Raw genomic sequence first — 56530 nt, 5'->3', positions numbered from 1 at the left:
TTGAGAAGCTCAGATAGTAAAGGAGCTAATAGGACTATTCTTATTGTTATTGCTATTCTAGTTTTTATATTTTTATACATCATAGATTTCGATCTATCTATATTTCTAGAAAACTAATGTCAGACATCATTCAGCTTTTACCAGACCATGTTGCCAATCAGATCGCTGCAGGTGAAGTAGTTCAGCGCCCTGCTTCTGTAGTAAAAGAGTTGTTAGAAAATTCTATTGATGCTGGTGCATCTTCAATAAAGCTCATCTTAAAAGACGCAGGTAAAACCTTAATTCAAGTAATTGATAATGGTAAAGGGATGAGTATTACCGATGCTCGTTTGTCATTTGAACGTCATGCCACTTCCAAAATTCGTTCTGCTGAAGATTTATTTCAATTACACACTAAAGGTTTTCGAGGTGAAGCCTTGGCATCTATTGCTGCCATTGCACATGTTGAAATGAAAACCAAGCTTGAAAATGAAGAATTAGGAACTCATATTAAAATTGAAGGTAGCAAAGTAACCTATCAAGAAGCTATTGCTACTCCAACTGGTACAAGCCTTTCTGTAAAAAACTTATTTTACAACATTCCTGCAAGAAGAAATTTCTTAAAGTCAGATACTGTAGAAACAAGACATATTATTGATGAATTTCAACGTGTTTCTTTAGCACATCCAGAAATAGCTTTTAGCTTACATCACAATAATAATGAAGTATATAGACTCAATGAGAATAATTTGAGAAAACGTGTCGTTGAAATTTTTGGTTCGAAAATGAACGAAAAATTGGTTCCTATTGAAGAAGCAACAGAAATGATGTCTATTACAGGGTTTGTTGCAAAACCAACATATGCTAAGAAAAAACGTGGCGAACAATTTTTCTTTGTTAATGATCGCTTTGTAAAAAGTCCATATTTAAACCACGCAGTTGTTTCGGCTTTTGATGGTTTATTAGAACAAGGATCTCATCCGTCATATTTTTTATACCTCAAGGTCCCTACGAAAAGTATTGATATTAATATTCATCCAACAAAAACGGAAGTTAAATTTGATGATGAAAAGGCACTGTATGCAATTTTGAGAGCTACAATAAAACATAGCTTAGGACAGTATAGCATTGCTCCTGTTCTTGATTTCAATAGAGATTCTACATTAGATACTCCTTATGATTTCAGTAAAAAACCTAGTACAGCTTCAGTTCCAAAAATTACAGTAGACCCAACATTCAATCCTTTTAAAAAAGAAAGTCAAAAATCTTCTGGTTATATCTCTAAACAAGATGTTGGTAGTTGGGAAAGTTTGTATGTAACTACTGAAGAAAAACAAGAACATGAAACCCTTTTTGAAGGAGAAAAAGAAGCACAAGCCAATAAAACATTACAAATTCAGCGGAAATATTTATTGAGTTCTATTAAATCTGGTGTTGTTTTAATACATCAATCTCTGGCGCATCAGAGAGTTTTGTATGAAGATTTTTTAGAAACGATTACTGTAAAAGAAGTAAACAGTCAGCAGCTTTTATTTCCTATTACTATTTCTTTCTCATCTGCAGAAATAGAAACGATTTATAGTCTTAAATCTGATTTAGAAAGTGTTGGATTTCTATTTGATGAGTTTACCAAAGATGCTGTAACAATTAAAGGAACTCCGCCGTCTATATCAGAAAGTAAGATTACTATCGTTTTAGAAGAGTTACTTGAAAATGTGAACTTAGATGTACCCGACACTGATTTTAACCCATTTGATCAAATGGCTAAATCATTTGCAAAGACGTTGTCTATTAAGACAGGTACTTCTTTAACGCAAAAAGAGCAAGAAAACTTAGTAAATAACTTGTTCTCTTGTAAAGAGCCCAGTATCTCTCCTAACGGAAGAGCAATATTTAAAACATTAACACTAAAAGAAGTAGACCATTTATTTGGGAGTTAAGATATGCCTAGATTAACTGAAGCCATAAAACATTTAATCATTATCAATGTTATTTTATTTGTTGCTCCGCAACTTCTAAAAATGGATTTGACTAATGTTCTTGCGCTACATTTTCCACAAAATGAACATTTTGGAGTTTGGCAATATATAACACACATGTTTATGCATGGAAGCTTCCCTCATATTCTTTTTAACATGTATGCTTTATGGGCGTTCGGCACACCTTTAGAACAAATATGGGGAAGAAATAAATTCTTATTCTTTTATTTTTCAGCTGGTCTTGGAGCTGGTTTAATTTATACTTTCGTCAATTACTATCAATTCAATGGATTTTATGAAATTTTAACTCAGAATGGTTTATCAGTTACAGATATCAATTCTATTTTAGATACAGGTATTTATACTAATTATGCAGATATTATAACTTTAAGTAAACAAGAGTTAACAGAGTTTTACAATCTTTATCACACTCCTGCTGTTGGAGCTTCCGGTGCGGTTTACGGAATTTTAGTAGCTTTTGGCATGTATTATAAAGATGCTAAATTGGCATTGATTTTTTTCCCAATTCCAATAGCAGCAAAATATTTTATTCCATTAATATTATTAGGTGATTTGTTCTTTGGAGTTACAAAATATTCGATTGGAAATATTGCTCATTTTGCACATATTGGAGGAGCAATTATCGGTTTTATCATTGCATTATATTGGCGTAAAAATCAATTCAAACGCTGGAAATAAATGAGTATTCTAAAAGACTTACAAATCCGATTTAAAAAAGGAAGCATCCTTGAGCAACTGATTTATATCAATATTGCTGTATTCATTCTAACGCTTATTATTGGTTCTTTCTCTGGTTTATTTAATAGCAAACCAGATTTCATTGTCAATTGGTTTGCCTTGTCTTCTTCTTTAGACACATGGATTACAAGACCATGGACCATTATTACTTATGGGTTTTTCCATGATGGTTTTTTACATATCCTTTTTAATTGTCTTTGGTTGTATATTTTTGGACGATTGTTCTCAGACTATTTTACTCCTAAACAACTGCTAACTTTTTATTTATTAGGAACTGTATTTGGTGGTATTGCTTATATGCTAAGCTATAATTTCTTTCCTGTTTTTGAAGGTAAATTAGGTGCTATGGTTGGTGCATCTGCAGGAGTTTCTGCTATTGTAATAGGAATAGCCACTTATATTCCCAACTATCAACTCCGATTTCGCTTTATAGGGTATATTAAAGTGTGGCATTTAGCTGGCTTTTTCATTTTAATGGATTTGATACAGCTTGCTGGAAGTAATGGCGGTGGACATTTTTCTCATTTAGGAGGTGCTTTGTTTGGTTTTTTCTATGTATCGCAAGCAAGCAACAAGAAATTAAACATTTTTGGATCTCTTTCTAATCTTTTTAAAAGAAAGCAAAAACCTCTAAGAACAGTTCACAAATCTAAAAGAAGACCAGCTCCACAACCCAAGCATGTGAAACCAGATAAACAACAAAAAATAGATGATATTCTTGATAAGATTAGTAAGTCTGGATATGACACATTGTCAAAAGAAGAGAAAGAATTTTTATTTAAACAGGGAAAGTAAATGAATGCTTAATGAAAAAGAAATCAAAATCCCTTTTAGATCGAATCTTATTTTTACTCAATTCTATCATAGCAATTGTCTTATTGCTATCGTATATACTACCATACATTTCCCCAGAGAAAGCACCAAGTCTAACTATCTTAAGTTTATTTGTACCCTTATTATTTTTTCTCAATCTCTTATTTGCTATTTATTGGATTATCCGGCTAAAAAAACAGTTAATCCTATCAGTAATAGTCATTGTTTTAGGTTTTGGTTATATCAGTAGTTTTTATAAATTTTCTGAAAAAGGAGTTCTTTTAAACGATGATATAAAAGTAATGAGCTACAATGTGAAAATGTTTAATCATTACGGTTGGAGCACTAATGATTCTGTAGCTCAAAAAACGTCAAATTTCATCAAAGAAAAAGATCCAGACATCCTATTACTACAAGAATTCTTTCATCATGAAAACTTATCAATCTCTTATCCGTATAGTTTTGTAAAAATGAAAAGCAAAACCAATAAGTTTGGTTTGGTTATCTATTCTAAATATCAGATTATTAATTCTGGCTCCTTAGATTTTAAGAACAGTGCTAATAATATAATCTTTACTGATGTTCTAAAAGGAAATGATACAATACGTGTTTACAATGTTCATCTAGAGTCTTTACGATTGAATCCTGAAAAGGAAAATTTTGGTGAAAAAAATTCAGATAAACTTATGCGCCGCATGAAAGTAGCTTTCAAAAAACAAGCCATACAAACTGAACAGTTTATAGACCATCAAAAACTATGGAATGGAAAAGTAATTGTAGCTGGCGACTTTAATAATACTGCGTTTTCATGGGTATACAAACAGATTGCAAAAGGAAAACAAGATGCTTTTACTATTGCAGGTAAAGGTTTAGGAAGGACATTTGATTATGGATATCCTGTTCGTATCGATTTTATTTTGCCAGACACAAATTTTAATATCAATACTTTCAAGACTTTTTCTGTAAAGTACTCAGACCACTTCCCTATCCTAGCTAGAATTAACCTAAAAAAATAGAAATCTATTTCGACTTCTTAACTCGTTTTAAAAACAAGTGATTGGTTGGATTGATTCCCAAACCACTAATATTCTTGTGCGTAAAACGAACTACCTCGTCATAATACAAAGGTATTACCGGTGCAGATGACATCAGTAAGCTGTCCATTTTTTGATACAAAGCATGTCGCTCATTGGTGTTGGTTGTATGAATAGATTTTTCGAATAAGGCATCAAATTCGTCATTCTTATAATGTGTATAATTGGGACCGTTTGGTGAAAAGTTTTTGCTATGAAAAATAAATAAGTAATTTTCCGCATCAGGGTAATCAGCAACCCAACTTCCTCTAAAAATTGACAGTTTCCCATTAACTTTTTGCTCTCTCAAAGTAGAAGGAGGCATTACATCAACTCTAACTTCCAAGCCAATCTTTTGCATTTCCCTTTGAATAAACTCGCACATATCTTGATACTGGCTATTGGTAGAAATTGTAATGGATGGATTTTTATTACCCGTTTCTGAGATGTATTCTTGAATAAGTTTTTTTGCTTTTTCAGGTTGGTATGTATATCCTTCCATAAAATTAAAAGACGGTAACCCTTTAGGTATAAATCCGTTTAAAGCAGGAGTTCCTATTCCGTTTCGCAAATATTGAATCATTTTAACTCTATCAAATCCATAGTTCATGGCTTTGCGGATTTTTTCAGAATTGGTTTCCTTTTCTTTCGCATCTGTATACACGCCTAAATATTCTGTATTTAAATAAGGGCCAGTAACCATATTTATCTTATCTGAATATTTCTCTTGTAATTTCCCTTTAGAAGTTAAAATATTGTCTTTATAAGAATTATCGATACTGTTTAGGAAGTCAGAATTACCTTGAATAAATTGAAGAAACTCACTTTGCTTATCCGGTAAAAAAGTAGTAGAAACTGCCTCTAAATACGGCAATTGATTTCCTTCTTCGTCTTTTTCAAAATACAATGGATTTTTTCTAAAAATTAATTTTATGTTTTCTACCCACAATTTAAACTGAAAAGGTCCAGTTCCAATAGGATTGGCTCTAAAATCACTTCCGAAAAAATCTACAGCTTCCTTAGGAACAACCGAACAATATTGCATACTTAACAAGCTTATAAAAGGCGGAAAGGGACTTTTTAATTGGATAACAAACGTAGAGTCGTTTTTTGCATGAAATTCGTCAACATAATCCAAAACCCATTTCCCTGGTGAAGCCACTTTAGGGTCTATCAATCGATGAAAAGAATATTCAAAATCTTTAGCAATTACATTTCTGGTAGAGTCTTTGCCAAACAAAGAATGTTTATGAAATTTCACATCTTTTCTTAGTGTGAATTCATAGCTTTTTCCATCTTCAGAAATCGACCATTTTTTAGCAATGGCTGGTTGTACATGTAAACTATCGTCTAATTGAACCAATCCGTTAAATAGTTGAGTTGTTGCCCAAATAGTTCTAAGATCTTTAGCAAAAGCTGGATCTAATGTTGTTAGATTTGCATGTTGATTGTATCTAAAAACCTGAGAGTCATCAAATTTAGAATCTCTTTTAGAACAAGAGATTAGTAAAGATATAATCAAAAAAACAAGAACGTTATTTTTGAAACCCATATTCTCTCTCAACCTTACAAATTCGTAATTGATATTGTTTGTACCATTGTTCTCTACCTCTATTTCTAGCCTCAGTATGTTCTACATTGTTTTTCCATTGTGCAACTGCATCTAAATCTTTCCAATAAGAAATAGTAATTCCTAATTCATTTCTCGTGTATTCTATTCCTAAATACCCTTCTTGCTCTTTTGCTAAAGCTTCCATTCGCTCTGCTGTACTTTCATAATCGGTAAGGTTATCAGTAAGCAAAGAGGTGAAAATTACCGCATAATAAGGAGGTTTTAAATCACTAACAATCATAATATTAATTCATATTTAGTTTCTGGTAATTGTAAACTAGGTTCAATCCCTTTTTCAACAATTTTAAAGTTACACTTTTCTAAGATTTTAACAGATGCATAATTTTCGTCATATACATATCCTATGAGTTTTGGTATTCCAATCGATTTACAATAATCAATAAGACCTTGACAAATTTCGAATCCATAGCCTAACCCCCAATATCTTTCTAAAAAACGATATCCTATCTCATCGTCTGAGTTTGAATCCTTAATCAGGGCACAAGTTCCAACAAATTTCGAATCCAATTTCTGATCGATGGCATAAATCCAAAAGCTATTATTCTCTTGGTTGTATTTCTCGATAAGGTCTATTAACTCTTCTTTATGGGCATCTTTAGTTTTTACTTCACCATCTGCATATTGCATAACTCTTTCATTACTTTGCATTTCATGAAAAGGGTTTAAATCGTTCATTTGCAATTTTCTAACCTGCAATCGTTGTGTTTCAAAAATGATCTGACTACTCACTTGAATTATAAGAATTATCGTAACTTTGTGCGCCTTTAAATGTACAAGAATGAATGCAGATAAAAAAGTAGCATTTTACACTTTAGGATGTAAGTTAAACTTCTCAGAAACATCTACCATAGCTCGTGGTTTTGTTAATGAGGGTTTTGAACGTGTAGACTTTGATGAAAAGGCCGATGTATACGTAATTAATACTTGTTCTGTTACTGATAATGCAGATAAACGATTTAAAACCATTGTAAAATCTGCTTTGAAGAAAAATGACGAAGCTTTTTTAATTGCTGTAGGTTGCTATGCTCAATTAAAACCGGAAGAATTGGCTGCTGTGGACGGAGTTGATTTGGTTTTGGGGGCCACAGAAAAATTTAATGTGACAAGCTACATCAACGATCTTACAAAAAATCAAGTGGGAGAAGTACATTCCTGTGAAATTGCTGATGCCGATTTTTATGTTGGGTCTTATTCTATTGGTGATCGTACTCGTGCTTTCTTAAAAGTTCAAGATGGTTGCGATTATAAATGTACCTACTGTACTATTCCTCTAGCTCGTGGTATTTCTCGTAGTGATACTTTAGAAAACGTTTTAAAGAATGCTAAAGAAATTTCTGAAAAAGGAATCAAAGAGATTGTACTAACTGGAGTAAATATTGGTGATTACGGAAAAGGGGAATTTGGTAACAAAAAGCATGAGCATACATTCTTAGAATTGGTGCAAGAGTTAGACAAAGTAAAAGGAATTCATCGTTTACGAATTTCATCTATAGAACCTAATCTTTTAAAAGATGAGACCATAGATTTTGTTTCTAAATCAGAAACTTTTGTTCCTCATTTTCACATTCCACTACAAAGTGGAAGTGATGATCTTTTAAAGAAAATGAAACGTCGTTATTTACGTAAAATATATACCAATCGAGTTTCAAAGATCAAAGAGGTTATGCCCAATGCTTGTATTGGTGTTGATGTAATTGTTGGATTCCCTGGAGAGACTGAAGAACATTTTCTAGAAACCTATAACTACTTGAATGATCTAGATATATCCTATTTGCATGTTTTCACTTACTCTGAACGTCCAAATACCGAAGCAATATTAATGGATGGGGTGGTTCCAAAAAATGTTCGTTCTAAACGCAGTAAAATGTTACGTGGTCTTTCAGCAAAAAAGAGAAGAGCTTTTTATGAAAGTCAATTAGGAAATACACTCACTGTTTTGTTTGAAAGCGAAAACAAAGAGGGATATATTCATGGCTTTACAGAGAATTATGTAAAAGTAAAAACACCGTGGAATCCAGAACTCGTCAACACATTACATGAAGTAACCTTAACTTCTATTGATGAAGATGGTTTGGTACGTTTTAATTTTGTAAAGGAGTCTGTAGAATTGTAAAATGTTATGCTATGAAAAAATTAATTCTCCTCTCATTTTTATTACTTGCTTTTGCCTGTGATACATCTACTAAAAAGAAAGAGAAAGAAATCATTGTTATTCCTGAACCCAAAGAGGTAGTGGTTGAAAAAAAGGTTGAAAAAATCGACAACACTTTAATCACACTCAAAAAAGAACCTTGTTCTGGAGATTGTCCAGTTTTTAAAGTAACCATTAATAAGGACAGCACTCTTACTTATAACGGTATTGAATACACAAAAATACTTGGTGAGCATACAATAAAATTAAACCCAAAAGAATATTCTACAATTGCAAAAGCTATAGGAAATGCTGATTTTCATAGCTTCAACAAAGAATATTCTGATGCCAGCTCTAATGATTTTTCAAAAACAACAATTACATTTGATAGTAAAGAAGTATCTGTAAGGCTGTGGAAAGATGCTCCTAAAGAACTTACCAAAGTATATGTTGCTATTGAAGACATTTTGTACCATCATAAGTTGTTAGAATAATGTCTAAAAAACACATCTATTGCTTTCCTGGATTAGGTGCTAGCACAAAAATATTTGAGTATATCAATCTGCCAAAAGAGTCTTTTGAGCTTCATTTATTGGAATGGAAAATGCCACTTTCTCTTAATGAGTCTATCCAAGAATACGCTGCTAGGATTTCTAAAGACATCATTCACGAAAATCCTGTTTTAGTAGGAGTTTCCTTTGGAGGGATGATTGTACAAGAAATTAGTAAAGTTATTTCTACAGAAAAAGTAATTATCATTTCTAGTATCAAAACACATGACGAACTTCCAAAAAGGTTGAAAGTAATTAGAGATACTAGGGCTTATAAGTTATTCCCGGCTAAAATTGCCGAAAATATAGAAGAATATACCAAGTATTTTTTTGGTGATTTTTTAAAGAAAAGAGCCGAGTTGTATAAAATGTATTTGTCTGTAAGAAATCCAGAATATATGAAATGGGCTATTTATAATGTATTACATTGGAAACAGAAAACACCACTAAAAAACATTATTCATATTCAAGGAACAGACGATCATGTCTTTCCTCACAAACATATCAAAGATTTTATTGCTGTTGAAAAAGGAACTCATGTGATGATTTTAATGAAGGCAAAAACAATTTCAGAAATAATTGTGAATCATTTAACTTGAATCATCCTTCACAATTTCTTAATTTTAGATTTTATTCTAAAAAAGGGGATTTACATGCAAAAAACACTACGTAATTTAGGGGTATTTTCAACTGCTTTACTTTCTATTTTCTTTATCAATGCTGTGTATGTTTCAGACGTAAGCGTACAAAAAAACACACATGAAACCTATAATATCAAAGCCTTAAAAATTCCTAATGGGATTACTTTTGCTGGAGAAAAAGTACCAGTAGAACGTTTTGATATTAGAGAACGAATGGATCGTGAGTTATTGGTTAATACTTATTGGCAATCAAATGGCCTATTACTAATTAAAAGAGCTAATAAATATTTTCCAATTATAGAACCTTTGCTAAAAAAATACGGAATTCCCGATGATTTTAAATACTTAGCTGTGGCAGAAAGTGGTTTACAAAACAACTCCTCTCCTGCCGGTGCTTCAGGTTTTTGGCATTTTTTAAGATCTTCAGCGAAAGAATATGGGTTAGAAGTGAATAGAAACGTAGATGAGCGTTACAACTTAGAGTTAGCAACGAAAGTAGCTGCTGAATATTTAAAGAAGTCTAAAGAACGTTTTGGAAGTTGGACACTGGCTGCTGCTGCCTATAATGCTGGAAACGCTCGTATATCTAAGCGATTAAAAACTCAGCAAGTTGATGATTATTACGATCTCTTATTGAACTCTGAAACCTCTCGTTATGTGTTTAGAATTGTTGCTTTGAAAGAGATTTTATCCAATCCTAAAAACTATGGGTTTGAATTTGAAAAGGAAGATTTATATACCCTACCAAAAACTAGGACTGTTAAAGTAGATACAGCAATTGCTAATATTGCTTCATTTGCTAAGAAGTTTGATACGAATTATAAAGAATTAAAACTTCACAATCCTTGGTTAAGAGAAAACAAATTGAATAACAAGAGTAGAAAACTGTATTATATTAAGATTCCTATTAAATAACAACTAATGAAAACAATACTTCCTTACATATATTTTATAGCAGCTGTAGCTTGGCTTACAGATGGTTTTATTACTTTTTTTAGAGATGTAGAAGTCTATCATATCTTTCTGAATTACAATACAGAAAACAAATACTCGTATTTAGGATTTAAACTTCTTTTAGGGATTTTATTAATTTGGGCAGGTGTACGCAGGTTACAGATGCAAGAAAAATCATAAAATTCTTTTCACTCTTCCTACAACGCCTGATGCTAATTGCACCTTGATTCCATGAGGATGACTTGAAGATTTGGTAAGAATTCTCTTAACAATACCTTCGGTAAGTTCTCCTGTTCTTTGATGATGTTTTTGAACAACAGACACTTCACTTCCTATTTGTATGTCTTTTCTTTTTCGACCGTCCATTTAAAGTGAATTTTTCACTTTTTCATACTCTTGAATAATTTCTTCGAGAACTTTCTTTGCAGGTTTGATTTCATTGATGATTCCTGCTACTTGACCAATTTCTAATTCGCCGTTGTCAAGATCACCTTCAAACATGCCTTTTTTAGCTCTTGCTCTTCCTAATAACTCTTTAATTTCCTCTATACTAGGATTTTGCTGATACAATTCTTGTACTTGATTGTAAAAATGATTCTTTACCAAACGTACTGGAGCCAACTCTTTTAAAGTTAGATGTGTGTCTCCATCTTTTACATTCACAATCACTTCTTTAAACTTATCATGTGCGGAAGATTCTACAGTAGCTGCAAAACGACTTCCAATTTGAACTCCGTCTGCTCCTAAAACCATAGCAGCCAGCATTCCACGACCATTACCAATTCCACCTGCAGCAATAACAGGGATTTGAACTCCTTGTTTTACCATTGGAATAAGTGTAAAAGTTGTTGTTTCTTCTCGCCCGTTATGACCACCTGCTTCAAAACCTTCACAAACAACTGCATCTACACCGGCAGCTTCCGCTTTTTGGGCAAACTTTACAGAACTCACTACATGCACAACTGTAATTCCTTTCTCCTTTAAGAAGGAAGTCCATGTCTTCGGATTTCCAGCTGATGTAAAGACAATTTTCACACCTTCATCAACAATAATATCCATGATTTCCTCTATTTGAGGATATAACATAGGTACATTAACTCCAAAAGGTTTATTAGTAGCTTTTTTACATTTTTGGATGTGTTCTCTTAACACTTCAGGATACATAGATCCAGAGCCAATTAAGCCCAATCCTCCGGCATTAGAAACGGCTGAAGCTAGTTTCCAACCACTTACCCATATCATTCCTCCTTGAACAACTGGATATTCTATATTAAAAAGTTCTGTGATTTTGTTCATTATCTAGATGTAAATCTAACAAAGAAATCTAAAGGAAAGGTATAAGTATAAGGAATTTTTCTATTCATATGAATAGCTGGAGACCACCCTTTGATGTTTTTAAAATATATCTTTAATCTTCGTTTTAATTCTACAGGAATCTTATCACTTGTAGTCATATTAATTTCCCCATTAGTATCTATTTCAAGATCAATATAAATCAAACCATTTACCTGAAAAGAAATCCTACTGTGTATTTCTTTAATTCGCTCGTAAAATTTCTTTAAGCCTTCTCCTTCAAATTTGGGTTCTTGAAATTCTATCAAATCTGCTTTTATTTTAGTGCCTTCTTCATCATAAAAAACAGTTTTCATAAGCTTTCCTTCATTAAAATACTGTTTGCAAGCTATCTTTCCGTTAAAGTGATAATACTTCCAAATTCCTATTTTGTTTCCTTTACTATACTTTCCTTCAAAACTGGTATTTCTTGTTTGGAACCACTTCTTATAAGCTCCTTCTAATTCACTGTTTTCATTGAAACTAAAATAATTAGACATTTTACCATCATTGTAGAATTTATAAAATGTTCCTACAGGATCACTTTTATCTTTAAATTTATATTGCCCTTTTTCTTTAATCTTTCCACTCCTATGATATTTTGTATGTTCCCATAGATTCTCTTTTTTCACTAAAGTCTCTACAGAATATGCCTTAACTTTCTTTGTGATATTCCCTTTTAAATCTAGGTAATTAACAATAGAATCTTGTGCATGAAACTGAAATGCAATAAACATGCATATAAGAGTGCTAAATTTTTTCATATCAATTTTTGTAATAATATATTGTTAGGAAATAACCCCAGAACCTATTAATTCTTCTCCATGGTGCCAAGCAACAAATTGCCCTTCTTGAATAGCTGATTGTGGGTTGTCAAACTCTACAAACAATCCGTTTTCTACTTTATACAGAGTAGCTTTTTCTAAAGGTTGTCTATATCGAATTCTAGCTTGAACCTCCATAGATTGATGGGGTTTTAATTGTAAATCTTCACGAATCCAATGCTCTTCATTATTTGCAACAAACAAAACACTCCTATACAATCCTTTATGATTCTTACCTTCTCCAGTATAGATTACATTTTCATTCACATCGGTTTCTATAACAAATAAAGGTTCTTTTGTTCCCCCTACAGCCAATCCTTTTCGTTGACCTTTAGTAAAATAATGTGCTCCTTGATGTTTACCAACTACTTTTCCATCTTCTATATCATACTCATATTTAGTTGCATAAAAACCTAATTCTTCTTCTTTAGAATCAAAGTTTGGTACTGCTCTTTCGTACAAATTAGAGTTATTATCAACTTGAACAATAACTCCTTCTTTGGGTTGAAGTTTTTGTTGCAAAAATTCTGGTAAACGTACTTTTCCAATAAAACACAAACCTTGTGAATCTTTCTTTTCGGCTGTAATTAAATCAGCCTTTTTAGCAATTTCACGAACTTCAGGCTTTGTTAATTCGCCAATAGGGAACAATGCTTTCGATAATTGTTCTTGTGACAATTGGCATAGAAAATACGATTGGTCTTTATTATTGTCTTTTCCTGCGAGTAATTTATAAATGTTTTTTCCATCAACAACCTCTTCATCTTTTCTACAATAATGACCTGTTGCTACATAATCGGCTCCTAAGTTCATGGCAATATCCATAAAGACATCAAATTTGATTTCTCTATTACATAACACATCTGGATTAGGAGTTCTTCCTTTTTCATATTCGTTAAACATATAATCTACAATACGTTCTTTGTATTGCTCGCTTAAGTCTACTACTTGAAAAGGAATTCCTAATTTCTCTGCAACAATTAAAGCATCATTGCTATCTTCTAACCAAGGGCATTCATTAGAAATAGTCACCGAATCATCATGCCAATTCTTCATAAAAAGGCCAATAACATCATATCCTTGTTCTTTTAGCAAATAAGCAGTAACACTACTATCTACACCTCCAGAAAGTCCAACAATTACTCGTTTCATGATTCGAAATTACGTGGCAAATTTACAAAAATGTATAGGATAATACTATGGAAAGAATTGATGTTTCTATTGAATAAATTGATGGATTCTCTCAAACTCCATTTCAGATTTTTGATCTCTGGAGATTAGCTTTAGTTTTTGATCATCAATGGAAAAGTTCCAAAAACTAAATCGGGAAGATTCTCCATAGTTAACCAATTGAATTTCGGGTTTATGGTCATGAATCTTATAAATTCCATACTGTCTGCCTTTTGGCATGTTGTGCTGTACATATACATTTCCCCATCTTAGATGCAACATAGATTTTCCATCAGGATTAGCTACCACAGTAATATCATTACCATCTTCTAGTACTTTGGTTAGTTTCCATAAACCAATGAGTTTATTCCCTTCTGAGGCTGGAATTTCATCAATTCTTTTTAAGAAAACACTTACTTCTTGACCTTCTTCTTCTCTTGTCCATATCATTTTATCTTTCTCAATCTCAATAGAAAAAGGTTCATATTCATCATTAATGCCATTCGTGTTTTTTACAGTAAGAAGTTTATCTTTTAAAAACCAGCTCCCAACAGAGTGCTGTAACCATCCATTACCAGATGTTTGAGTACCATCTTTGTTAAATCTTGTCCATCTAGCTACAGGTGTCATTGTATTTTCTCCAACCTCAACCTTTTCTACTAACCATAACCCGTTGATATTTTTTAGATCCTCTTTTTCACAACTCAACAAGAAAACAGTTATGAGAATAAGAATAAAAGGCTTAATTGTTCTCATTTTTTTCTTCTTGCTTCTTAATATCTTTTTTATTGAACTTATTTTCTTTTCTTTTTTCCTTTCGGGTTACTTTCTTTCCTCCAATATAAAACTCCCATTTACCATGCCTTTTCCCATTTCTATAGATTCCTTCTTCTTTTAAATCACCATTCAACTCGTAGTATTTACCAGGGCCATTCAAAACATCATTTACATAGTTTACTTCTTCTATCAAAATTCCTTTGTCAGAGTATTTCTTGGAAAATCCATTTTTAAGTCCATTTTGATATTGTGTATGCTCTAAAACCTTTCCGTTAGGATAATAATCTTTAACTTCTCCTTCTAACTTTCCATCAACATAAAACTCTTCTGAAAAAATCTTTCCGTTAGAAAAATAATAATCCCACTTACCTACTCTTTTCTTTCCAATCATATACCCTTTAGATCGAAGTTTTCCTTTTAAGGTATAAAACTTAACGTATGCTGAATCTGAAGCAGCTGAAAATTCTTTGATAATTGTTGGATGCTTCGATGTAGATATATCATAGTATTTAAAAGTTCCAACTTCTTTTCCGTTAACAAATCGACCAACATAACGAACTCTTTTATTCGGATAATACTTTTTCCAAATACCAGTCCTTTTTTTATTTTTATTGAACTGATTGATTTTTTGAGCTTCTATTTTTTGAAGTCCAAAAAAAACACTGAATAACAGCAAAAGAGAAAACAGTCTTTTTATCTTTAACATCGATTTATTCTTTTGGGTAAATATACATTTTTGAATTCAATCCAATGGGCAGAGATTATTTATTAGAACAGCTTAATAACCTAACCACCGCTAAAAGAGATAACCGTCAAAGAGTAGCAAATATTGTGTTGGAAAATACTGATTTGGTAAGTCCTTTGGTTGATATCACATTTCAAGTAGATGATAAAGTTTCTATAAAAGCTGCATGGATCTTAGAATGGATTTGTACTCATAACGATTTAAATCTGATTCTACCACACTTAGATACCTTTACTCAAAAAATCTCCTTCTTAACTTTTGATAGCTCAATAAGGCCTTGTGCAAAAATCTGTGAACATTTAGCTGTAGCTTATACCCGCAAGGATAATAATTTGACGAAAGAATTTCTTAAAGGAAAGCATATTGAATTGATTATAGAAACGGGGTTTGATTGGCTTATCACTCCTCAAAAAATTGCTGTTAGAGCTTATACTATGAACGCCTTATTCTTATTTGGAAAACTAAAAGGAAAAGATTGGGTGCATCCAGAATTAGAACACTTGATAAGAACAAAAATTATTCACGAAAGCAAAGGTTGCAAAGCTAGAGGTAGACATATTCTTGACGCTATTGCAAAGGAAAAACCCTGAGCAAAAAGGTGTTTTTTGGGTTTTCGCCTAGGCTTTCTCTTCTATATGATTACACTTTTAACCTATTGTATTAAGGTAAAAAACCTATCTAAAAATTAGCCTATTACCTTTCAATAGAGCTTTACTCCACATTAATTTTACAACGTATTAATATTCAATTAATTAGCTAATCAAACCTTTAGCAATTAGGTATCTATTATTGCTACAGCGAAGCCGAAAACTGTGCATAGAGTAGGCAAAAATTAAAAAATATAAACCATGAAAAATGTAAAAGCATTTCAATACGTGAATTTGTCAGTAAACTTCTCTGATTTCACTTTACAAGCAGATTGTGGAGAGCAAGTTACTGAATGTAAAGATGGAGGCTCGTACATCTGTAGAACCCCAACAGAAGGTTGTCCTCCAGCGAGCTGTGTTGGAACATCTGTAAAACAACCAGACAAGGTTGATGCCTTGAATGCTAGAATCTTAGTAAGCGTAAATGAGTTAGATCAACTTAAAGAAAAGTTGCAACAGACCATTATAAAGTTTGCAAAATAACAAATTAGTATATCAAAACAGCGAAGCCGAAAACTGTATTTAGAGTAGGCATTAAATCTTAAAATTAAATATTATGGGAAATAATATCAAAGCATTTCAGCATGTAAATCTTGCTGTTAATTTTTCGGACTTTGCACTACAAAATAATTGTGGTGACCAAGTTACTGAATGTAAAGATGGTGGTTCTTATATCTGCTATACTCCAACTGAAGGATGCCCTCCTTTAAGCTGTGTAGGAACTTCTGTTCAAGCTCCAAAAGTAGACGCTTTAGATGCTAAGATCTTGGTAAGTGTAAACGAACTAGACCAACTTAGAGAAGCGCTTCTTAATACCATTAAAAAGTATGCGAAGTAGTTAATAATCAAGCAGCCTAAGTACTTCCTTAGGTTGCTTTTATTCCTTTTATCATGATTACAAAAAATACAGTGTTTAGAACCAACCCAAACTATAAAATTATGACCAGCTCAGAACTGGTAACATTATTTCCAAAGTTTGAGCCTTATTATAGATACAACAACAATTCTTTCCTTTTACTACACAAAAAACACATCCATCCGAACCATGCAATACAACTTGACCTTGCTACAGTAAATTATTTGTTTTCATGTGAAGAACCCACTAAAATACTTTCAAAATCAACTACCAATATATCTCTCATCAAATCACTGGTCTTAGATCAGGTATTGCAAATCAAAGACAAAAATGAAGAATACGTTAGTGGTTCAACTTGTTTTGAATCATTAAGCCGAAAATATAATCACTCAAGTTCTATAAATGCCATAAAGCATGCTTGGTTCTTTAAAGAATCTCCGCTAGAAGAGATTGTAGAAAAATTATACTCTTATGGGATGATGCCTATGCATTATTCATTACAAGAAAAACTAGAACATCCTACAAATGTTATTGAATGGGTTGATTCAAAAAAAATTGATTCTTTTTTACAGAACTATGACTTCACTCCTATTTCTGATGAAAATAAATACTGGTTTTATTGGCAAAGAAAAAATATTGACAGAAAAGAAGATCTCCCCTTCAAACTCTATGTAAGTCCAGAGCCCAAAGATTTACCCTTTGTGTTTCGTAAAGTTGCAGAAACTAGTATCAAACTATCCGCACCTATTTTTAAGCTGGGATCTACAAGCTCTGGCATTCATAGACCTGATAAAATGGTGATGTATTTTAAAAACTGGGAAGAGTTAAACTCTTTTGCCCAAAGTTTACTTCCTTCTATTGAAAATTGTAAAAGTCAAAGGGTTCCCTTTACATATTCTTTAAGTCCAAACGGATTATTGTCTTACGGAATAGAACCTGAAGACGATGATAGTGTGAGCTTTAGAATTTACATTTCTAAATTAATTGCTAAAACATTAAAGCTATACTCTTTCGAAAACTCAACCCTAAACATCAATGATATTTTATTGAAATTAAATCTAAACGGAATTCAAACTAAAAAATGGACTGATTATGTTAATTGATAAACCTATAGTACTGAATAAAAGTGTAAACTTTCAAGAGATTGGCGGTTTAAATGGAAAGCTTAATGATAAGTTAGGTGGAAATAATGATGACTACATTATATCATTAAAAGGCTCTAGAATACATTCAAAAAGGATTAATAAAGATTCAAAAACTTTTTTAGACCAATTTAAACAACCAGAGTTGTTTATCAATGCTATTTACAAATTTGCCAATGAAAATAAACTCAACACAGAAGATTTACTAAACAACACCTATCCTTTTGTAAAATCTTTTGTTCAAAGTGGTTTTTTAGAATACCACACAGAAAAAGAGCAACAAAATGATTATAAACAAAAACTGTTTCATGAAAAAGAACACTATTATCAATATGAAATCATAACATGTATTCAGTTTTTAGAAGATACAGAAGCTTATAAAGCAAAGGATGCTCAAGGAAATTTATTTCTGTTGAAGTGTATTCGAACTCATAATCAGTCTTTGAAAGATAGTTTAGAAACTGAGTTATCTATTCTCAAAAAATTAAATACTCAACCCAATTCATACATTCCCAACTATATTGAAAGTTTTGAGGAAGAAGCATATACTATTTTGGTGATGGAATGGATTGACGGGAAAAGTTTAGGAGATACCATTGCCGATAAAAATTCTAATAGTATTCAAAGAAGTAACATTGCTTTAGAAATACTTGAAGCTTACAATTACTTACAAAAACATCAAGTTTTACATGCCGACATTCATCCCAACAATATCAAGGTAACCTCAACTGGTGAGATAAAAGTTTTTGATTTTGGTTCATCTATTGACGCTGCAAAAAGTGTTAAAGAAACTTTTTTTAGAGCAGGAATACTTCGTTATTATGAGCCTGAATTAGCAAATGCTCTTTTAGAAGAAAACAAACGTGTTTTGGCTACTGAAGCTAGTGAACAATATCAGGTTGCAGAGCTAATTTACCTATGCATTGCTAGAAACCATTATTTAGATCTCCCTTTTGAAACCAAAGCTATGTTAACTCATATTGCTACCAAACCTCCAAGGAACTTCTCAGATTTTAATATTAAAGCAAAATCTCTTGAAAGAGTGCTTAAAAAAGCATTAAAAAAGAATCCTAAGGATAGATATGTTTCATGGCAATCCTTTTACAAAGCTGCTAAAAAAGCTCTTCAAGAACCTATTCTTGAAATTGAAGAAACTGTAAAACCTGCCTATGAAGGTATTGAATTTGATTTCTCTAAATACATTGATCTTTTTATTGAAGATTACGGTTACGATAGCAAAAAGTTAAATGATTTTGACATTAGTAAACCTAGCTGTTCATTTTTTCACGGCGCAACTGGAATAGCATATAGTTTCTACAGACTCTCAAACTTAAGAAAAAACCCCAATTTGCTATCATTAGCAGATATTTGGATTACTCTAGCTGAAAGAAATATGGAGAGAGAAAATGCTTTTACCAATCCTGAAGTGGGTATGCCTGAAGAAAAAGCTGGAAGAAACTCATTTTTTCATAGGAAAACAGGATTGCATGCAGTTAAAGCCTTGGTGAAAAATAGTTTAAGCTACTCAGAAAAGAGTAAGCATTCAGTAGAAAAATTTATTTCAGAAGTATATAAATATTTAAACTTTTCGAGCGATCATTATGCCCTTGATCCTTCTCAAGGTTCAGCAAGTTATCTCTTTGGCATTAACTTATTAAATGGTTTAAATAAATTCAACAAGGCACTCCCTCAAAAAGAATTGGACGAGTTGTCAAAATCTATTTTAGGTACTTTGATTCCTTTAATCAAGTCTTCTTTAAAAGAATCAAAATCAGAACAACAATATTTAGGGTTTGCTCATGGTTATGCTGGTCTATTGTATGCTATACTACAAATGAATCCAGAATTCTTAGCACCTTATAAGAAAAGCTTAGAAGAATTTCTATTATTTATGAAGCAACAAGGTACTATTGATTCAAAATTTGCACATTGGAACGTAAATTCTGATAAAGACACCTCTGCTGTATGGTCGGGTTGGTGTCATGGAACCGCAGGTCATATATTACTTTGGGTTAAGGCTTATGAAGTTCTTAAAAATGAAGATTACTTAACATTAGCAAAAAAAGCAGGGAACTACTTATGGAAAACTTATGGAAAATCTAACGATTCTATTTGTTGTGGTTTAGCTGGGCAAAGTTTAGCTTTTTACAAGTTAGGTCAACTTACAAACAATCCTGAATGGTTTCAAAAAGGCAGAAAAGTTGCTATAGAAGCCATAGACACTGTTAGAAGCTATACTTTAGATGATAGCCTATTTCAAGGTAAAGTAGGAATCTATTTATTGGCTGGAGAATCTATAGATCCAACTCAAGCAATTTTCCCTTTGTGTGAAAGTCCAATTAAACACTAATAATCCTTTATGATTCAGGTCATAAAATAAATGAGGGTTTCAAAATAAATTTGTTGTATAAATGTAAAACATCATGCATACAACAATTTCACATCCAATAGTAAAAAATGAACCCTTAAGATTGAACCCCTTCAAAAGAATCAATCTTTTAATAGAGAAAGAGAAAACAAATTCTATCGGAATTTCCATTGCTCTAATTATGTTTGGAACTGGAATCGCCTCTATTACAGCAGCTTTAGCTGTAGATAAAAGTTTCTTTATTGTTTTGATGCTAGCTACAATCTTAGCAATGGGATCCAATGTTATGGCAATCAGTCAACGATCATTTAAAACAGTAGTTTGGTCGTTTATTATCAATATACTTGTAAATGTTGCATTGATTATTTACTTGTTAGTTTTCTAGATTCGAAGATCCTTAGAAAGAGCAATGAAGCTATATTTCTTGCTCTTTCTTTGGCTTCATGAGCCTTGTCTCCAATAAATAAAGAATCTATTGTTGAAAACCATAATTCTAACCATTTTCCAAAGTGTTTTTGAGTAATCGTATGATTAAAATGAGTATCTACGTCTTTATGAGCCTTCATAGGATTTCCTTTGTAAGTTCTCTTAAAAAATAATGTTGTCTCCCAAAAATCTGTCAACTTATCTAAATGCGAATCCCATTCATCATCAGGAATTATTTCCAAGAAAATTGGACCAATAAAATCGTCTTTTTTAATTTTATTATAGAATGTTGAAACTAACAAAAAAACATCCTCTCTATTTTCTATTTGTCTAGTTATGCTCATTAAAAATAATTTTACACCTCAAAAGTATATATTTACCACTGCAAGTGTTTATGACCTGAATCATAATGATTAATAAAGAACTCCTTATTCAATTTGGTGCTATCCAGAAATCGTATTGTAAAAATGAACGAATCTTTTCTGAACAGGAATCTGCACGCTATTATTATCAAATTCTTCAAGGAATTGTAAAGATGAATAACTATAGCGAAGAAGGCAAGGAATTTATTCAAGGAATTTTTTACAAAGATCAAAGTTTTGGAGAGCCACCCCTCTTTGGTGCTATTAACTATCCTGCTAACGCTGAAACTCTTACAGATACTACAATTTTAGCTTTACCCAAAAGAGCATTGTTTGATCTCTTAAGGAACAATCCAGAAATTCATTTAAATGTTACCAAGGCTTTAGCAAACCGACTCTATTATAAGGCAATTATAGCCACAGAGATTTCAAGTCACGAACCTGAACACAGAGTTCTACGCTATATAGATTACTTAAAATACGAGGTTCACCAAGTAGAAAAAAAGTTTGACTTTCAGGTAGAGCATACCCGTCAACAAATTGCTGATCTATTGGGTTTAAGGGTTGAAACCGTAATTAGAGTCATCAAAAATCTAGAAAAGAAAAATGAAGTGAAGATTTTAAATCGGAAAGTCTACAGATAATTCACTTTTATGATGGTTTTCATTTCAGTAATTTTTACTTTTGTGCTTTTCAACACAACACCTAAATATGAATTTAACTCAGTTAAATGCGATCTCTCCAATTGATGGTAGATACCGCGGAAAAGTAGCTCAATTAGCCAATTATTTTTCGGAAGAAGCTTTAATTAAGTATCGAGTTTTAGTAGAGATTGAATATTTTATCGCTCTTTGCGAAATTCCTTTACCTCAACTTTCGGATTTTGATACTTCTTTATTTTCTGAATTACGAAAAATCTATGAAGATTTTAGTGCTGATGATGCTCAAAAAATTAAAGACATCGAAAAGGTAACCAATCATGATGTAAAAGCTGTTGAATATTTTATTAAAGAAAAATTTGACGCTTTACAGCTTGAGAAATACAAAGAGTTTATTCATTTTGGGTTGACATCACAAGACATTAATAACACAGCTATTCCTTTGTCTATCAAAGATGCTATTTCTGAAACTTATATTCCAGAATTTGAAAGTGTTTTAGTAAAGCTAAAAGAATTGGTTGTTGAGTGGGAAGATGTATCCATGTTGGCTAGAACTCATGGTCAGCCAGCTTCTCCTACTCGACTAGGAAAAGAAATTCAAGTTTTTGTTACGCGTTTAGAAGAGCAAATAAAATTCTTAAAAGATATTCCTAACGCTGCTAAATTTGGTGGTGCTACAGGAAATTACAATGCTCACAAAGTAGCTTATTCATCTATAGATTGGAAAGCTTTCGGTTCTGATTTTGTAAACACAAAGTTAGGATTGTACCATTCTTTCCCAACAACGCAGATTGAGCATTATGATCATATGGCTTCTCTGTTTGATGCATTGAAAAGAGTTAACACAATTTTAATTGATTTGGATAGAGATATATGGACTTATGTTGCTATGGATTATTTCAAACAAAAAATTAAAAAAGGAGAAGTTGGTTCTTCTGCTATGCCTCATAAAGTAAATCCTATAGATTTTGAAAACTCTGAAGGTAACTTAGGAATTGCTAATGCAATTTTTGAACACTTGTCAGCAAAACTTCCTATTTCTAGAATGCAAAGAGATTTGACAGATAGTACTGTTTTAAGAAACGTGGGAGTTCCTTTTGGTCATACAATTATTGGGTTTACTTCTACTCTAAAAGGATTGAACAAATTATTACTGAATGCTGAAAAATTTGAGCAAGATTTAGAAAATAACTGGGCTGTAGTTGCAGAAGCAATTCAGACCATTCTAAGACGTGAGGGTTATCCTAACCCATATGAAGCATTAAAAGGGTTGACAAGAACTAATGAAAAAATCAATCAGCAATCCATTGCTAATTTTATTGATTCTTTAGATGTGTCAAATGAAATAAAGGCAGAATTAAAAGTAATTACGCCTACAAATTATACAGGTATATAATGAAGAAACTATTTTTTATCCTAATTCTATTTTCAATAATATTCACAGCTTGCGAACCAGAAGTAAAAGGCAATCCTGATAGATTTAAACTGGGTGTTTTTGAAGTTCCAGGAAAAGATGGTGTGGTAAGTAAGTCTACAATAATCAGAATTGATAGTCTTCAAATTGAAAAATACACCAAATACAGAGAAATTAGTACAGATTCTGGAGTGTTTGTAAAAGAAGAAAAAAGAATTGATACGTTCTACATTAAATGGAAAAATAACTTCTTTTACACATTACGTATGAAATCTCCAAAAACCGATTTAGATAAAGAACTTGCTTCTTTTCAAATTACTAAGATAAAGGCCAATTCATACGATTTTAGTATGAAGATTGGGTATTCTAAATATAAGCAAGAAGGTACTGTCTATAAAATAAAATAGTAATGGAGATTTTTTTACAAGTAGATACTTGGGTAGCTTTATTAACATTAACTTTTTTAGAAATTGTTCTAGGAATTGACAATATTATCTTTATATCAATTTCAGCAAACAAACTCCCTGAAGATAAAAGAAGAAAAGCTACATTGATTGGATTATCTCTAGCCATGATTACTAGAGTTGCTTTACTATTTAGTGTCTCCTATTTAGTAGCTTTAAAAGATCCTATTTTTACTATTGATACTTCTTGGTTAAAAGCTGGAGTTAGTATTCAAAGTATTATTCTCTTTTTAGGAGGATTGTTTTTACTATATAAAAGCACCAAAGAAATTCGTGAAAAAGTAGAGGAAAGTCATCAAATGGAAGAAGTAAAAGTTGAGAAAAATTCTACATTTAGTAATGTTATCTTTCAAATTATTTTAATAGATATTGTTTTTTCTTTTGACTCTATACTAACTGCTGTTGGTATGACCAATGGTATTGAAGGTGCGCTAACAATCATGGTTATTGCTGTAGTAATTTCTATGATTATAATGATGGGCTTTGCAAATCCAGTAAACAAGTTTGTAAGCAAGAATCCAACCATTCAAATGTTGGCACTATCATTTTTAATACTTATTGGATTTATGTTAATTGCCGAAGGTGCTCATTTATCTAACACAATAATTTTTAACAACTCTGTAGGCAGTATTCCAAAAGGTTATTTGTATTTTGCGATCGCTTTTTCCTTAGGGGTTGAGTTTTTGAACATGAGAATTGTTCGTAACAATAAAAAGAAGTCATCGAAAAAATAAGAAAACATAGTATTATTTTATTGATTTGTTTGCTGTTCTTACCAGCAACAATACAAATTGCACATGCTTTTGAGTCTCATGAGCATGTTATTTGTTCTTCTGATACTGAACATCATTTACACGAAGATGATATTGAGTGTTTTTTATGTCATTTGCAGGCAGATTCTTATACTTCCTTAAATAAAAATTCATATAATACTAATGTCATATTGCTTTTAAGTGAATATGAACTACAATATAACTTTTTTAAAAGTCATCAGCATTTATCTTTCTCTCTTCGGGGGCCACCGGTCTTTTAACTACTCAAATTTTGTAGAAGTTAAAAGAAATTAAAATGATCAAAAAGTACTACTGGATTATTGTAGTTGTGTTATTTACAACAACAATGTCTGCACAAGATTGTAATATCTCTTTAAAAGGGGTTGTAAAAGATTTTCATGACGGCAGTCTAATATCTGAAGCTACAGTGCAAGTTGAAGGCACCAAAAAATATGCTATAACAGATAAAAACGGGGTCTTTACTCTAAGCAATTTATGTGATTCTAATTTATGGTTAATCGTCTCTCATGTTTCATGTGATACCAAACGAATTAAAGTGAATACTCTAAAGGGTAATTTTATTGAAATTCGTTTAGAGCATCATATTGAAGAGTTAACTGAAGTAAAAGTTACAAGTAAAACAGCTAAAAAGACTGAAACATCTCAAGAGACGGTTTTAAAGACTGAAACTTTACAACGCTACAGTTCGCAATCATTAGGAGATGCTATAAAAGAGATTCCTGGAGTTTCCTCTATTAATACAGGAAATGCTATTGTAAAACCTGTTATTAATGGCCTTCATAGTAGTCGAATTCTTATTTTGACAAATAATGTTCGCCTTCAAGATCAGGAATGGGGAATTGAGCATGCTCCCAATATTGATATTAATTCTGCTGGAAGTATTTCTTTGATAAAAGGTGCTAATGCTTTAGAATTTGGCGGTGATGCTATTGGTGGTGTTATTATTGTAAATCCAAATAGAGTAATAAGAAGAGACACTCTATATGGAAGAACAATCGTTAATGGTCAAAGCAATGGTTTAGGTTATGGATTAAATTCAACAATTACTCGATCTTTTAATAGTGGTTGGTTCATAAATGGCCAAGCTTCATTTAAAAGATCTGGAGATTATGAAGCTCCTGACTACAATCTAACTAATACAGGAAATATTTCAACTGCTTTTTCTACAAATTTTGGATACAAAAAACTAGAATACGGTTTTACCGCTTATTACAGTTATCTTAAAAATAAAATAGCAATACTACGTTCATCTCACATAGGAAATGTAGAAGACTTAGTAAATGCCATTAATTCGCAACAACCTATTGTTATTAATGACTTTAGTTATGATATTAGTGCTCCTAAGCAAGAGGTAACGCATAAAATATTTAAAGCTAATTTCTACAGGCGATTTGAAAATTTTGGGAAATTAGATATCCAGTATGATTATCAGAATAACAGAAGGTTTGAATTTGATATTCGTGTAGGAAATGATAGAGATAAACCAGCTATTGATCTAGAACTAGAAACACATACATTAAAATCTGTATTAAAGCTAGATTCTAATTCTGGTAAAAAATATAAAGTTGGAGCATTGGCTTCTTATCAAAATAATTTTGCCAATCCAGATACTGGTGTAAGAAGGCTAATTCCAGATTATCATAAGTATGATTTCGGAGTTTTTGCTATCGGGAATTTTGAATTGAATGATCAATGGATTTTTGATTTAGGTCTACGTTATGATTATAATAGAATAGATGCTAAAAAATTCTACATTACCTCAAGGTGGAACTCTCAGGGATATAATGTTGATTTTTCTGATATTATTCTGCAAGATCTTGGTACGCAATTACTTGTAAACCCTATTTTCAATTATCACAATATTTCAGCTTCAGTAGGAACTTCCTATGAAGTAAATGATGATAACTCATTGTTATTTAATTATGGATTATCTAATAGAGCTCCTAATCCATCTGAATTGTTTAGTGATGGATTGCATCATTCAGCTGCTAGAATAGAATTAGGTGACCTTAGAATTCAAAAAGAAACTTCTCATAGAATTTCTGGGACATACAATTATAAAGGAGAAAGATTTCAGTTAAATACTGAAGTGTTTTTTAATAATATTCAAGATTTTATTTACTTAGAACCAGAAGGCGTTGAAACAACAATAAGAGGTGCTTTTCCTGTTTGGGAATACAAACAGATTAATGCTTCTCTTTTTGGTATTGATTCTGATATCGATTATGTTATCAATAATCATTGGAACTTAGAAAATAAAATGTCTTTCATCAAAGGGAAAGACAATTCTAATAATCGACCATTGATTGATATTCCTTCGTTTAAAACCGTTAATACCATTCGTTATAAATATCCTAAATGGTCTGGATTGAATCTTGAGTTACAAAGTGAGTGGGTATTTAGACAAAATGAGTATCCTAATAATAATTTTGAAGCCTTTATTCCGAGAACAAATTCATTTGTTTTGGTAGATATTAGTACTCCTCCACCAGCATATCACTTGCTTAATTTTAGAGGAGAGATTGATTTGAAAATTTCAAACGATAATCAATTGAATTTATCACTCGTAGTAAACAACGTATTAAACAGCTCTTATAGAGAGTATTTAAATAGATTAAGATATTTTGCTGATGAACTTGGAAGAAATTTTATGATTCAAATTAAGTTCAATTATTAAATTAAAAATGAAAAAAATGAAAAAAATAAATTTATTAATCGTATTATTTGTAAGCACTTTTGCTTTCGTATCATGTAATAACAATGATGATCCAGACCCTGTGAATCCTGAAGAAGTTATTACAACTTTAACAGCTACTTTAACGCCACAAGGTGGTGGAACTGTGGTGACTTTACAAAGTAGAGATTTGGATGGAGATGGTCCTAATGCTCCTGTAATTACAGTTTCTGGATCTCTAGCTGCAAATACTACTTACAATGGAACTGTTGAAGTGTTAAACGAAACAGAAACTCCTGCAGAAGATATTACAGTAGAAGTGCAAGAAGAAGCTGAAGAACACCAATTCTTCTATACTCCAACTAATAATATTGTGACTGTTGCTTATACTGACACGGACGGGAATAACGATCCTATTGGTCTTACATATACTTTAACAACTACAGCTGCTGGAACTGGTAACTTAACGATTACTTTAAGACACGAGCCAAACAAGTCGGCTTCTGGTGTTAGTACAGGAGATATTACCAATGCAGGAGGGGAAACTGATGTTGAAGCAACATTTTCGATTACTGTTCAATAAATTAAAAATTACTATCAAAGAAAAGCGCTAAGAATATCTTAGCGCTTTTTTTTTACGCTTTTCCGCAAAAAAACACGCAGAAATACGCATTTTTTATCAACACATCTATTGTAATTTTAGGTTTTATTAATCCAAACTAAATTTATCATTATGGGGTTTCTTTCTAAAGATCAAGTTACTGAATTGACTACAGAGGCATTAAAAACGGTTGCAGATTTTAATGGCAGCATCTTAAATTACGAGTTTACAAACTTTCAAGATTATCAAAAACAAGTATTCACTAACAAATTGGTTGAACTCATCAATCAACAACCTTACCTAGGTCAAAATGGGCAACCAGACCCAACTCAATACCATGACGTATCGCTTTCTATGACTATTGTTAATGCATGGGTGACTATGTCTGATTGTATCAATTATGTATTCGAAAATCAAACAGTAGCTAACAAAACTTCTAATTAAAATAAAATTGTGATGAAAAAAACTATTCTTTTCTTTCTGATGTTAAGCAGCTTGTGCGTGTTTTCACAAACTGTAGATAATATAACCTTAAAAAAAGCCGAAACTTCTATCAGAACATTTGGAGGAGAGGCTATAGTTCTGAAACTTCAAATTGATTTTACAGGCGGTTTTGAAAATTATGTGATTAACCCTGACGGTTTTAACAAAATGAACGATTCGCTCAAATTTGAATTAAAATCTACTAGTGAATCTAGTTTGATTAATAATAGTATTAAATACAGTTATTCGGTTGGAATGACATTTATTGAATTACAAATCTCCAATATCAATTCTGATTTAATTACAGCTTTTAAAAGTAGTACTTCTAACATGTATGTAACCGTGAACCAACCAATTCAACTTACCGTTTGGAATGGAAGTAGCGCTTCATCTAATAAAAAGGTACAGATTCAAAAAATTCAGGTAGAAAATACAACCAAACAAAACCCTGTTTTGATTACTGATGCTATGGCTCAAGAGTATATTAATTCTAAAGGAGGCGAAGTAAATATGATTCAGAATAAGTTTGATTTTGGACTAATGCCTGCTGATGAATCTTCTAGTTCAAATGTAGAAGCCAATGCAACCTTTAGCTACAGAAAGCGATATAGCTTTCTAGATCCAAAAATCCCAATTTTCTTTGCTGCTGAAGGATTAATTAGCACCAATTCTAAAGATTCTTTAAACTATGTTTCTGTATATCCTGTAAACTATAACTTCTTTAAAAATACAAGCGAGTTTATTGGTCAAGTTGGTTTAGAAGGAAATCAAACGTTCTCACATTACAGAGTTACAGCCAATTTTGCCTTTAATACCATTATTCCTAACCTGATTAATTTAACTTTTGGCGAAAATAGATTACGATTAAAGCCAGTAGTAAAACTTGGAGCTAAGTTTTACAAAGAAATGAAAAATAACAGACCTGTAGCAATTAACGACAACAAGCTTTCTAACCAAGTTTTTGGTTCATTTTATTACTACATTCCAGTACATAATAACTATAGTTTAATCTTAGAAGCTAATGGGTATTACGATTTTAACAAGACAATCAATCCACGCAAAAGTTTGCAATCTAATTATACTGTAACCTTTGGATTAGAAGTTCCTAAAACTAAGATGAAAACAATGTTTAAGTACAGTAAAGGAGCTAATGGTGTTACTTTTCAAAGAAATGACTATTTAATCATTGGTTTTTTAATGGATTCTTTCGGAATAAAAAAGTGATATCATGATCACTAGATTTACACAAAATGAAACCATCTTAAAGCTCGTTGACGAGATTCCAAAAAACAAACAATATTCTGATATAGAAGACATTGAAGGAAATCAGTATGTAGATTTAGTTCAAGAAGGTGGCGGCGTTCTGGGGATTGCTCTTGTAGGATATACTTACATTTTAGAAAAAGCAAAAATTAGATTTTTAAGTCTTGCAGGTACTTCAGCAGGAGCTATTAATACTATGATGATGGCTGGTTTAGGAAGAATTCAGGAAAAAAAATCTGAAAAAATCTTAACCATATTAAGTCAACAGAATCTATTTGATTTAGTAGATGGTCCTAGATCTATCAAAAGACTTATTGACAAAGCCATCAAAAAAGAAAAAGGAATCATGTGGTCTTTAGTTTGGAGTATTTTGCCCATCTACAAAAGACTAAAAAAATATTTGGGATTGAATCCTGGTAATTATTTTGAATCTTGGATTCAGAAAGAGTTAAAACTTAATAATGTTTACACCCTTCAAGATTTAAAAAGTTTACGATCTCAATTGCCTTTAGGTTTAAAGAATATCGTTACAGGTGAAGAAGTAAATGACGTTACTGCTAAGTTGGCTATTATAACTTCAGACATTACAACTCATACAAAAACGGAGTTCCCAAAAATGGCAGAGCTATATTGGAGTAACCCAGAGAGCATCTCCCCTGCTAAGTTAGTAAGAGCCTCAATGTCTATTCCTTTCTTCTTTGAGCCCTTTCAAGTTGATGCTATTCCTAATGCTGGAGATACTGATGATAAAAAATGGAAAGAATATGCAAGCTATATGGGACCAATTCCTAGTTCAGTAAAATTTGTTGATGGTGGTATGCTTTCAAACTTTCCTATTAATGTTTTTCATAGAGAAGATGGCGGAGTACCAAGAATGCCAACGTTTGGAGTGCGTTTAAGTGCTTATAGAGATGATTATAGCAAAGCCAAGAATGTTTTTGGAATGAGCTTGGCAATGGTAAGTACTATGCGACAAATTCATGATTATGATTTCTTATTAAAAAACCCAGATTACAAACATTTAATTTGTAGAATTGATGCAGATGAAATGTTTAACTGGTTAGATTTTAATATGTCTGAGGAAGATCAAATAAAATTATTCAATCTTGGCGCTAAAAAAGCAGTTGAATTTTTGAAAAATTTTGACTGGGAAGCTTATAAAAAAATCCGAGGGAATAAAGACTAAATCAAGGTCAACTAACATTCCTACTTTCAAAAGCATTGCGTAAGCAATGCTTTTTTTATACTTTCGAGTCTGTATGAAAATCGCATTTACTTCTTGTATACGTTACGAAGCTTTTAAAGAGCAGAACGAATGGGATTATATCTATGATGCAGATCCGGATTATCTTTTTTTATTAGGTGATAATATATACATGGATTATGGAATATGGCCATTTACATCAGAATACGTAATGGCTCCAAAAAAATACTCGATTGAAAAGTTTCAAACAATCATGGAAGCTAAGTACATCAATCAATTTGAAAACGTTCCTGCTTTTAAACGATTGCTAGACAAAATGAGAGCAAAAAATGGTTTTTACGCCATTTGGGATGATCATGATTTTGCATGGAACAATGCCAAAGGTTCTTTGGTAAACAAAGAGAAAAAAAATATTTCTAGAGAGTTATTTCATAAATACACAAAGTGTTCTACCAATTATCCTCATGTATATTATCATATTGATACTCCTTTAGCTCGTGTTATTTTTATTGATAATAGATTTGATTCAGAAAAAACAGGAAAAAACAAGAGGCTCATTAGTGAAGAACAATTTTCATTCATTGAAGAAAAAATAAATCATCAATTGCCCTATACAATTCTATCTGGTGGGATTACACTAACTCAAAGCTCAGAAAAGTGGTCTTTATATCCACAACAACTACAACGACTTTGCAAGCTATTAGAAAATAAAGAAAAAGTGCTTTTTTTAGCTGGTGATGTTCACTACAATAAATTTGTTCCTAAGAAATTTTTAAAACATTTGAATTGTACTACTCCACCACAATTAATTTCTTCTGGAATGCAAATTAATTTGCTCGGTTTAGGAATCTCTGCTGACAATAGACATAATTGGGGATTGCTAGAGATTGAAGAAAATAGTATTAACATTAATTTCTTCAACAGAAATAAAATTCAGCAAAAGAAATCTGAAAAAGCTAGTACATGGTTGCAAAAAAATTTATTATAGGGCTATCTAACGTACTTCGTTCCTTTTAACATACTTAAAATAATAAAAGAAGCTACAAAGAAAATAGCCAAACTTAATACGCTCCATTGCATAGAGCCCGTAACAGCGTATAAGAATCCAAAAACAAAAGTTCCTAATACGATGGCAATCTTTTCTGTAACATCATAAAAACTAAAGTAAGTTGCATGATCTTCTGTTTCAGGTAGTAATTTCGAATATGTAGAACGTGATAATGATTGAATAGCTCCTAAAACCAAACCTAATAATCCTCCTAAAGCATAAAAATAAATATCTACGTTAGGTATTTCTTTATGCAGCATAAAGGCTCCAAAACATACCAAAATCCAAATAAAGATGGTGATCTTTAAAGCTTTGAAGTTTCCGTGTTTTTTAGATAAACGAGAAAAAAGTGCTGCTCCTACTATGGCCACTAATTGAATGACCAATACAGTAATAATAAGGTTAACAGTTCCTAACTCTAGTTCAGTTGAGCCAAAGATAGTAGCTAGTAAAATAATTGTTTGTACACCTATACTTAATAAGAAAAAAGCAACTAAAAACCCTTTTAATGTAGGATAAGACTTTACCTCATTCCAAACTATTCTTAGTTCTTTAAACCCCTTCCATATGTAATCTTTTTCTGGCTTTTTATTAAATACATTATTGGGTAGACGTCTAAATGTAACTTGGGCAAAACCAACCCACCATAGACCAACCATAACAAATGAAATCTGTGAAGCTTTTCCGGCTGTGATACCTAAACTTTCAGGAAACAAAATCATTCCAAGGTTGATTATCAACAAAATAACCGATCCAACATAACCATAAATAAACCCTTTAGCACTTACTCTGTCTTGGTCTTCTGGATAGGCTACTTCAGGTAAATAAGCGTTATAAAACACAATACTCGACCAAAATCCTATACTTGCTAAAACTGAGAATACAATTCCAACCCAAACAGTATCAATACCCTCAAAGAAATACAAAGACATTACAGAAAGAGATCCAACCCAACAAAAAATTTGAAGAAAGCGCTTTTTGTTTCCTGTATAATCTGCAATAGCTGATAAAATTGGAGACATAAAAGCGACTATTAAAAACGAAAAAGACAATGCATAACTATACAAAGTGTCTGGATGATCCCACTCCATTCCTAAAAAAGAAACTGTTTCTCCTTTTGTGATATTAGAATAATACAATGGAAAAACAGCAGTACTAATAACTAGTGAGTATACAGAATTTGACCAATCATAAAAAGCCCAAGCTTTTATCAATTTTTTATCTCCCTTTTTTAACATGATTTTTAGTTGTTTGGTTAAAAAAAACCGCTCTCAACTGAAAAACTCAGTATTTGAGAACGGTTTACAAGATAAATAAATTTATTTTCTCTTAATTTTTCTGCGCATTAAATTGTGCTGCCAATCGTTTAGCTTCAGGTAAATAATCACGTAATGCTTTTATTCTACTTTCATTCGATGGGTGTGTACTTAAAATTACTGGTGGAGATTTTTTCCCTTTCGATTTTTCACTCATTCGAACCCAAACTTCTGCAGCTTCTTCTCCATTATATCCAGCCATAATCATAAAGACCAATCCTAATTTATCAGCCTCAGATTCATGTTCTCTACTATATGCTAACATTCCCACAGTAGAACCTACACCATAAACCGTATTCCAAATTTGTTGTTTTTCTTTATTCTCACCACTAGTTCCTATAGCTACCGCAATTCCTCCTAATGCTTGTATTTGTCCTTGCCTCATTCTCTCTTGTCCATGCTTTGCAAAAGCATGAGCAATTTCGTGACCCATTACAGCAGCTACTCCATCTTCATTATCACAAATAGGTAAAATTCCTGTGTAAAAAACAACCTTCCCTCCAGGTAATGCCCAAGCATTCACAGTTTTATCTTCTACTAAATTAAACTCCCATTTATATGAGTCTGCTTCTTTTTGCATTCCATTGTTTCTCATAAAATGGTCTACAGCTTTAGATATCCGGACTCCAATTTCTTTAACTTGATTGGTAGCCTTTTCATCTTTAGACAATTTATTTTTCTCTAGAAATCCTTTGTATTGTGCAAAACTTGCAGGCAATACATTCTCATCTTTTACCGGAGTGATTCTCTTTCTACCTGTTATTGGTACTGTAGTACATTCTATTAAGAATATGGCCAATAAAGTAATCTGTATAATTTTTTTCATTTTATGCTTGTTAGTGTGAAACGACTTTCAATTGTTTATTTTTGTTAGACACAAGTACTATAATAACGTCACTTAAAAATACATATTCTTACTAATTTAATTAATTTTTGAAGCTTTTAGAACCCCATAAAAAATTGAATCCTAGTTTAACTATCCCAAAATTGGTTTCAGTTACAGCTAGATTTATTGAATTTTTCTCTAGCACTATCATAAGTAAAATTGCGGTAAGACTTTTCTTAACGCCTATTAACTTTAAAATGCCTGAAAGGGAAAAATATATGCTAAAAAGTGCTCAAAAAAAGCGCTTACAGATTCCTACAATCAAAAAAGAAGTCGATATTTTATCCTATGGATATTCTAAAAAGAAAGTTTTATTAGTTCACGGGTGGGCAGGCAGAAGCACACAATTATTTGCCTTTGCTGATAGGCTATTAGAAAAAGGATATATGGTTATTTCTTTTGATGGTCCAGCTCACGGAAAATCTACTGGTAAAACTACTTCTATGCTAGAGTTTTTGGAAGTAATTAAGGTTATAGTCAAAACTTATGGTCCTTTTGAAGCTGCTATTGGACACTCATTAGGAGGTATGTCTTTGTATAACGCTACTTCAGATTTTTTAGAAATCAAAACTTTTGTTAGTATAGGTTCAGGTGATAAGATCACAGATATCATTAAAAATTTTGCCAATAATTTAACATTGCATCCTTGGTCTGCGAAAAAAATTCAAAAGAATTTAGAAAAAAAATGGTCAAGAAAAGCAGATGATTATGCTAGTCATCACCTAGCTAAGAAAATTACGATTCCTGTTTTAATTGTTCATGACACCAAAGATGGTGATGTTCCTGTAAGTTGTGCATATAATATTCGTCAGAACTTAAAGAACGGATCTCTTTTAATTAGTCATGGTTTGGGTCATACTAAGATCTTAAGAGACAAAGAGATTGTTCACAAGAGTGTAGAATTTATTATAAAGAACACATGAAGAAATTAATTTCGTTTGCAATAATTGGTTTGTTAGTAAGCTGTACTGGGTTCGCTCAAAAGGGACAACAGAAGGAAAAAAAAGTATATAAAATTTCTAAAACCGAAGAGGAATGGAAAAAAATATTGACTAAAGATCAATATTATGTTTTACGAGAAGCTGGAACAGAGAGAGCCTTTACAAGTCATTTAAACGACAACAAGAAAAAAGGAGTTTATGTTTGTGCTGCATGTAATACTCCTTTATATAGTTCAAAACACAAATATGATTCTGGCAGTGGGTGGCCCTCTTTTGACAGAGCTATTGCGAACTCTGTAGAATTGGATGTAGATTACAAAATTGGATATGCTAGAACTGAATTAAAATGTGCAACTTGCGGTGGTCATTTGGGTCATTCTTTTAAAGACGGCCCTAGAGAAACAACTGGCGAAAGACATTGTATTAATGGAGTTGCTTTGAAGTTTAAGCCTAGCAAATAACACATAAAAATAACGTAACTTTAAGAGCTGTAACTCAGCTCTTTTTTTATGGAAAATTCTTACTTACCAAGTATTGTTAAACAGTTTCAATATTATAAAAATTTAGGAGACAAAACCTTTCTTCAATTGTCGGAGAATGAGCTTTTCTGGCAATCTGATTCTGAAGCTAATTCTGTTGCCATTATTGTAAAACATATGGTAGGCAATATGTTAAGTAGATGGACCAATTTTTTAACTGAAGATGGTGAAAAACCTTGGAGAAACAGAGATGATGAATTTATAGGTAGCTACAAAACTAAAGAAGATGTATTGATGAATTGGGATAAAGGTTGGAATTGTTTGTTTGAAGCTTTAGATCAGGTTAATAATCAAAATTTAGAATCTATTGTATACATTAGAAATCAAGGACATACAATTACTGAGGCTCTTAATAGACAATTGTGTCATTATTCATATCATGTAGGTCAGATTGTATTTTTAGGAAGAATGCTAAAGAAAGAAGATTGGAATTCACTATCAGTAGCAAAAAATGCATCTAAACAATACAATTCAGAAAAGTTTAGTAAAGAGAAATCAAGAAAACATTTTACAGATGATCTATAACTTCTCTTAAGTTGTAGATCTTTTACAAAGTGTTGAGTTTACAATTACCTTTTCTGGATTTTTAAGGGGTTTTTTTAGTTTTTCCAACAGTAATTTAGCTGCTGTATTCCCTACTCTTTTCCCATGTTGATTTATCGTTGTAAGACTAGGTGTCAAATGTTCAGAAATTTTTGTTCCGGCATAACCAATCAATGATACCTTACCATTGTTAAGCACTTGTTTCTTTTTTCCTATTCTAAAGGATGCTAAAGAAGCTTCTTCATCTAGAGCAATAATGGCATCAACTTTATCTGTATCTATATAAGTTTCCAGTTGGTTTTCAATATTTTCTTCAGATCCTTCAATAATAATAGGTTCGTGTTTGTCTTTTATAGCATCTACGTATCCATTAGCTCTCATTTCACCAACGCTTAAATTACTAATAGTAGAAGTTAATACTATATGCTTTCTTCCAGTAGATTTTAAGTCGTTTACTGCATTAAAAACTGCTTTGTAATCATCAACAATTACCTTATCACAATCTATTGAATCTACAACACGATCAAACATCAACATGGGCATATCTTCTTGAAATTCCATCAAATGAGAAAAATCTTGTTTCATCTGGGTTTCTTCTGAAACAGCAATAATAATACCATCTACAAAGCCATTTGCTAGCGTTTGAACAGATTGCACCTCTTTTTCATACGACTCGTTGGTAATACTTATGATAATATTGTATTGAGTTTTAGCAATTACATTTTCTATACCTCTTAGGGCACGTGCTAAAAAGAAATTCTTGATACTTGGCAAAATAACACCAATGGTATTGGTCTTCCCAGATTTTAAATTAACAGCTACTCTATTAGGCCTATAGTTGTATAGTTTAGCTGCTTCTTGAATCCTCTCTTTTGTAGGCTGACTTATTTCATAGCTGTCATTTAACGCTTTGGAAACTGTTGAGATAGAAACATCCAACATTTTAGACAGCTCTTTAATTGTAATGCTTTTCTTCATACGACATTAAAAAAGAAATGAGAGAGAAAAATACAACAAGCTCGTCGAATACAAAAACTTATTTATAGTTTAATTTCCTTCAAACCATTTTTTGAAAGTAGAAACTTTCTCTCTACTGACTACAATTTCTTTCTCAACTCTTACTCTTGGGGTTATTTTTAAACGGTTGTTTGAATAGACGATTACGTCTTGAATTGTATTAATATTTACAATAAATGTTCTATTCACTCTATAAAATTCTGAAGTGTCAAGAACTGTACATAAATCTTCTAGTTTGTAATCTAAAATGAATTTTTTATTCTCGTTAGTAATCAAATACACCGTTCGTCCTTCAGCATAAAACAAAGAGATTTCATTAGTTTTTATTGAGTGTATGTGATTTCCAAGTTTTACTAAAAAACGGTCTTTCAATTTTTTCTTTCCAATCATTTTACCAGCCTCTTCTATATTCTGTTGGCTACCGAAAACTGTTTGCAATGATTTTAATTTATTCATTGCTTTGGAAATATCTGTAAAAGTAATTGGTTTAAGTACATAGTCTACACTATTTACTTTAAATGCATCTATAGCATATTCATCAAAAGCTGTGGTAAAAATGACAGGTTTGGTGATTTTTACCTTGTGGAAAATTTCAAAGCTCAATCCATCTGTTAACTGTATGTCCATAAAAACAACATCAAAGTCATCGGAATGTGATTGGAACCATTCAACTGATGATTCTATAGATTCAAGTTGGGTAACTACTTCTATTTCAGTATCAAATTTTTGAAGATATCGCTCTAGTTTTTCAGCCGCTAAATGCTCGTCTTCTATAATTACAACTTTCATTTTTAATGTTTGATGGTTAGTTTAGGTAAGGTGATTATTCTTGAATCATCCGTTTTTTGAATCTTGATCTCATGATCGTTATAAATTGAATAGACTCTTTTAATTTCTTCAAAATCTGAATTTCGTATGCTTGAATTGATTTTATCTTGCGTTTTATAGGATATCATCAAAAAATCATTTTTCTCTAGAATATGGATTTGTAATTGAATGCTTGAAGAAATAATTGTATTCCTAACAATCAGTTCAATCAGAAATAATAAGCTTCCTGGAACAACAAGAAAATCTGAACTTATACTATGCTCAATCAAAATGTTTCTATAAGGAAGTTTGTTAAACAAATTCTCTAATTCTTTTAAGTTATGTAACTCTTCTTGCAGATCAACCAATTGACGATCTTTACTTGATAATATATATCTATAAATTACAGAGAGATGATCTATAAATTCATCTGTTTTCTCTGAATTTTGATTCATAAGGATAATCAACGCTTCAAAGCTCTCAAATAATAAATGAGGGTTAATTCCTCTTTTAAATTGCCTAAATTCATCTTCTATATTTTGTTTGATAAGCTCTTCCTGTTCTAATTTCTCTGAGTTTATTTTGTATAAATATTGATGGCTTACAAAAAGAAGTATATAAATAAGCGTTATCACTGCAAAAATGCTATCGAACGTAATAATTTCCTCAGTACTGGCAGAAAACTTTACAACGTACTCATAGTAAAGAATTATAGATAATGTAACTACCAAAACACTTATTAGTAACGAGATTACAACTTGAAAAAATAGATTTAAGAATGAGTTGTTTCTTTTTGGAATTCTTTTAAATACTAGCAATAAGGCTCTTGATAATTCTTGCACGATGTATGACAAACCAATACACACATAGAGTTCTTCTCCTAAAAATTGTTCCTGTAATTGCTCTACATTATTATTCAATAATAATAAGAGTAAATACACCACTACCCCGCTAAAAATTGGGCTTAGAATTCTGAAAAACGGTTGATGTATAAATAACTTTTTCATAGAATCACAGGAATTTTCACTTCAAAGTTTTCTCCATTAGATACTACAATTCCTTCTGAATGAAGCAATAAATAACGAGCATTTATATTTTTTAATCCTATTTGAAAAGAAGTTACATGCGTAGGTTTCTTAGTAATATTATTCTTAACTGTAATATACTTATTATCTGATTCTATTTGAACAACCAATGGATTCTCTTCATCTAATACATTATGTTTTACGGCATTCTCTATTAACATTTGTAAAGTTAATGGTGGAATTGTAGTATGAAGTAATTCTTCATGAATGTTAATGTTGCATTGAAATTTTTGTCCAAAACGTGTTTGTAACAAATACTGATAAGAATTCACAAATTCTAGCTCTTCTTGTAAGGGAATTAATTTCTTTTGATAGCTATGCAAGGTATACTGATACATTGTGGCCAATCTTCTTATAAACCCTTCTGCTTTTGCTTTATCTTTAAATACTAATGATGAAATAGTATTTAAGCTATTGAATAAAAAATGAGGACTTAGTTGAGATTTTAATGCTTTTAATTGTAATTCGATTTGTTTTCTTTCCTGACGAACAGTTGCTATTTGAAAAGTGGTATAGGAATAATAAGAATAGGATGCAAAATAGATAATCTCAAATATGATAATAAGAATTAAAAGAACAATTCCCATTTTAATTGTGCTCTGAGAATAAGCTACTTCAAAAACTGAACTCACTTCAAATAGTTTGTTACTTAAGTAACCTAATAGTAAAATCCAGAAATAGGAACTTATAAAATGCAACAAGATTCCAACTAACAATCTATTTCCTTCAAACTTTTGCCAAGGCAATAGTTGATCTAATTTTAAAGCACTAAAATAAATGAGATAGGCAGTACTAACACCAACAACTACAGTAAGGGAAATTTCTAAAGCACCAAGTGATACAGTTTGTTCTACTGCATCACCCAATACAATGAAATAAGTAATAAAAAAGCCAAAAATGACTCCAGACAAAGTGATAAAAAGATGTTTTTTCACTGTAAAGTTATTGGTTAGTTGTAGTTCTGGTTGATTTTCGATTTGCATAAAACTAAGGTAATCAATTTGAGAAAACTGATTACCTTATATATTTTAATACATTGCTTTCATAGCTCTACCGTAATAAGTATCTGAACCTATAGTTTTGGCAGCTTTGCTATACGCGTCTTTCACTTTTTGTGAAGATCTTTTTACTTTACTAGCATAGGCTACTAAAATGCTAGATAGGTAATAATCTGACCCAACACTTCTAGAAGCAGACTCCATTAGTTGGATTAACTGAGATTCAGTAATATTTCTATTCTTAGCCAACTTCTTATAGATATTTGTTGCATAATGATCAGACTGAATATTTTTATCAATAATGTTTAAAAGCTTTGTTAAATCTGCACTACTAATGTTTTCTACCATTAAATCATTAATCACTTGAGTTGTATAATGATCTGATTTAATCTTATCTAAACTGTTTAAGAAAATTGCATAATTTTCTTTAGACATGTTATCTTTCTTTAGCGCTCTACGCAAAATTTGAGTTTTATAATGATCAGAATTAATTTGCTCAGACAGCTTCATGATAGTAGTCATATTCTGTTTATTTAACTGTCTTTTATCCATGATAGATGATAAAATCTGAGTTAAATAATGAGCAGAACTTATACTCTTAGTTATTTCTAGTAAATCAGACATTTGTCTGTCAGTAATAGAAGAATCATTAATTACAGCTTTAAGTATTTGCGATACATAATAGTCTGATTTAACTCCAGCTGCAGCTTTTATGTATGCAGTTCTTGTAGCTTCTGTTGCCAAAAAAGCTTTTTGATTTGACTTTAATATTTGCGACACATAGTAATCTGATTTAATCTCATTACCAGCAGTAGTAATTACATTAACTAGTTCTGAATTTTTCAAGTTCTTTTTCAAAAGAATTTTCATGTAAGCAGCCTTTACATAATCAGATTCCATTTCTCTAATCTCATTCATAACTGCTCTTACTCCTCCACTTTTGTAAAAACGATCTACTCTAGATTTAGCAGCAATAGTAGTAGTTCTCACAATATCAGGTAAAATATCTGCTAACCAGTTTTTCCCTTCTGGATTGTAATCCACTTCTCTAGATCCTACAAAATATCTTCTTTCAAGTTTCCCTCCTTCAGATTCAATAACTAAACGTCTTCTTTTACCAAAACGAGATTTTCTAATTTCTATAAAACCTCCTCTAGAAATAGCAACAATATCTTTATCGTCATTTGAAAGTGTAATTTCACCTTCATACTCTATTTTAAAATCTTTTCTTCCATTCTTTATAGTAATCGTTCTAACACCATCGTCATCATGACTACTGTAAGAGTAAGAGTTATTTCCTTTGATGACTGTTTTCTGACTTAAAACATCTGTTGGATACAATAACAAACTTGTTGCTAAAACTGCTCCCCAGATAATCTTTGTTAAAAATTTTATTTGCATGGTTTCTATTTTTATTGATTTTTGATGAAACAAATGTATGTTGTCATTCGTCTCTGAAAAAACTAGATGTATTGAACTGATTAATTTTTGTAGTGAATTGTACTATCCATATACTTTTGTATCTTGTCTCTTAGAATTTTAGGGAAATGAACAAAGAAAATATTGTTAGTATTATTGAGCAAAAACATCAAGAATTGTTTGATTGGTTAGCTAATTCTTCAGAAGAAAATTGGGAAAAAGGCCCTGATGAAAGATGGACTACTGGTCAGCAAATTTTACATCTTGTGAACACTGGTAAAATGTTGAACAAAGCTCTTAAATACCCTAAATTTATTTTAAAATATAAGTTTGGAACATCCAATAGACCTTCTAGAAGTTATGAAGATGTAGCCAAGCGGTATCAAGAACGTCTTACGGAAAATAAAGAGAGAGCTAAAGAATTTAATAAAGGATTAAGAAAGCCTTTAACAAAAGAAAAACAAGAACTAACAGATTCTCTTCAAGTTTTAAGTAAGAAATTACAGTACAAAACATCAAAATTTAAAGACAAGCATTTAGATACTTTATTGTTACCTCATCCCCTAATGGGTAGAATGACATTAAGAGAAATTATTATGTGGTCTGCATATCACACAGAACATCATTTACAGATATTGAAGAACGATTATTCATCATGAAAAAGTTTATTAAAAAACCTCAGTTTTTTTTCATTTTTCTTGCAATCTTAGTCTTAATTACCGGATTAATTCATAAAGAAGGTGCTATAAAATTAGCTCTTTATGGAACTTATATCGATTTAAAATCTTGGAGTGTATGCCTGTTTTCATCTTTCTTCTTTATCCTAATTGCAGTAAATTATGCTTCATTAACAATTACGCAAAAGACTCCTAAAAAGGTTTTAACCATACTGCATATTGTATTACAAATTATCGCTTTAATTCCCTTGCTTTACTACATTTACAGTTCAGATGCTAGTACTTCATACGATGAAGTCTCTCGAATGAACATTATACTTATACTAGCTTTTACCCTATTTATTATAGCAACTATAATACATCTTATCAACTTTGCTGCCAGTCTCCTTGCCAAGAAAGATTAAGTCTTCTTTTACTTGAGTAAAACGGTGGTATTTTCTATATTTGTTGCTTCCAAAAAAAGCAATTAAATCGGATGTTTAATAATTTAAGCGAGAAACTAGATAAAGCCTTACACACCCTCAAAGGGCATGGTAAAATCACAGAAGTAAATGTAGCAGAAACCCTAAAAGAAGTAAGACGAGCATTGTTAGATGCCGATGTTAACTTTAAGATTGCTAAAGAGTTTACCAAGAGAGTACAACAAAAAGCAATTGGTGAAAATGTATTAACTACATTAAATCCAGGGCAATTAATGGTAAAGCTTGTTAAAGATGAGTTAACCGAATTAATGGGTGGCGATGCTGTAGGAGTTAATCTTGGTAGTAATCCTTCTGTTATTTTAATGTCTGGATTACAAGGTTCTGGTAAGACAACTTTTTCTGGAAAACTTGCCAATTATCTAACAACCAAAAAATCTAAACAAGTTCTTCTGGTTGGATGTGATGTATATCGTCCTGCCGCTATCAATCAATTGAAAGTTGTTGGTGAGCAAATTGGTGTAGAAGTATATGCAGAAGAAGGAAATCAAAACCCTGTAGAGATTTCACAAAATGCTATCAAATATGCTAAGGCTCATAGTAAGAATGTAGTTATTATAGATACTGCTGGTCGTTTAGCGGTAGATGAAGAGATGATGACAGAAATCTCTAATATTCACAAAGCGGTTACTCCTCAAGAAACATTGTTTGTTGTAGATTCTATGACTGGACAAGATGCTGTGAACACTGCAAAAGCATTTAATGACATCTTAGACTTTGAAGGAGTTATTCTTACTAAATTAGATGGTGATACTCGTGGTGGAGCTGCTTTATCTATCAAATCTGTAGTAAATAAACCTATTAAGTTTATTGGTACTGGTGAAAAAATGGATGCTATTGATGTGTTCTATCCAGACCGTATGGCAGATCGTATTTTGGGAATGGGAGATGTTGTATCACTTGTAGAAAGAGCCCAAGAACAATACGATGAAGAAGAAGCTAGAAAGCTTCAAAAGAAGATTGCTAAAAATCAATTTGGTTTTGATGATTTCTTATCACAGATTCAACAAATCAAAAAGATGGGTAGTATGAAAGATCTTGTAGGCATGATTCCAGGTGCTGGAAAGGCGTTAAAAGATGTGGATATAGATGATGATGCATTTAAAGGAATTGAAGCCATCATTCATTCTATGACTCCGGCAGAAAGAAGTACACCAACAATGATTAATGCTAGTAGAAAGAAGAGAATTGCAAAAGGTTCTGGAACTTCTGTTCAGGAAGTAAATCAGTTAATGAAACAATTCAACCAAATGAGCAAAATGATGAAGATGATGCAAGGTGGAGGCGGAAGAAAGATGATGCAAATGATGAAAGGAATGAGATAAAAATACGGGCTACTTATGAAGTAGCCTTTTTTGTTTAATTATAATTCAACAACACAAATGATTTTATTAGACGGTAAAAAAACCTCTTCAGACATTAAAGATGAAATAGCAATTGAGGTTACTTCAATGAAAGAACAAGGTCAAAAAGTTCCTCATTTAGCAGCTGTTATTGTTGGGAACGATGGTGCTAGTTTAACTTATGTAAATGCTAAAGTAAAAGCTTGTGAACGTGTTGGTTTTGAATCTACTCTGGTAAGATTATCAGAAAATATTTCCGAAGAAGAATTACTGTCTCAAATAGATAATCTTAACAATAATGATGAGGTTGATGGTTTTATTGTTCAACTTCCATTGCCTAAACATATTGATGAGCAAAAGGTAATTATGGCTGTACATCCTGATAAAGATGTAGACGGGTTTCATCCGACCAATGTTGGAAAAATGGCTTTGAACTTACCTACATTCATTTCTGCAACTCCTTTTGGTATTCTAGAACTATTAGATAGGTACAATGTAGAAACCTCAGGAAAACATGTGGTTGTGATTGGACGTAGTCATATTGTAGGAAGCCCCATGAGTATATTATTATCTCAGAAGAGAAAAGTTGGAAATGCTACGGTTACTATTACCCATAGCAGAACTCAAAATTTAAAAGAAATTACTCTTCAAGCCGATATTATTGTTGCTGCACTTGGGATTCCTGAATTTTTAACTGCTGATATGGTAAAAGAAGGAGTTACAGTTATAGATGTAGGAATTACAAGAATTGATGATGCAAGTAAAAAGCGAGGTTTTAGATTGGTTGGTGATGTAGCTTTTGAAGAAGTATCTAAAAAATCTGAATACATAACTCCTGTGCCTGGAGGTGTTGGTCCTATGACTATTGCTATGCTTTTAAAGAATACTTTATTGGCAAGGCAGAGAAGAAATTAATCTTCTCTAATACATTCTATCTTCCAAGTAGGGAAAACAATTTTTTCTGTTTTGTCTACCCACTCTCCTATCCATTTATATCCTTTTTTAGAGATATCATAAAAGGTAAGTCTATAATACCCTTCCATTCCGTTAGGCGCTTTCTGTTCTCTATATAAAACTATTTTTCCATCATTCTTATTACCATTCCAAACTGATAAAACAGGAGAAATTGTTGACGATGAGTAATAATGTACATTCCAACGCAAACTATCTTTATTATATTGACGAATACTTCCTGAATGTTTTCCATCTGCTTTTAAAGTCTCATCTTGCACAGCTTTTCCATTCATAATATACTTCCATCTCCAAATCATATCAACAGGTTCAGCCCAAGATTGATCTGGCTTTCTTGAAACAGATTTACACTTACACTCTCCAATCAAAGCTTCATAATCTTTTAATTGTTTCGGAGCTTCTGGATTGTATTTTCCAAACGGATTCTTTTTATTTGGTTCAAACTCATATTGTGCATACAAGCTTTGAGTTCCTATTAAAAATAGTACTACTAAAAGTTTTTTCATCTGATGTGATTTTACTTCAAATGAATAAAAAAACCGGTGTTTTAAAAATTACTTTGCAGTGAAATGACTTGTTTTTGCAGTAAACTAAGAATTATGCTGTAAAAATAGCTTTACTGCTTTTATATTGGCTTTTGACACCGGAACTTCTGCATCATTACTAATAACAAGACAAGAAGTATTGTCTGCATTTTTTAGCTCTTTTACTTTTCTCATATTCACAATTCCTTTTCTATGAACTCTCATGAAATAAGTGGGTAACTTATTCTCTAAAGATTTTAAACTACTTCTCATGGTATAAGAAGGCTTGTCTTCTGCATGAACTACTACACAATAGTCATCGGCTTCAATCCAATTGATTTCAGAAATAGGAATAATTTTTAATTTATTCCCAATTTTTATACTCAAAACCTGATCCTCATCAACATTTGAGTTCTTAAGCAATTGATATTCTTTTTGATGATTCTCTTTGATATCTATAAGTTCTTGTACTGTTACCTGTAATGTTTCATTTTTAAAATAAAAGAATAAGATTACAGTAAAAGCTATATATCCTAAAGTATACATAGGTGATTTCTGAAAAAGAAAAAACACTACATAATCAGAGAAAAAACTATGCAGAGTAACTTCCACAGCATTTGATGCTTGGATGAAAGAAATAACAAATACATTAAGGATAACTAATAAAATAATTAATAGAAAATGTTTTGTTACTAAGCTAAAACTAATAGACTTTTCTTTGTCTTTTGCCACAAAAAAAGGGAGCAAAAATGCTATTAACAACCAAATAATCCATCTAAAAAACTGGTTTTTAAGCACGTCAAAGAACTCAACATTTTTAGCTAATTGAAAGCGTTCTATATAGAATATTTGTTGGTAGGTTTGAAATGCAATAATAAAAATGAGGACAAAGAGAATTACAGCTCCAATGCGATAATATTTTTGCACTCTCTCTAACATGGTTGATTATTAAAGTTGATAGGCAGTTAAAATAATAGAAATTCAGCTATATAAATATTTATGATCAGGTGTTTAGCAAAAATTTAACGCAATATTACTTTTTTAACTTCATAACTTCGCCTAATAAGGCTGGTAAACCGTTAGGTTGAATACGATCGTTATTCCAATGACTTAAAATACAGCTTACATATTTATTGCGGATCTTTTCAGCAACATAATAAACTATCAAATTTTTAGCTCCTGATTGTAAATTGAGTAGGAACGAATTGATTCCTTTTACATCGTAAACTACTTTTAATGCTTTTGTTGTAACTCCTTCAAATTGAATGTTAATAGAATCTCTAGAAACTACTTTTAATTTTCTTTGATGCGTACTTATAGCTTCTCTTATTTGATTAAACTTTCTTGCATCTTCAAGAGTACCGTGAATTGTCCAATCCATTTGGCCATTATAAGAACATTGCACATTTCGAACTCCCATCCATCTACAAGCTGGACCTAATTTGATATATCTACCAGTAAATTTTATAGAGTCTATTTTACGTGCTGCATAAATTTCTTTTGAAAAATCGTTCTTTAAAAACTTCTTTATAAAGGCAGTCATAAAAGAAGATAATGGCTTTTGTAATCCCGCAAAAGTAACAACCGAAGTCCTGCCTCTATTCTCTATAAAATAGCATACATAATAACTTTTATGTTCCTTATTAATTGACGAACTTGAAGAAAAACGATAATGCTTAATATTCAAATTAGTGTCTATCTCTGGTTGTCGTTTCTTTCTTCTTATTTTATAATCTCGAAAAATAGGTTTTAACTTCTTATCAGTAAAAGGTGAGCTGTAGTCTTGTGTAGTTATGGTATACCCTCCAATATTATAAAAGATATGTGTGTCGTTTTTTATTGCTTGCAGGTCGTCAAAATTTACCTCCTCTTGGCCAAAGAATGGAGAAGAAAAAAATACTAGAACTACACTTATGATAACTCTAGTCATATGCTAGCTTTCTTCTCTATTAACAAGATCAATTGAAAACGCAGGTAAACAAATAGCTAAGTATTCGCATTCAACATCAAACGGGTTGGAATATTGAACACGAGTATTTTTATCTATTTTAATAGACTCTCCTGCTACAAGAGTAACAAGTTCTCCTTCTATATTGAATTGTTTTTTTCCATTGATGATATAGGTATATTCATCAAATTCTGGAGTTTGAAATGGCTCACTCCATCCTGGTGGAGCAATCATGTGGGCTATACTTATTTGAGAATTACCATCGGTAGCATTTCCAAAATGCTCTTCAATTAACTTTCCATCATTGGTTGGAACAACAAATGGAGTTTTCTGAATGGTATATTTCTTAGACATTAATTAAACCAAATGGTAAAGGATTTCATTTTTGCTAAATCAGGAATCTGCTCTTTAGTAACTTGCTGATTACTAAATGCTTTTAATCCTAATTCTTCTTTATCTATTGATATGGTTGCATTCAATTCATCAATAAATAAAGTAGCAGAAGCAAGTGTAGATTCTATCTTATCTATATTATTATTCATGTTTACTTCAGCAAAAGTAGAATTCAGATTTAATCCTTTTTCGGTCTTAAACCTTTTGTCGAAAATTTGTACACTTTTAATTGTAGAAGTAGAATCTAATTGTTCTTTTGGTACAATAGTTAACAGGTGTTTCCCTCCTTTTTCATAGACCAAGTATTCATCATCATCTTGAAAGAATCTATCTCCTAACGAACCTTCACTCAGGTTCTTAACAATAGAATCATTTTTAAAGATATGGTTTAAATCTTGTACCGTTGTTTTGGTTGTTAAGAGTCCAACTTGACCTTTTTTAATTTGAAACTTTTTACTGTTGTCACAACTAAAAAACAACGCCAATGATATTACAAAAACTAAGAATACGTTTTTTCTCATCATTCTTTTCCTTGGTTAATCGTTAATTAAAACGATTGAATTGATAAAATGTTATCTAAAGCAATAAATATAATGTAAAGATATAAAAAGAATCAAATTAACCTATGTTAATTATTCACTATCTATCGATCCATTTTTTAAAATCTTTTACTCTTTCTCTACTCACAATAATTTCGGTTTCTTTATAGGTATGTAAGATGAGTTTTAACCTACTATTTGTGTAAGAAATAATATCTTTAATTGCATTAATATGAACAACAAAAGTTCTATTTACTCTAAAAAAATGCTCAGGATCTAATTGATCTTGCCAATTTTCTAACGAGCCATCAATTAAGTAATTTCTATTTGCTTTTGTATGAATATAAGTGGCTTTATTTTCACTGTAAAAACATTCTATTTCATCTACATGAATAATCTTTAAATGCTGCCCAATTTTTATTGTGAACCTCTTCTTGTACTTTCTATCAATAGGATTGATAAGCAATCGTCTTATATCATCAATATTTACCTGTAAATTTGATTCTTTAGGTTGTTGATTTTTGTATTTATCTACAGCAACTTTTAGTTCATCTTCATCAATAGGCTTTAATAGATAATCTATACTATTTAATTTAAAAGCTTTTAATGCGTATTCATCATAGGCTGTTGTAAAAATTATAGCGCTACTAACCGGAATTTCTTCAAAAATTTCAAAAGACAATCCATCAGATAATTGAATATCTAAAAAGATAAGGTCTGGATGTTTGTTTGCCTGAAACCAGTTTAACGATTCTTCTACCGAATGGAGCATTGTTTTTACCTCTATCCCTAACTCATTAAGCATTCTAGAAAGTCTTCTAGCTGCAGGTTTTTCGTCTTCAATGATGATAACATTCATTATATTCTGATTTATTTTTCGTCCATGTATTCTTTAATCTTCTTCTCTTCCCAATCTTTATTCATGAATAAAAGATTGGCGCCAAAAACATTATAGGTATGAAAAGCTATTCCGATTCCCCACCATAGCCAAAGAGAATAATTATCAAAATCAAACAGAGCTTCTTCTAACCCTTCACTGCCATTATTAGCATCACTGATAATTTTAAAAACCGAAATAATTGTATTGATAACTATATATACTGTAAGGTGCCAATAAAATCCTTTTAATTTTTCTACACGTTTTTTAGCACGTAGATATTTTCTATTCATTTGTTCGTTATCTGTATTCATCATTTATTTTTTTAAAATTTTCCTGCTTACTTCATCATCTTTATCCATTAGTTCCTTGATCTTTTTTTCTTCCCAAGATTTTCCGAAAAAACTCTTAAAACCAAAAACACCTAACCAATGAAAAAACAATCCTATTCCCCAAAACAGCCAAGTTGAATACGTTCCAAAATGAGTTAATGCTTCTCCCAGGCTTCTATCTTCATCATTACTTAAGCCATAAACAATGATTCCGCTAATAAATATGTTTACAACAATGTATACTGATAAGTGAGAGTAAAATCCCTTAATATCTTTAATTCTTTTTTTTGCTTTTAAATATTGTTGTTCTTTGATGTAATTCTGTTCCATTTTAATTTGATTTAAAATTACTCTGCTCATTCATAAGTTCTTTAATTTTTTTGTCTTCCCATTGTCTTATTCTTTTATTGTTAAGTCCAAAAACACCTAACCAATGAAAGAATGTTGCCAATGCAATTCCTACTACTGCAAACCAAAACCAATGAAAGCCTGGTGAAAATACTAAGTTAACAGCTACTATGATAGGAATAGAAACTAAGTTGACAATTAAATGAACATAAAAAGCTTTGATTTCTTTTATTCTTTTTTTAGCATTTAAATAATGTTCTTCTTGGATGTAATTCTCTTTTTCCATTATTATTTTCTTTCTCTATCTTCTTCCTTCATAATCTCTCTAATCTTCTTTTCTTCCCAATCTTTCCCTAGAACGTTTTTAAACCCAAAAACACCTAACCAATGAAAGAAAACTCCTAAAATCATCCCAATAGCAGCAAACCAAAACCAATGAAATTGAGGTACAAATTTTAGATTAATAAACACTAAGAAAGGAATAATTAATATTGTTACTACTATGTGCGTATAAAATCCTTTAATTTCTTCTACTCTTTTTCGAGCTTTTATAAATTTTTGTTCTTCTGTATAATCTCTTTCCATAATTATTGAAATCTTGATTTATTTTGATCGTCCATAAGTTCTTTAATCTTTCTTTCTTCCCAATTCTTTCCTAAGAATACGTTGTAGTTATTCGCTTCTAGCCAATGGAAGATAACTCCTATTCCCCATCCTACTAAAGGAAACCAAAACCAATGGAAATGTGGTGAAAAATAAAGGTTGATAAAAATCAAAAACGGAATAATAATCACATAGGATGCTAAGTTTTGATAAAACTCCTTTAATTTTTCTACACGCTCAACAGCGCGTACATATTTGCTGTTTTCTAAATCTTCTGAATACATAATATTGTTAATTTGTGTAAGGAGAGGTAAACTCACCTTAAATGTTTTGTTATCGTTTTCTATAACCACTCTTTTTTTAGTGATTAGTCCATATCTGTCTGCAATATTTCTCAATCCGACCTTTGTACTCTTTCCTATAGCTTCTTTAGGGTTTATGTTGTTTTCAATAACCAAATAACCATCTTGTTCATACATCTTTATTTTTAATGGTTTTAAAGACGATACTACGTTGTGTTTTACTGCATTTTCTAATAACAACTGTAATGATAGTGGAACAATCTTTAATTCTCCATTACTAACATTTGAAGGAATTTCAAATTGAACAGCATCTTCAAAACGCATTCCTAACAATTCCATATAAGTTTTTGCAAACTTTAATTCTTCTGTTAGAGGAATTAAATCCTTATTTCTTTGCTCTAAAACGTATCGGTATACTTTTGATAACTTGGTTGTAAACTTTTCTGCTTGGTAAGGGTTCTCCCCTATCAAGGATGTTAATACATTAAGGCTATTAAACAAGAAATGTGGATCTATCTGACTTTTTAAAGATTCAAACTTTGCTGTTTCTGTTTTGGCTACAATCTCTTGTCTAGTAGATTTTTGCGTCATAGCAGCTTTCCAATTCTGCATAAACCCTTGTGCATGGAAAAATGTAGAGACTCCCAAAGACAAGATGATATAAAACAAATGAACCCAAAAATTATTTCCTTTAAAAAAATTAGCTGGTTCATCACCTCCCCAAACAATAATCATTAGATAATTGATTGCCAAGACTAAAGGAACAGTGTAAAGTACTGTAGCTATAATTCCTGCAGTTACTCGTTGATTGGTTTGAGTAATCCAATCCCATTTAGAGCTTAAATAATTATTAATAAAACCATTTCCAAATCCCATTCCGAATGAAAAAAGCCCTGAGATTACAAACGATTTCCAAATAGCTTCAAAAGAGAAATTTGGTAGCGGAAGTAAAACTCCAAAAAGAAAGGTAAATACTAAGGTAATTTGTAAACATAATACAAGTCCTTTTCTAATATTTCTAATAGTGAAAACTTCTCTAATTTCTCTTTGCTGGTTCATTTTGTCAGTTTCTTTTGTTCTTGGTTATAAATTTAACTAAAGTTCTCTAACCTAAAACTTAATTTCTAAGGTTACCTCTTTATCAGATACAGTAAACTTTGCATCGTCATATTGTGGAGGCCCAAAACTCATTACATTATTTGACGCTCCGTAGTCTTCCATTGGCATTCCATTTTCTTGGAAATCCATTTTGTCATTATCGTTTTTATCGTGGAAGCAAATAATTGCATATTCTCCTGGTTCTACACCTTCAAATACAACAGTACTTTTTCCATCTACGATCTTTGCATTTTTTGATTGCAAAGGCACTTTCATAAAACTGTCTTTATTGTAAAGAGCAAATGCTACTTTCCCATCGTTGCTTGTTACGTTTACTACTGTCGCTGTAACTTTTTGTTTCTTGTTTGACATTAATCCTCCTGTAAGGATTGTAGTCGCTATTAAAATAGTTGCTAAAATTTTCATTTTTTTTGTTTTTAATGATTAATTACACTGCAAATGTGCAATACATGACTTCTTTTAAAAACAAATAATTACCGAGTTGTCTTTTTTTAAGGATGAATTGTAGTTCCTAAAAAATTCTTTTAAATAAGGCCTTTACAAATCGGAATGGAGACATTGTTAAGAAAATTGATATATCTTCAGTAATGCTAGTTCTTTCATCTAAGAATTTAAATATCTTTTGGATTGAATTTCTTTTGAATAGTTTTGAAAATATCTTAGATCCCAAGTGATTCTCTTTAGAAAGCACATCAAGCAATAGTAAATCATACCACCAAAATCTAGTTTTTTTTCTAAACTCTCTAAAGCTTTTACCTGTCTTTATAAATTCAATCAATTCGCTTGTATTCTTATTAATATTCATAAAAGTAAATCCTGTACTCGCTTTAGACCAACCTCCTGCAGTTCCTATATTCAATACATTTTTAGAGTTATGCTTCCAAAATCGATAAGATGTCATAGGTATTATCCCTTTCTCTTTTTCTACAATTGTATATTTTGTTATCGATTTTTGTTTCAAATACCTCTCGATTTCTTTTTCATACTCTGAAGTTTCTAATAGATTGTTAGAAAACAAGGTGTATTCAAAAAGTGCTTTTCTAGGAGACATTGGCAGCACATACATGAATCTTGTATTGTCTCTTTGCTGAACAGCAAAATCCATAAAAGTAGCCGCTGTATCATCAAACATATCACTTTCTGTTTCTATGAACCATCCTACAAAATGTTGTTCTAAAGCTGGATACTTTAGTTGTTGTTTGTACATTTTTCCAAATAAAATACTATTGAAAAGTTTGGATGCGTGATATTCTGTTTTCTTCGTTAATACTGATGCGCTATGAGATTTGTGACTTATATTTATAATAGTGTCTTCAATAAAACTAATATTCTCTTTAGATTCTATAACTTCCCATAATTGCTTATAAAATTTTTCGCTTCTAATAGTTTTATACGAATACGGAGAAAGTGATATTTTTTTAGAAAAGTTATCGCTATTAAAAAGAATATGGTTCCAAGATTTACAAACAACATCGTCCCATTCTCCTTTACCTTGTTCCCAAAAACTCCAGGTTCTATCGTTTGTGCTTTTCTTTTCTTTATCAATGATGAGAATACTTTTGGAGTCGAAAAAAGAATCATTAGCCATCCTATAGGCTAACATCAATCCAGAAGCACCGCTTCCAGTAATTATGTAGTCGTATTCTTTCATTAATTAGACCAAAAAGGTAAGAAAGAAAATTGTAAAAAAAGAAAGATTTTTTCTTTGATGTTTTTATTGATAAGATTACGTGTTAAGTAACAAGATCTTATCTTCTATAAGTTTGAAAATATTTAAAAGGAACATATAGCATTCCGAAACACTCGCCATGATGTTTTCCTAACTTTTTATGGTGTATTTTATGTGCTTTACGCAATCCCAACAAGTAACGATTCTTTGTATGCTTAAACCATTTAAAACGCTGATGAATAAGCACATCATGCACAAGAAAATAAGCAATACCATAAAATAGAATACCTAATCCTATAAAGAAAAGATAGTTGAGTTCTGGTCTAATACCAAAGTAGAAAAGCAAAATGCTAGGTACCGCAAAAACGACAAAAAAGAGATCATTCTTTTCAAAGGGAGTCTGATATCTCGGTTGATGATGATCTTCATGCAAATACCATAAAAAACCATGCATTACAAACTTATGGGTACACCAAGTGACTCCTTCCATGATTAAAAACGTAGCAATTGTGATTAAAGTAAAAATCATTAAATCATGTTTAATTTATATTTTACATAGCTTCTGGCTAGCAAATTTATCTTCATTGGATCTGAAATACGCACTCTTGTTTGAATAATTTTAGAAGAAGGTACTTTCTTTAGTTTCTTTAATAATCTTCTATAATATCTGTAAGCCATATAAACACCAAACTTTGCTTCTACGGGCAACTTTAAAATCCCATGATTAAAAGCAAAATTAAAATCTTCTTCTATTTCTAGAATAATTTTTTGTTTTGAATTGCTATCTAGTGATGTTAAATCTACATTGGGAAAATAAGAACGGTTTAACAACTCATAATCATCCTTTAAATCACGTAAAAAATTTACTTTTTGAAAAGCTGAACCTAATCTCATAGCAGCATCTTTTAATTCGTTGTATCTCTCATCATTTCCATCAACGAAAACTTTTAGACACATTAAACCAACTACATCTGCAGATCCATAAATATAATCTTCATACTCTTCTTTTGTAGTGTATACAGATTTTGACAAATCTGCTCTCATACTTTTTAAAAATGCCTGAACCATATCATCAGTAATATTGTACTGTTTTACGGTTTTCTGAAAAGAATTTAAAATAGGATTTAAACTAATTCCTGTTTTATAAGCTTTGTAATAATCGTTCTCGAAGTCCAACAGCAATTGTTCTTTATCATAATCATGAAAAGTATCTACAATTTCGTCTGCAAAACGAACAAATCCATATATATTATAGATGGCTGCACGGATTTTAGGAGATAACATTTTTACTGCTAATGAAAATGAAGTGCTGTACTTTTTTGTTACTAATCTGCTAGTTTCAAAGCTAACTTGGTCAAATAGATGTTTCATTTTTATGATCTTGTTTTTTTAATTAGCTCAGATGCTATCTTCCCTGATATTAAGGATGGTGGTACACCTGGACCTGGAACGGTTAGTTGACCTGTGAAATACAAATTTTCAACTTTCTTACTCTTAATTTTTGGTCTGAGAAAGGCAGTTTGCATCAATGTATTTGCCATGCCATATGCGTTTCCTTTGTATGAGTTATAATCTTTAACAAAATCATTCACACAAAATGACTCTTTAAAGATAACGTTTTTTTTGACGTCTTGTTCTGTTAATTTCTCTAACCTATTGATAATCAAATCAAAATATTGATTCCTCAAGTCTTCATTGTCTTCTATACCAGGTGCAAGAGGTATTAAAAATATACCTGCCTCTTTTCCTTCAGGAGCAAATTTTTCATCGGTAATACTAGGAAAGCTAGCATAAAAAAGAGGTTTTTCAGGCCATGACGGATCGTCATAGATTGTTCTGGCGTGTTCATCAAAATCGGTATCAAAAAATAGAGTGTGATGTTCTACATTTTCTATTTTCTTATCGAACCCTACATAAAATAGTAGAGATGATGGAGCAAATATTTTCTTATTCCAATAAGATTCAGAATATTGTCGGTATTTAGAATCTAATAAAGTCTCTGAGTGATGATAATCTGCTCCACTAAGAATTAAATCAGAACTAATTTTTTCTCCATTTACCTTTAGTCCGGATACTTTTCCATCAGTTACGTTAATTTTTTCAACATTGGCACCGGTAACAAAAGAGACTCCCAGTTCTTCAGCTAATTTTTTCATACCTAGCACCACACTATACATCCCTCCTTTAGGATGCCAAGTTCCTAAGCCAAAATCAGCATAGTTCATAAAGTTGTAAAAAGCAGGAGTATTGCTTGGTTTTGCTCCTAAAAACAGAACAGGGAATTCTAATATTTGTATCAGTTTTTTGTTTTTAATCTTTCTACGAACCTCTCTTCTGATAGTTGAAAAAAATTGAGAGACTCTTTTTACAGTGGTTGTACTGACCAATTCTAAAGGACTAACTCCAGGCTTGTAAACTAAATCTTTTATAGCTGTATCATAATTGTCTTTAGCAGATTTTAAAAATTTCTTTAAATGTTTTGAACTCCCAGGCTCTTCAGTTTCAAAAACTCTATAAATGTTTTCGATCTCACCAGAAATTGTGATAGAATCATTCTTACCAAAATAGACTTTATAGCCTGGATCTAACTTTTCTAGTTCATAATAATCTGAAGGTTTTTTGCCAAAATCACCAAAAAATCGTTCAAAAACATCAGGCATCCAATACCAAGTAGGGCCAATATCAAAAATAAATCCTTCAATTGAGAGTCTTCTTGCCCTTCCACCTACTGTATCATTCTTCTCATATATCGTAACATCATAGCCTTGTTTAGCTAAATAACAGGACGCTGAAAGAGCTGAAAAGCCCGATCCAATAATATGGATTGATTTATTCATAAATTAAATTGTTTAACAAATATAATAATAAGTTAAACAAAAATTAAATTCAAAAAAAAATTATAATTCTTTTAACAAATTACTAACTGAGTGGTAAAGGGTAATATTAGATTGAAAATCTAAGTTCTCAACATCAACAACCTTTCTTCCAATAGCGATAAGTGAGTGCTTTGAGTTCTTTAAAAGATCATCTATTTCATAAAAATATTCGGTTATTTTATCATCATATGGCATAACCGTCATTGAAGTAA

67 protein-coding genes (2 of these 67 only partly in view) are annotated in these 56530 nt (G+C 31.4%); 33 read left to right on the top strand and 34 right to left on the bottom strand.

What is annotated here, in order from left to right; genetic code table 11:
- The 5 genes in view from AAON49_RS01400 to AAON49_RS01380 are tightly spaced (at most 11 nt apart) and all read left to right on the top strand, a layout consistent with a single transcriptional unit that may run on beyond the window.
- On the top strand, positions 1-117 hold the end of the coding sequence (locus tag AAON49_RS01400; protein ID WP_349552089.1) for a riboflavin synthase subunit beta. 162 nt of this gene lie to the left of the window's left edge; only the last 117 of its 279 coding nucleotides appear in the window; the start codon falls outside the window, past its left edge; its stop codon occupies positions 115-117.
- Positions 117-1919: a DNA mismatch repair endonuclease MutL gene (mutL, locus tag AAON49_RS01395; RefSeq protein ID WP_349552087.1), complete on the top strand. Its 1803-nt coding sequence runs from the start codon at positions 117-119 to the stop codon at positions 1917-1919. Before AAON49_RS01400 ends, mutL begins: the two co-directional genes overlap by 1 nt.
- A gap of 3 nt (positions 1920-1922) precedes the next feature.
- A complete protein-coding gene (locus AAON49_RS01390; RefSeq protein WP_349552086.1) occupies positions 1923-2657 on the top strand; it encodes a rhomboid family intramembrane serine protease in 735 nt (244 codons plus the stop codon).
- Positions 2658-3512, top strand: a complete 855-nt coding sequence (locus tag AAON49_RS01385; protein ID WP_349552084.1) for a rhomboid family intramembrane serine protease — start codon at positions 2658-2660, stop codon at positions 3510-3512.
- 11 nt (positions 3513-3523) lie between these two features.
- Complete coding sequence (locus AAON49_RS01380; protein ID WP_349552083.1) at positions 3524-4546, top strand: endonuclease/exonuclease/phosphatase family protein; 1023 nt, start codon at positions 3524-3526, stop codon at positions 4544-4546.
- A 4-nt stretch (positions 4547-4550) separates the two neighbouring features.
- On the opposite strand, the gene AAON49_RS01375 is transcribed toward AAON49_RS01380, so the two are convergent.
- Genes AAON49_RS01375 through AAON49_RS01365 form a run of 3 tightly spaced genes read right to left on the bottom strand, consistent with a single transcriptional unit; the run spans position 4551 to position 6965 of the window.
- Positions 4551-6155: an ABC transporter substrate-binding protein gene (locus tag AAON49_RS01375; RefSeq protein WP_349552082.1), complete on the bottom strand. Its 1605-nt coding sequence runs from the start codon at positions 6153-6155 to the stop codon at positions 4551-4553.
- Positions 6139-6456 carry an antibiotic biosynthesis monooxygenase family protein gene (locus AAON49_RS01370; RefSeq protein WP_349552081.1) on the bottom strand — a complete coding sequence of 106 codons (318 nt, stop codon included), beginning with the start codon at positions 6454-6456 and terminating at the stop codon, positions 6139-6141. The genes AAON49_RS01375 and AAON49_RS01370 overlap by 17 nt, the downstream gene beginning before the upstream one ends.
- On the bottom strand, positions 6453-6965 hold the full coding sequence (locus AAON49_RS01365) for a GNAT family N-acetyltransferase (RefSeq protein ID WP_349552079.1): 513 nt from the start codon (positions 6963-6965) through the stop codon (positions 6453-6455). The genes AAON49_RS01370 and AAON49_RS01365 overlap by 4 nt, the downstream gene beginning before the upstream one ends.
- A gap of 49 nt (positions 6966-7014) precedes the next feature.
- Here AAON49_RS01365 and mtaB point away from each other — a divergent pair, with 49 nt between their 5' ends.
- From mtaB to AAON49_RS01340, 5 genes are read left to right on the top strand one after another with little or no spacing between them, the layout of a single operon-like run.
- Positions 7015-8349 carry a tRNA (N(6)-L-threonylcarbamoyladenosine(37)-C(2))-methylthiotransferase MtaB gene (gene mtaB / locus AAON49_RS01360; RefSeq protein ID WP_349552078.1) on the top strand — a complete coding sequence of 445 codons (1335 nt, stop codon included), beginning with the start codon at positions 7015-7017 and terminating at the stop codon, positions 8347-8349.
- An 11-nt stretch (positions 8350-8360) separates the two neighbouring features.
- Positions 8361-8861, top strand: a complete 501-nt coding sequence (locus AAON49_RS01355) for a DUF6438 domain-containing protein (protein ID WP_349552076.1) — start codon at positions 8361-8363, stop codon at positions 8859-8861.
- Entirely contained in the window at positions 8861-9517 is a 657-nt protein-coding gene (locus AAON49_RS01350) for an alpha/beta hydrolase (protein WP_349552075.1), read from the top strand. Before AAON49_RS01355 ends, AAON49_RS01350 begins: the two co-directional genes overlap by 1 nt.
- Positions 9518-9571: 54 nt before the next feature.
- Positions 9572-10474: a lytic transglycosylase domain-containing protein gene (locus tag AAON49_RS01345; protein WP_349552073.1), complete on the top strand. Its 903-nt coding sequence runs from the start codon at positions 9572-9574 to the stop codon at positions 10472-10474.
- A 6-nt stretch (positions 10475-10480) separates the two neighbouring features.
- Positions 10481-10693, top strand: coding sequence for a hypothetical protein (locus AAON49_RS01340; protein WP_349552071.1), 213 nt, complete (start codon positions 10481-10483; stop codon positions 10691-10693).
- Here the strand turns inward: AAON49_RS01340 and AAON49_RS01335 are convergent.
- The 6 genes from AAON49_RS01335 to AAON49_RS01310 form a co-directional block, all read right to left on the bottom strand.
- Entirely contained in the window at positions 10688-10879 is a 192-nt protein-coding gene (locus tag AAON49_RS01335; RefSeq protein ID WP_349552069.1) for a YwbE family protein, read from the bottom strand. The genes AAON49_RS01340 and AAON49_RS01335 overlap by 6 nt on opposite strands.
- Positions 10880-11809, bottom strand: a complete 930-nt coding sequence (locus tag AAON49_RS01330; RefSeq protein WP_349552068.1) for an NAD(P)H-dependent flavin oxidoreductase — start codon at positions 11807-11809, stop codon at positions 10880-10882. It lies immediately after the preceding gene.
- On the bottom strand, positions 11809-12609 hold the full coding sequence (locus AAON49_RS01325) for a toxin-antitoxin system YwqK family antitoxin (RefSeq protein ID WP_349552066.1): 801 nt from the start codon (positions 12607-12609) through the stop codon (positions 11809-11811). The genes AAON49_RS01330 and AAON49_RS01325 overlap by 1 nt, the downstream gene beginning before the upstream one ends.
- A 24-nt stretch (positions 12610-12633) precedes the next feature.
- Positions 12634-13821: a tRNA 2-thiouridine(34) synthase MnmA gene (mnmA, locus tag AAON49_RS01320; protein ID WP_349552064.1), complete on the bottom strand. Its 1188-nt coding sequence runs from the start codon at positions 13819-13821 to the stop codon at positions 12634-12636.
- 66 nt (positions 13822-13887) lie between these two features.
- Positions 13888-14595 carry a hypothetical protein gene (locus AAON49_RS01315; protein ID WP_349552062.1) on the bottom strand — a complete coding sequence of 236 codons (708 nt, stop codon included), beginning with the start codon at positions 14593-14595 and terminating at the stop codon, positions 13888-13890.
- On the bottom strand, positions 14582-15322 hold the full coding sequence (locus AAON49_RS01310) for a toxin-antitoxin system YwqK family antitoxin (RefSeq protein ID WP_349552061.1): 741 nt from the start codon (positions 15320-15322) through the stop codon (positions 14582-14584). The genes AAON49_RS01315 and AAON49_RS01310 overlap by 14 nt, the downstream gene beginning before the upstream one ends.
- Positions 15323-15366: 44 nt before the next feature.
- Between AAON49_RS01310 and AAON49_RS01305 the strand changes: the two genes are divergently transcribed.
- The 6 genes from AAON49_RS01305 to AAON49_RS01280 all read left to right on the top strand — a co-directional run bounded on the left by AAON49_RS01305 (position 15367) and on the right by AAON49_RS01280 (position 20759).
- Positions 15367-15951 carry an adenylosuccinate lyase gene (locus AAON49_RS01305; RefSeq protein ID WP_349552059.1) on the top strand — a complete coding sequence of 195 codons (585 nt, stop codon included), beginning with the start codon at positions 15367-15369 and terminating at the stop codon, positions 15949-15951.
- Positions 15952-16209: 258 nt separating this feature from the next.
- Positions 16210-16491 (top strand): hypothetical protein, encoded by a 282-nt coding sequence (locus AAON49_RS01300; protein WP_349552057.1) that lies wholly within the window; start codon positions 16210-16212, stop codon positions 16489-16491.
- Between the two features lie 73 nt (positions 16492-16564).
- Positions 16565-16846: a hypothetical protein gene (locus AAON49_RS01295; RefSeq protein WP_349552056.1), complete on the top strand. Its 282-nt coding sequence runs from the start codon at positions 16565-16567 to the stop codon at positions 16844-16846.
- Positions 16847-16899: 53 nt separating this feature from the next.
- Positions 16900-17967, top strand: a complete 1068-nt coding sequence (locus AAON49_RS01290) for a hypothetical protein (RefSeq protein WP_349552054.1) — start codon at positions 16900-16902, stop codon at positions 17965-17967.
- A complete protein-coding gene (locus AAON49_RS01285) occupies positions 17957-20356 on the top strand; it encodes a lanthionine synthetase LanC family protein (protein ID WP_349552052.1) in 2400 nt (799 codons plus the stop codon). Before AAON49_RS01290 ends, AAON49_RS01285 begins: the two co-directional genes overlap by 11 nt.
- Positions 20357-20429: 73 nt before the next feature.
- A complete protein-coding gene (locus AAON49_RS01280) occupies positions 20430-20759 on the top strand; it encodes a hypothetical protein (protein ID WP_349552051.1) in 330 nt (109 codons plus the stop codon).
- Here the strand turns inward: AAON49_RS01280 and AAON49_RS01275 are convergent.
- Positions 20737-21144, bottom strand: a complete 408-nt coding sequence (locus AAON49_RS01275) for a group III truncated hemoglobin (RefSeq protein ID WP_349552050.1) — start codon at positions 21142-21144, stop codon at positions 20737-20739. The genes AAON49_RS01280 and AAON49_RS01275 overlap by 23 nt on opposite strands.
- A 65-nt stretch (positions 21145-21209) precedes the next feature.
- On the opposite strand from AAON49_RS01275, the gene AAON49_RS01270 reads away from it, so the two are divergent.
- From AAON49_RS01270 to AAON49_RS01225, 10 genes are all read left to right on the top strand, one after another.
- A complete protein-coding gene (locus AAON49_RS01270) occupies positions 21210-21806 on the top strand; it encodes a Crp/Fnr family transcriptional regulator (RefSeq protein ID WP_349552049.1) in 597 nt (198 codons plus the stop codon).
- 67 nt (positions 21807-21873) lie between these two features.
- Positions 21874-23217, top strand: coding sequence for an adenylosuccinate lyase (purB, locus tag AAON49_RS01265; protein WP_349552048.1), 1344 nt, complete (start codon positions 21874-21876; stop codon positions 23215-23217).
- Positions 23217-23642, top strand: coding sequence for a hypothetical protein (locus tag AAON49_RS01260; protein WP_349552047.1), 426 nt, complete (start codon positions 23217-23219; stop codon positions 23640-23642). The genes purB and AAON49_RS01260 overlap by 1 nt, the downstream gene beginning before the upstream one ends.
- A 2-nt stretch (positions 23643-23644) precedes the next feature.
- Positions 23645-24433, top strand: a complete 789-nt coding sequence (locus tag AAON49_RS01255; protein WP_349552046.1) for a TerC family protein — start codon at positions 23645-23647, stop codon at positions 24431-24433.
- A 334-nt stretch (positions 24434-24767) separates the two neighbouring features.
- Positions 24768-27170 carry a TonB-dependent receptor gene (locus AAON49_RS01250; RefSeq protein ID WP_349552045.1) on the top strand — a complete coding sequence of 801 codons (2403 nt, stop codon included), beginning with the start codon at positions 24768-24770 and terminating at the stop codon, positions 27168-27170.
- 16 nt (positions 27171-27186) lie between these two features.
- Positions 27187-27750 (top strand): type 1 periplasmic binding fold superfamily protein, encoded by a 564-nt coding sequence (locus AAON49_RS01245; protein WP_349552044.1) that lies wholly within the window; start codon positions 27187-27189, stop codon positions 27748-27750.
- 150 nt (positions 27751-27900) lie between these two features.
- Entirely contained in the window at positions 27901-28212 is a 312-nt protein-coding gene (locus AAON49_RS01240; RefSeq protein WP_349552043.1) for a hypothetical protein, read from the top strand.
- A gap of 12 nt (positions 28213-28224) precedes the next feature.
- Positions 28225-29475, top strand: a complete 1251-nt coding sequence (locus tag AAON49_RS01235) for a hypothetical protein (RefSeq protein ID WP_349552042.1) — start codon at positions 28225-28227, stop codon at positions 29473-29475.
- Positions 29476-29479: 4 nt separating this feature from the next.
- The gene (locus AAON49_RS01230) at positions 29480-30700 is read left to right on the top strand and encodes a patatin-like phospholipase family protein (protein ID WP_349552041.1); all 1221 of its coding nucleotides are present in this window, start codon (positions 29480-29482) and stop codon (positions 30698-30700) included.
- Between the two features lie 73 nt (positions 30701-30773).
- Positions 30774-31706 (top strand): alkaline phosphatase D family protein, encoded by a 933-nt coding sequence (locus AAON49_RS01225; protein ID WP_349552040.1) that lies wholly within the window; start codon positions 30774-30776, stop codon positions 31704-31706.
- 2 nt (positions 31707-31708) lie between these two features.
- Here the strand turns inward: AAON49_RS01225 and AAON49_RS01220 are convergent, their stop codons facing one another.
- Together AAON49_RS01220 and AAON49_RS01215 are read right to left on the bottom strand one after the other, a co-directional pair.
- A complete protein-coding gene (locus AAON49_RS01220; protein ID WP_349552038.1) occupies positions 31709-33004 on the bottom strand; it encodes an MFS transporter in 1296 nt (431 codons plus the stop codon).
- 91 nt (positions 33005-33095) lie between these two features.
- Entirely contained in the window at positions 33096-33908 is an 813-nt protein-coding gene (locus tag AAON49_RS01215; protein ID WP_349552037.1) for a M48 family metallopeptidase, read from the bottom strand.
- A gap of 134 nt (positions 33909-34042) precedes the next feature.
- On the opposite strand from AAON49_RS01215, the gene AAON49_RS01210 reads away from it, so the two are divergent.
- The 3 genes from AAON49_RS01210 to AAON49_RS01200 are packed head-to-tail and all read left to right on the top strand — an operon-like array spanning position 34043 to position 35973.
- The gene (locus AAON49_RS01210; RefSeq protein ID WP_349552036.1) at positions 34043-34891 is read left to right on the top strand and encodes an alpha/beta hydrolase family protein; all 849 of its coding nucleotides are present in this window, start codon (positions 34043-34045) and stop codon (positions 34889-34891) included.
- Positions 34888-35370 (top strand): peptide-methionine (R)-S-oxide reductase MsrB, encoded by a 483-nt coding sequence (msrB, locus tag AAON49_RS01205; protein ID WP_349552035.1) that lies wholly within the window; start codon positions 34888-34890, stop codon positions 35368-35370. The genes AAON49_RS01210 and msrB overlap by 4 nt, the downstream gene beginning before the upstream one ends.
- 48 nt (positions 35371-35418) lie before the next feature.
- Positions 35419-35973, top strand: a complete 555-nt coding sequence (locus AAON49_RS01200) for a DUF1572 family protein (RefSeq protein WP_349552034.1) — start codon at positions 35419-35421, stop codon at positions 35971-35973.
- Positions 35974-35979: 6 nt separating this feature from the next.
- Here the strand turns inward: AAON49_RS01200 and AAON49_RS01195 are convergent, their stop codons facing one another.
- The 5 genes from AAON49_RS01195 to AAON49_RS01175 all read right to left on the bottom strand — a co-directional run bounded on the left by AAON49_RS01195 (position 35980) and on the right by AAON49_RS01175 (position 41299).
- Positions 35980-36969, bottom strand: coding sequence for a LacI family DNA-binding transcriptional regulator (locus AAON49_RS01195; protein WP_349552033.1), 990 nt, complete (start codon positions 36967-36969; stop codon positions 35980-35982).
- Between the two features lie 69 nt (positions 36970-37038).
- Positions 37039-37797, bottom strand: a complete 759-nt coding sequence (locus tag AAON49_RS01190; RefSeq protein WP_349552032.1) for a LytR/AlgR family response regulator transcription factor — start codon at positions 37795-37797, stop codon at positions 37039-37041.
- 2 nt (positions 37798-37799) lie between these two features.
- Positions 37800-38822 carry a histidine kinase gene (locus AAON49_RS01185; RefSeq protein ID WP_349552031.1) on the bottom strand — a complete coding sequence of 341 codons (1023 nt, stop codon included), beginning with the start codon at positions 38820-38822 and terminating at the stop codon, positions 37800-37802.
- A complete protein-coding gene (locus tag AAON49_RS01180; protein ID WP_349552029.1) occupies positions 38819-39883 on the bottom strand; it encodes a sensor histidine kinase in 1065 nt (354 codons plus the stop codon). Before AAON49_RS01180 ends, AAON49_RS01185 begins: the two co-directional genes overlap by 4 nt.
- Positions 39884-39928: 45 nt before the next feature.
- Positions 39929-41299, bottom strand: coding sequence for a hypothetical protein (locus tag AAON49_RS01175; protein ID WP_349552028.1), 1371 nt, complete (start codon positions 41297-41299; stop codon positions 39929-39931).
- 146 nt (positions 41300-41445) lie between these two features.
- Here AAON49_RS01175 and AAON49_RS01170 point away from each other — a divergent pair, with 146 nt between their 5' ends.
- The 4 genes from AAON49_RS01170 (at position 41446) to folD (ending at position 44731) form a co-directional block, all read left to right on the top strand.
- Complete coding sequence (locus tag AAON49_RS01170) at positions 41446-41976, top strand: DinB family protein (protein ID WP_349552026.1); 531 nt, start codon at positions 41446-41448, stop codon at positions 41974-41976.
- Entirely contained in the window at positions 41973-42398 is a 426-nt protein-coding gene (locus AAON49_RS01165) for a hypothetical protein (protein WP_349552025.1), read from the top strand. The genes AAON49_RS01170 and AAON49_RS01165 overlap by 4 nt, the downstream gene beginning before the upstream one ends.
- A 71-nt stretch (positions 42399-42469) precedes the next feature.
- Positions 42470-43798: a signal recognition particle protein gene (gene ffh / locus AAON49_RS01160; protein ID WP_349552023.1), complete on the top strand. Its 1329-nt coding sequence runs from the start codon at positions 42470-42472 to the stop codon at positions 43796-43798.
- A gap of 57 nt (positions 43799-43855) precedes the next feature.
- Positions 43856-44731, top strand: a complete 876-nt coding sequence (folD, locus tag AAON49_RS01155) for a bifunctional methylenetetrahydrofolate dehydrogenase/methenyltetrahydrofolate cyclohydrolase FolD (protein ID WP_349552022.1) — start codon at positions 43856-43858, stop codon at positions 44729-44731.
- Here the strand turns inward: folD and AAON49_RS01150 are convergent.
- From AAON49_RS01150 to AAON49_RS01070, 17 genes are all read right to left on the bottom strand, one after another.
- The gene (locus AAON49_RS01150; RefSeq protein ID WP_349552021.1) at positions 44728-45294 is read right to left on the bottom strand and encodes a hypothetical protein; all 567 of its coding nucleotides are present in this window, start codon (positions 45292-45294) and stop codon (positions 44728-44730) included. The genes folD and AAON49_RS01150 overlap by 4 nt on opposite strands.
- 84 nt (positions 45295-45378) lie before the next feature.
- Positions 45379-46251 (bottom strand): LytR/AlgR family response regulator transcription factor, encoded by an 873-nt coding sequence (locus AAON49_RS01145; RefSeq protein ID WP_349552020.1) that lies wholly within the window; start codon positions 46249-46251, stop codon positions 45379-45381.
- A gap of 94 nt (positions 46252-46345) precedes the next feature.
- A complete protein-coding gene (locus AAON49_RS01140; RefSeq protein ID WP_349552019.1) occupies positions 46346-47242 on the bottom strand; it encodes a hypothetical protein in 897 nt (298 codons plus the stop codon).
- Positions 47243-47245: 3 nt separating this feature from the next.
- Positions 47246-47614, bottom strand: a complete 369-nt coding sequence (locus AAON49_RS01135; RefSeq protein WP_349552018.1) for a cupin domain-containing protein — start codon at positions 47612-47614, stop codon at positions 47246-47248.
- Positions 47614-48174, bottom strand: coding sequence for a hypothetical protein (locus AAON49_RS01130; protein WP_349552017.1), 561 nt, complete (start codon positions 48172-48174; stop codon positions 47614-47616). The genes AAON49_RS01135 and AAON49_RS01130 overlap by 1 nt, the downstream gene beginning before the upstream one ends.
- A gap of 118 nt (positions 48175-48292) precedes the next feature.
- On the bottom strand, positions 48293-49051 hold the full coding sequence (locus AAON49_RS01125) for a LytR/AlgR family response regulator transcription factor (protein WP_349552016.1): 759 nt from the start codon (positions 49049-49051) through the stop codon (positions 48293-48295).
- Positions 49052-49062: 11 nt separating this feature from the next.
- The gene (locus tag AAON49_RS01120) at positions 49063-49383 is read right to left on the bottom strand and encodes a 2TM domain-containing protein (RefSeq protein WP_349552014.1); all 321 of its coding nucleotides are present in this window, start codon (positions 49381-49383) and stop codon (positions 49063-49065) included.
- A 3-nt stretch (positions 49384-49386) separates the two neighbouring features.
- Positions 49387-49761 (bottom strand): 2TM domain-containing protein, encoded by a 375-nt coding sequence (locus tag AAON49_RS01115; RefSeq protein ID WP_349552013.1) that lies wholly within the window; start codon positions 49759-49761, stop codon positions 49387-49389.
- The gene (locus AAON49_RS01110) at positions 49733-50035 is read right to left on the bottom strand and encodes a 2TM domain-containing protein (RefSeq protein WP_349552012.1); all 303 of its coding nucleotides are present in this window, start codon (positions 50033-50035) and stop codon (positions 49733-49735) included. The genes AAON49_RS01115 and AAON49_RS01110 overlap by 29 nt, the downstream gene beginning before the upstream one ends.
- 2 nt (positions 50036-50037) lie before the next feature.
- The gene (locus AAON49_RS01105) at positions 50038-50334 is read right to left on the bottom strand and encodes a 2TM domain-containing protein (protein WP_349552010.1); all 297 of its coding nucleotides are present in this window, start codon (positions 50332-50334) and stop codon (positions 50038-50040) included.
- Positions 50335-50336: 2 nt separating this feature from the next.
- A complete protein-coding gene (locus AAON49_RS01100; protein ID WP_349552008.1) occupies positions 50337-51713 on the bottom strand; it encodes a 2TM domain-containing protein in 1377 nt (458 codons plus the stop codon).
- A gap of 51 nt (positions 51714-51764) precedes the next feature.
- Positions 51765-52178, bottom strand: coding sequence for a DUF2141 domain-containing protein (locus AAON49_RS01095; protein WP_349552006.1), 414 nt, complete (start codon positions 52176-52178; stop codon positions 51765-51767).
- A 106-nt stretch (positions 52179-52284) separates the two neighbouring features.
- Positions 52285-53424: a lycopene cyclase family protein gene (locus AAON49_RS01090; RefSeq protein ID WP_349552004.1), complete on the bottom strand. Its 1140-nt coding sequence runs from the start codon at positions 53422-53424 to the stop codon at positions 52285-52287.
- Positions 53425-53521: 97 nt separating this feature from the next.
- Positions 53522-53971: a sterol desaturase family protein gene (locus AAON49_RS01085; protein WP_349552002.1), complete on the bottom strand. Its 450-nt coding sequence runs from the start codon at positions 53969-53971 to the stop codon at positions 53522-53524.
- Positions 53971-54813 carry a phytoene/squalene synthase family protein gene (locus AAON49_RS01080; protein WP_349552000.1) on the bottom strand — a complete coding sequence of 281 codons (843 nt, stop codon included), beginning with the start codon at positions 54811-54813 and terminating at the stop codon, positions 53971-53973. The genes AAON49_RS01085 and AAON49_RS01080 overlap by 1 nt, the downstream gene beginning before the upstream one ends.
- Positions 54814-54815: 2 nt before the next feature.
- A complete protein-coding gene (crtID, locus tag AAON49_RS01075) occupies positions 54816-56279 on the bottom strand; it encodes a bifunctional phytoene desaturase/3,4-desaturase (protein ID WP_349551999.1) in 1464 nt (487 codons plus the stop codon).
- 60 nt (positions 56280-56339) lie between these two features.
- On the bottom strand, positions 56340-56530 hold the final stretch of the coding sequence (locus tag AAON49_RS01070) for a MerR family transcriptional regulator (protein WP_349551998.1). The gene runs 703 nt beyond the window's last position; 191 of the gene's 894 nt are visible here — the last part of the coding sequence; the start codon falls outside the window, past its right edge; its stop codon occupies positions 56340-56342.

Origin of the sequence: Pseudotenacibaculum sp. MALMAid0570, from assembly GCF_040151415.1 — a bacterium.
GTDB lineage: Bacteria > Bacteroidota > Bacteroidia > Flavobacteriales > Flavobacteriaceae > Polaribacter.
Note: the sequence above shows the minus strand (reverse complement) of the source record. Positions and strands in the feature narration are given on the sequence as shown.

Coding starts and splice junctions, on each gene's coding strand:
- mutL (WP_349552087.1), top strand. CDS start 117: ATGTCAGACATCATTCAGCTTTTACCAGACCATGTTGCCAATCAGATC.
- AAON49_RS01390 (WP_349552086.1), top strand. CDS start 1,923: ATGCCTAGATTAACTGAAGCCATAAAACATTTAATCATTATCAATGTT.
- AAON49_RS01385 (WP_349552084.1), top strand. CDS start 2,658: ATGAGTATTCTAAAAGACTTACAAATCCGATTTAAAAAAGGAAGCATC.
- AAON49_RS01380 (WP_349552083.1), top strand. CDS start 3,524: ATGAAAAAGAAATCAAAATCCCTTTTAGATCGAATCTTATTTTTACTC.
- AAON49_RS01375 (WP_349552082.1), bottom strand. CDS start 6,155: ATGGGTTTCAAAAATAACGTTCTTGTTTTTTTGATTATATCTTTACTA.
- AAON49_RS01370 (WP_349552081.1), bottom strand. CDS start 6,456: ATGATTGTTAGTGATTTAAAACCTCCTTATTATGCGGTAATTTTCACC.
- mtaB (WP_349552078.1), top strand. CDS start 7,015: ATGAATGCAGATAAAAAAGTAGCATTTTACACTTTAGGATGTAAGTTA.
- AAON49_RS01355 (WP_349552076.1), top strand. CDS start 8,361: ATGAAAAAATTAATTCTCCTCTCATTTTTATTACTTGCTTTTGCCTGT.
- AAON49_RS01350 (WP_349552075.1), top strand. CDS start 8,861: ATGTCTAAAAAACACATCTATTGCTTTCCTGGATTAGGTGCTAGCACA.
- AAON49_RS01345 (WP_349552073.1), top strand. CDS start 9,572: ATGCAAAAAACACTACGTAATTTAGGGGTATTTTCAACTGCTTTACTT.
- AAON49_RS01340 (WP_349552071.1), top strand. CDS start 10,481: ATGAAAACAATACTTCCTTACATATATTTTATAGCAGCTGTAGCTTGG.
- AAON49_RS01335 (WP_349552069.1), bottom strand. CDS start 10,879: ATGGACGGTCGAAAAAGAAAAGACATACAAATAGGAAGTGAAGTGTCT.
- AAON49_RS01330 (WP_349552068.1), bottom strand. CDS start 11,809: ATGAACAAAATCACAGAACTTTTTAATATAGAATATCCAGTTGTTCAA.
- AAON49_RS01325 (WP_349552066.1), bottom strand. CDS start 12,609: ATGAAAAAATTTAGCACTCTTATATGCATGTTTATTGCATTTCAGTTT.
- mnmA (WP_349552064.1), bottom strand. CDS start 13,821: ATGAAACGAGTAATTGTTGGACTTTCTGGAGGTGTAGATAGTAGTGTT.
- AAON49_RS01315 (WP_349552062.1), bottom strand. CDS start 14,595: ATGAGAACAATTAAGCCTTTTATTCTTATTCTCATAACTGTTTTCTTG.
- AAON49_RS01310 (WP_349552061.1), bottom strand. CDS start 15,322: ATGTTAAAGATAAAAAGACTGTTTTCTCTTTTGCTGTTATTCAGTGTT.
- AAON49_RS01305 (WP_349552059.1), top strand. CDS start 15,367: ATGGGCAGAGATTATTTATTAGAACAGCTTAATAACCTAACCACCGCT.
- AAON49_RS01300 (WP_349552057.1), top strand. CDS start 16,210: ATGAAAAATGTAAAAGCATTTCAATACGTGAATTTGTCAGTAAACTTC.
- AAON49_RS01295 (WP_349552056.1), top strand. CDS start 16,565: ATGGGAAATAATATCAAAGCATTTCAGCATGTAAATCTTGCTGTTAAT.
- AAON49_RS01290 (WP_349552054.1), top strand. CDS start 16,900: ATGATTACAAAAAATACAGTGTTTAGAACCAACCCAAACTATAAAATT.
- AAON49_RS01285 (WP_349552052.1), top strand. CDS start 17,957: ATGTTAATTGATAAACCTATAGTACTGAATAAAAGTGTAAACTTTCAA.
- AAON49_RS01280 (WP_349552051.1), top strand. CDS start 20,430: ATGCATACAACAATTTCACATCCAATAGTAAAAAATGAACCCTTAAGA.
- AAON49_RS01275 (WP_349552050.1), bottom strand. CDS start 21,144: ATGAGCATAACTAGACAAATAGAAAATAGAGAGGATGTTTTTTTGTTA.
- AAON49_RS01270 (WP_349552049.1), top strand. CDS start 21,210: ATGATTAATAAAGAACTCCTTATTCAATTTGGTGCTATCCAGAAATCG.
- purB (WP_349552048.1), top strand. CDS start 21,874: ATGAATTTAACTCAGTTAAATGCGATCTCTCCAATTGATGGTAGATAC.
- AAON49_RS01260 (WP_349552047.1), top strand. CDS start 23,217: ATGAAGAAACTATTTTTTATCCTAATTCTATTTTCAATAATATTCACA.
- AAON49_RS01255 (WP_349552046.1), top strand. CDS start 23,645: ATGGAGATTTTTTTACAAGTAGATACTTGGGTAGCTTTATTAACATTA.
- AAON49_RS01250 (WP_349552045.1), top strand. CDS start 24,768: ATGATCAAAAAGTACTACTGGATTATTGTAGTTGTGTTATTTACAACA.
- AAON49_RS01245 (WP_349552044.1), top strand. CDS start 27,187: ATGAAAAAAATAAATTTATTAATCGTATTATTTGTAAGCACTTTTGCT.
- AAON49_RS01240 (WP_349552043.1), top strand. CDS start 27,901: ATGGGGTTTCTTTCTAAAGATCAAGTTACTGAATTGACTACAGAGGCA.
- AAON49_RS01235 (WP_349552042.1), top strand. CDS start 28,225: ATGAAAAAAACTATTCTTTTCTTTCTGATGTTAAGCAGCTTGTGCGTG.
- AAON49_RS01230 (WP_349552041.1), top strand. CDS start 29,480: ATGATCACTAGATTTACACAAAATGAAACCATCTTAAAGCTCGTTGAC.
- AAON49_RS01225 (WP_349552040.1), top strand. CDS start 30,774: ATGAAAATCGCATTTACTTCTTGTATACGTTACGAAGCTTTTAAAGAG.
- AAON49_RS01220 (WP_349552038.1), bottom strand. CDS start 33,004: ATGTTAAAAAAGGGAGATAAAAAATTGATAAAAGCTTGGGCTTTTTAT.
- AAON49_RS01215 (WP_349552037.1), bottom strand. CDS start 33,908: ATGAAAAAAATTATACAGATTACTTTATTGGCCATATTCTTAATAGAA.
- msrB (WP_349552035.1), top strand. CDS start 34,888: ATGAAGAAATTAATTTCGTTTGCAATAATTGGTTTGTTAGTAAGCTGT.
- AAON49_RS01200 (WP_349552034.1), top strand. CDS start 35,419: ATGGAAAATTCTTACTTACCAAGTATTGTTAAACAGTTTCAATATTAT.
- AAON49_RS01195 (WP_349552033.1), bottom strand. CDS start 36,969: ATGAAGAAAAGCATTACAATTAAAGAGCTGTCTAAAATGTTGGATGTT.
- AAON49_RS01190 (WP_349552032.1), bottom strand. CDS start 37,797: ATGAAAGTTGTAATTATAGAAGACGAGCATTTAGCGGCTGAAAAACTA.
- AAON49_RS01185 (WP_349552031.1), bottom strand. CDS start 38,822: ATGAAAAAGTTATTTATACATCAACCGTTTTTCAGAATTCTAAGCCCA.
- AAON49_RS01180 (WP_349552029.1), bottom strand. CDS start 39,883: ATGCAAATCGAAAATCAACCAGAACTACAACTAACCAATAACTTTACA.
- AAON49_RS01175 (WP_349552028.1), bottom strand. CDS start 41,299: ATGCAAATAAAATTTTTAACAAAGATTATCTGGGGAGCAGTTTTAGCA.
- AAON49_RS01170 (WP_349552026.1), top strand. CDS start 41,446: ATGAACAAAGAAAATATTGTTAGTATTATTGAGCAAAAACATCAAGAA.
- AAON49_RS01165 (WP_349552025.1), top strand. CDS start 41,973: ATGAAAAAGTTTATTAAAAAACCTCAGTTTTTTTTCATTTTTCTTGCA.
- ffh (WP_349552023.1), top strand. CDS start 42,470: ATGTTTAATAATTTAAGCGAGAAACTAGATAAAGCCTTACACACCCTC.
- folD (WP_349552022.1), top strand. CDS start 43,856: ATGATTTTATTAGACGGTAAAAAAACCTCTTCAGACATTAAAGATGAA.
- AAON49_RS01150 (WP_349552021.1), bottom strand. CDS start 45,294: ATGAAAAAACTTTTAGTAGTACTATTTTTAATAGGAACTCAAAGCTTG.
- AAON49_RS01145 (WP_349552020.1), bottom strand. CDS start 46,251: ATGTTAGAGAGAGTGCAAAAATATTATCGCATTGGAGCTGTAATTCTC.
- AAON49_RS01140 (WP_349552019.1), bottom strand. CDS start 47,242: ATGACTAGAGTTATCATAAGTGTAGTTCTAGTATTTTTTTCTTCTCCA.
- AAON49_RS01135 (WP_349552018.1), bottom strand. CDS start 47,614: ATGTCTAAGAAATATACCATTCAGAAAACTCCATTTGTTGTTCCAACC.
- AAON49_RS01130 (WP_349552017.1), bottom strand. CDS start 48,174: ATGAGAAAAAACGTATTCTTAGTTTTTGTAATATCATTGGCGTTGTTT.
- AAON49_RS01125 (WP_349552016.1), bottom strand. CDS start 49,051: ATGAATGTTATCATCATTGAAGACGAAAAACCTGCAGCTAGAAGACTT.
- AAON49_RS01120 (WP_349552014.1), bottom strand. CDS start 49,383: ATGAATACAGATAACGAACAAATGAATAGAAAATATCTACGTGCTAAA.
- AAON49_RS01115 (WP_349552013.1), bottom strand. CDS start 49,761: ATGAGCAGAGTAATTTTAAATCAAATTAAAATGGAACAGAATTACATC.
- AAON49_RS01110 (WP_349552012.1), bottom strand. CDS start 50,035: ATGGAAAAAGAGAATTACATCCAAGAAGAACATTATTTAAATGCTAAA.
- AAON49_RS01105 (WP_349552010.1), bottom strand. CDS start 50,334: ATGGAAAGAGATTATACAGAAGAACAAAAATTTATAAAAGCTCGAAAA.
- AAON49_RS01100 (WP_349552008.1), bottom strand. CDS start 51,713: ATGAACCAGCAAAGAGAAATTAGAGAAGTTTTCACTATTAGAAATATT.
- AAON49_RS01095 (WP_349552006.1), bottom strand. CDS start 52,178: ATGAAAATTTTAGCAACTATTTTAATAGCGACTACAATCCTTACAGGA.
- AAON49_RS01090 (WP_349552004.1), bottom strand. CDS start 53,424: ATGAAAGAATACGACTACATAATTACTGGAAGCGGTGCTTCTGGATTG.
- AAON49_RS01085 (WP_349552002.1), bottom strand. CDS start 53,971: ATGATTTTTACTTTAATCACAATTGCTACGTTTTTAATCATGGAAGGA.
- AAON49_RS01080 (WP_349552000.1), bottom strand. CDS start 54,813: ATGAAACATCTATTTGACCAAGTTAGCTTTGAAACTAGCAGATTAGTA.
- crtID (WP_349551999.1), bottom strand. CDS start 56,279: ATGAATAAATCAATCCATATTATTGGATCGGGCTTTTCAGCTCTTTCA.